Origin of the sequence: Bacillus sp. 41-22, assembly GCF_025809295.1 — a bacterium.
Lineage (GTDB): Bacteria > Bacillota > Bacilli > Bacillales > Bacillaceae_G > Bacillus_A > Bacillus_A mycoides.
The window spans coordinates 4,355,075-4,412,745 of sequence record NZ_CP084035.1 but is presented as its reverse complement, the minus strand read 5'-3'; the positions used below and the strand labels follow the sequence as shown (position 1 = coordinate 4,412,745).

The 57,671-nt window shown below is 36.0% G+C and carries 58 protein-coding genes and 5 other annotated features (1 of these 63 cut by a window edge); of the genes, 47 read left to right on the top strand and 11 right to left on the bottom strand.

The window, feature by feature from the left end; genetic code table 11:
* From phoR to LCF45_RS22500, 17 genes are all read left to right on the top strand, one after another.
* Nucleotides 1-74 carry the 3' portion of a sensory box histidine kinase PhoR gene (gene phoR / locus LCF45_RS22580; protein WP_002167588.1) on the top strand. It extends 1,690 nt beyond the left edge of the window, so the window shows 74 of its 1,764 coding nt (coding positions 1,691-1,764); the start codon falls outside the window, past its left edge; the stop codon is at nt 72-74.
* Nucleotides 75-358: 284 nt separating this feature from the next.
* Nucleotides 359-2,992 (top strand): DNA polymerase I, encoded by a 2,634-nt coding sequence (gene polA / locus LCF45_RS22575; RefSeq protein WP_116746650.1) that lies wholly within the window; start codon nt 359-361, stop codon nt 2,990-2,992.
* A 12-nt stretch (nt 2,993-3,004) separates the two neighbouring features.
* The gene (mutM, locus tag LCF45_RS22570; RefSeq protein ID WP_088291025.1) at nt 3,005-3,835 is read left to right on the top strand and encodes a DNA-formamidopyrimidine glycosylase; all 831 of its coding nucleotides are present in this window, start codon (nt 3,005-3,007) and stop codon (nt 3,833-3,835) included.
* Between the two features lie 72 nt (nt 3,836-3,907).
* Nucleotides 3,908-4,540: a sporulation membrane protein YtaF gene (gene ytaF, locus LCF45_RS22565; RefSeq protein ID WP_002129352.1), complete on the top strand. Its 633-nt coding sequence runs from the start codon at nt 3,908-3,910 to the stop codon at nt 4,538-4,540.
* A gap of 53 nt (nt 4,541-4,593) precedes the next feature.
* Entirely contained in the window at nt 4,594-5,196 is a 603-nt protein-coding gene (coaE, locus tag LCF45_RS22560) for a dephospho-CoA kinase (protein ID WP_002129351.1), read from the top strand.
* Between the two features lie 109 nt (nt 5,197-5,305).
* Nucleotides 5,306-6,334 carry a glyceraldehyde-3-phosphate dehydrogenase gene (locus LCF45_RS22555; RefSeq protein ID WP_002129350.1) on the top strand — a complete coding sequence of 343 codons (1,029 nt, stop codon included), beginning with the start codon at nt 5,306-5,308 and terminating at the stop codon, nt 6,332-6,334.
* Nucleotides 6,335-6,719: 385 nt separating this feature from the next.
* Nucleotides 6,720-7,103 (top strand): adenosylmethionine decarboxylase, encoded by a 384-nt coding sequence (gene speD / locus LCF45_RS22550; RefSeq protein WP_002003660.1) that lies wholly within the window; start codon nt 6,720-6,722, stop codon nt 7,101-7,103.
* Nucleotides 7,104-7,299: 196 nt separating this feature from the next.
* The gene (nrdR, locus tag LCF45_RS22545) at nt 7,300-7,761 is read left to right on the top strand and encodes a transcriptional regulator NrdR (RefSeq protein WP_001203686.1); all 462 of its coding nucleotides are present in this window, start codon (nt 7,300-7,302) and stop codon (nt 7,759-7,761) included.
* Between the two features lie 145 nt (nt 7,762-7,906).
* Nucleotides 7,907-9,313, top strand: a complete 1,407-nt coding sequence (locus LCF45_RS22540) for a replication initiation and membrane attachment family protein (RefSeq protein ID WP_002184851.1) — start codon at nt 7,907-7,909, stop codon at nt 9,311-9,313.
* Between the two features lie 33 nt (nt 9,314-9,346).
* Nucleotides 9,347-10,285 carry a primosomal protein DnaI gene (gene dnaI, locus LCF45_RS22535; RefSeq protein ID WP_002015473.1) on the top strand — a complete coding sequence of 313 codons (939 nt, stop codon included), beginning with the start codon at nt 9,347-9,349 and terminating at the stop codon, nt 10,283-10,285.
* Nucleotides 10,286-10,674: 389 nt separating this feature from the next.
* Nucleotides 10,675-11,556 carry a putative sporulation protein YtxC gene (gene ytxC / locus LCF45_RS22530; protein ID WP_002088921.1) on the top strand — a complete coding sequence of 294 codons (882 nt, stop codon included), beginning with the start codon at nt 10,675-10,677 and terminating at the stop codon, nt 11,554-11,556.
* A gap of 31 nt (nt 11,557-11,587) precedes the next feature.
* Nucleotides 11,588-11,815 (top strand) — a binding site (T-box leader).
* A gap of 48 nt (nt 11,816-11,863) precedes the next feature.
* A complete protein-coding gene (gene thrS, locus LCF45_RS22525) occupies nt 11,864-13,801 on the top strand; it encodes a threonine--tRNA ligase (protein ID WP_002034275.1) in 1,938 nt (645 codons plus the stop codon).
* 206 nt (nt 13,802-14,007) lie between these two features.
* Nucleotides 14,008-14,128 (top strand) — a sequence feature (ribosomal protein L20 leader region).
* 63 nt (nt 14,129-14,191) lie between these two features.
* Complete coding sequence (infC, locus tag LCF45_RS22520) at nt 14,192-14,695, top strand: translation initiation factor IF-3 (protein ID WP_002015470.1); 504 nt, start codon at nt 14,192-14,194, stop codon at nt 14,693-14,695.
* A gap of 21 nt (nt 14,696-14,716) precedes the next feature.
* Nucleotides 14,717-14,917: a 50S ribosomal protein L35 gene (gene rpmI, locus LCF45_RS22515; protein WP_001125945.1), complete on the top strand. Its 201-nt coding sequence runs from the start codon at nt 14,717-14,719 to the stop codon at nt 14,915-14,917.
* A gap of 38 nt (nt 14,918-14,955) precedes the next feature.
* Nucleotides 14,956-15,312 (top strand): 50S ribosomal protein L20, encoded by a 357-nt coding sequence (gene rplT / locus LCF45_RS22510; RefSeq protein ID WP_001138364.1) that lies wholly within the window; start codon nt 14,956-14,958, stop codon nt 15,310-15,312.
* 515 nt (nt 15,313-15,827) lie between these two features.
* Nucleotides 15,828-16,319: a dUTP diphosphatase gene (locus LCF45_RS22505; RefSeq protein ID WP_002015469.1), complete on the top strand. Its 492-nt coding sequence runs from the start codon at nt 15,828-15,830 to the stop codon at nt 16,317-16,319.
* A gap of 69 nt (nt 16,320-16,388) precedes the next feature.
* Nucleotides 16,389-17,474 carry a M42 family metallopeptidase gene (locus tag LCF45_RS22500; RefSeq protein ID WP_002129347.1) on the top strand — a complete coding sequence of 362 codons (1,086 nt, stop codon included), beginning with the start codon at nt 16,389-16,391 and terminating at the stop codon, nt 17,472-17,474.
* A gap of 41 nt (nt 17,475-17,515) precedes the next feature.
* Here the strand turns inward: LCF45_RS22500 and LCF45_RS22495 are convergent, their stop codons facing one another.
* A complete protein-coding gene (locus LCF45_RS22495; protein ID WP_002015467.1) occupies nt 17,516-18,133 on the bottom strand; it encodes a TetR/AcrR family transcriptional regulator in 618 nt (205 codons plus the stop codon).
* 296 nt (nt 18,134-18,429) lie between these two features.
* On the opposite strand from LCF45_RS22495, the gene LCF45_RS22490 reads away from it, so the two are divergent.
* Nucleotides 18,430-19,083: an HlyD family secretion protein gene (locus LCF45_RS22490; protein ID WP_002129345.1), complete on the top strand. Its 654-nt coding sequence runs from the start codon at nt 18,430-18,432 to the stop codon at nt 19,081-19,083.
* A 12-nt stretch (nt 19,084-19,095) separates the two neighbouring features.
* Entirely contained in the window at nt 19,096-20,889 is a 1,794-nt protein-coding gene (locus LCF45_RS22485) for a DHA2 family efflux MFS transporter permease subunit (RefSeq protein WP_002129344.1), read from the top strand.
* Between the two features lie 21 nt (nt 20,890-20,910).
* Here the strand turns inward: LCF45_RS22485 and LCF45_RS22480 are convergent, their stop codons facing one another.
* Both LCF45_RS22480 and LCF45_RS22475 read right to left on the bottom strand, forming a co-directional pair.
* A complete protein-coding gene (locus LCF45_RS22480) occupies nt 20,911-21,273 on the bottom strand; it encodes a hypothetical protein (protein WP_002129343.1) in 363 nt (120 codons plus the stop codon).
* A 13-nt stretch (nt 21,274-21,286) separates the two neighbouring features.
* A complete protein-coding gene (locus tag LCF45_RS22475; RefSeq protein WP_002034233.1) occupies nt 21,287-21,661 on the bottom strand; it encodes a hypothetical protein in 375 nt (124 codons plus the stop codon).
* A gap of 146 nt (nt 21,662-21,807) precedes the next feature.
* Between LCF45_RS22475 and LCF45_RS22470 the strand changes: the two genes are divergently transcribed.
* The gene (locus tag LCF45_RS22470) at nt 21,808-22,350 is read left to right on the top strand and encodes a sigma-70 family RNA polymerase sigma factor (protein ID WP_003191713.1); all 543 of its coding nucleotides are present in this window, start codon (nt 21,808-21,810) and stop codon (nt 22,348-22,350) included.
* Nucleotides 22,351-22,371: 21 nt separating this feature from the next.
* A complete protein-coding gene (locus tag LCF45_RS22465; RefSeq protein WP_016127522.1) occupies nt 22,372-23,400 on the top strand; it encodes a DUF4179 domain-containing protein in 1,029 nt (342 codons plus the stop codon).
* Between the two features lie 26 nt (nt 23,401-23,426).
* On the opposite strand, the gene LCF45_RS22460 is transcribed toward LCF45_RS22465, so the two are convergent.
* The 3 genes from LCF45_RS22460 to sspI form a co-directional block, all read right to left on the bottom strand.
* Nucleotides 23,427-24,140: a CPBP family intramembrane glutamic endopeptidase gene (locus LCF45_RS22460; protein WP_002129340.1), complete on the bottom strand. Its 714-nt coding sequence runs from the start codon at nt 24,138-24,140 to the stop codon at nt 23,427-23,429.
* Between the two features lie 139 nt (nt 24,141-24,279).
* Nucleotides 24,280-24,837, bottom strand: a complete 558-nt coding sequence (locus LCF45_RS22455; protein WP_002129339.1) for an HD domain-containing protein — start codon at nt 24,835-24,837, stop codon at nt 24,280-24,282.
* A 179-nt stretch (nt 24,838-25,016) separates the two neighbouring features.
* Nucleotides 25,017-25,226 carry a small acid-soluble spore protein SspI gene (gene sspI / locus LCF45_RS22450; protein ID WP_000009511.1) on the bottom strand — a complete coding sequence of 70 codons (210 nt, stop codon included), beginning with the start codon at nt 25,224-25,226 and terminating at the stop codon, nt 25,017-25,019.
* A gap of 82 nt (nt 25,227-25,308) precedes the next feature.
* Here sspI and LCF45_RS22445 point away from each other — a divergent pair, with 82 nt between their 5' ends.
* From LCF45_RS22445 to LCF45_RS22420, 6 genes are all read left to right on the top strand, one after another.
* On the top strand, nt 25,309-26,106 hold the full coding sequence (locus tag LCF45_RS22445; protein WP_002015458.1) for a TrmH family RNA methyltransferase: 798 nt from the start codon (nt 25,309-25,311) through the stop codon (nt 26,104-26,106).
* 92 nt (nt 26,107-26,198) lie between these two features.
* Nucleotides 26,199-26,427, top strand: a binding site (T-box leader).
* A 43-nt stretch (nt 26,428-26,470) separates the two neighbouring features.
* The gene (gene pheS / locus LCF45_RS22440) at nt 26,471-27,505 is read left to right on the top strand and encodes a phenylalanine--tRNA ligase subunit alpha (RefSeq protein WP_002015457.1); all 1,035 of its coding nucleotides are present in this window, start codon (nt 26,471-26,473) and stop codon (nt 27,503-27,505) included.
* 18 nt (nt 27,506-27,523) lie between these two features.
* Nucleotides 27,524-29,944, top strand: a complete 2,421-nt coding sequence (pheT, locus tag LCF45_RS22435) for a phenylalanine--tRNA ligase subunit beta (protein WP_002129337.1) — start codon at nt 27,524-27,526, stop codon at nt 29,942-29,944.
* Nucleotides 29,945-30,095: 151 nt separating this feature from the next.
* Nucleotides 30,096-30,347 (top strand) — a binding site (T-box leader).
* A 52-nt stretch (nt 30,348-30,399) separates the two neighbouring features.
* A complete protein-coding gene (asnS, locus tag LCF45_RS22430; protein WP_002167595.1) occupies nt 30,400-31,791 on the top strand; it encodes an asparagine--tRNA ligase in 1,392 nt (463 codons plus the stop codon).
* 129 nt (nt 31,792-31,920) lie between these two features.
* Complete coding sequence (locus LCF45_RS22425; protein ID WP_002129335.1) at nt 31,921-32,823, top strand: SDR family oxidoreductase; 903 nt, start codon at nt 31,921-31,923, stop codon at nt 32,821-32,823.
* Between the two features lie 82 nt (nt 32,824-32,905).
* Entirely contained in the window at nt 32,906-33,040 is a 135-nt protein-coding gene (locus tag LCF45_RS22420) for a YuzL family protein (protein ID WP_002112167.1), read from the top strand.
* Between the two features lie 217 nt (nt 33,041-33,257).
* Here LCF45_RS22420 and rnhC read toward each other — a convergent pair whose 3' ends face one another.
* Nucleotides 33,258-34,196 carry a ribonuclease HIII gene (rnhC, locus tag LCF45_RS22415; protein ID WP_033731395.1) on the bottom strand — a complete coding sequence of 313 codons (939 nt, stop codon included), beginning with the start codon at nt 34,194-34,196 and terminating at the stop codon, nt 33,258-33,260.
* Between the two features lie 123 nt (nt 34,197-34,319).
* Here rnhC and zapA point away from each other — a divergent pair, with 123 nt between their 5' ends.
* From zapA to srtB, 13 genes are all read left to right on the top strand, one after another.
* Nucleotides 34,320-34,589 (top strand): cell division protein ZapA, encoded by a 270-nt coding sequence (zapA, locus tag LCF45_RS22410; RefSeq protein ID WP_002112165.1) that lies wholly within the window; start codon nt 34,320-34,322, stop codon nt 34,587-34,589.
* Between the two features lie 2 nt (nt 34,590-34,591).
* Nucleotides 34,592-35,131, top strand: coding sequence for a CvpA family protein (locus LCF45_RS22405; RefSeq protein ID WP_002129333.1), 540 nt, complete (start codon nt 34,592-34,594; stop codon nt 35,129-35,131).
* Between the two features lie 55 nt (nt 35,132-35,186).
* Nucleotides 35,187-36,905, top strand: coding sequence for a DNA polymerase/3'-5' exonuclease PolX (polX, locus tag LCF45_RS22400; RefSeq protein WP_050001030.1), 1,719 nt, complete (start codon nt 35,187-35,189; stop codon nt 36,903-36,905).
* A 19-nt stretch (nt 36,906-36,924) separates the two neighbouring features.
* A complete protein-coding gene (locus LCF45_RS22395; protein WP_002184859.1) occupies nt 36,925-39,285 on the top strand; it encodes an endonuclease MutS2 in 2,361 nt (786 codons plus the stop codon).
* 196 nt (nt 39,286-39,481) lie between these two features.
* The gene (locus LCF45_RS22390; RefSeq protein ID WP_263894293.1) at nt 39,482-40,171 is read left to right on the top strand and encodes a 23S rRNA pseudouridine(2604) synthase RluF; all 690 of its coding nucleotides are present in this window, start codon (nt 39,482-39,484) and stop codon (nt 40,169-40,171) included.
* 107 nt (nt 40,172-40,278) lie between these two features.
* Nucleotides 40,279-40,529: a binding site (T-box leader), on the top strand.
* A gap of 113 nt (nt 40,530-40,642) precedes the next feature.
* A complete protein-coding gene (brnQ6, locus tag LCF45_RS22385) occupies nt 40,643-41,968 on the top strand; it encodes a branched-chain amino acid transport system II carrier protein BrnQ6 (protein WP_002088895.1) in 1,326 nt (441 codons plus the stop codon).
* 460 nt (nt 41,969-42,428) lie between these two features.
* A complete protein-coding gene (gene isdC / locus LCF45_RS22380; RefSeq protein WP_263894292.1) occupies nt 42,429-43,187 on the top strand; it encodes a heme uptake protein IsdC in 759 nt (252 codons plus the stop codon).
* A 23-nt stretch (nt 43,188-43,210) separates the two neighbouring features.
* On the top strand, nt 43,211-43,669 hold the full coding sequence (locus LCF45_RS22375; RefSeq protein ID WP_002067448.1) for an NEAT domain-containing protein: 459 nt from the start codon (nt 43,211-43,213) through the stop codon (nt 43,667-43,669).
* A gap of 32 nt (nt 43,670-43,701) precedes the next feature.
* Nucleotides 43,702-46,953, top strand: a complete 3,252-nt coding sequence (locus tag LCF45_RS22370; protein WP_263894291.1) for an NEAT domain-containing protein — start codon at nt 43,702-43,704, stop codon at nt 46,951-46,953.
* 75 nt (nt 46,954-47,028) lie between these two features.
* Nucleotides 47,029-47,904 carry a heme ABC transporter substrate-binding protein IsdE gene (gene isdE / locus LCF45_RS22365; protein ID WP_002034254.1) on the top strand — a complete coding sequence of 292 codons (876 nt, stop codon included), beginning with the start codon at nt 47,029-47,031 and terminating at the stop codon, nt 47,902-47,904.
* Between the two features lie 27 nt (nt 47,905-47,931).
* Entirely contained in the window at nt 47,932-48,915 is a 984-nt protein-coding gene (locus tag LCF45_RS22360) for a FecCD family ABC transporter permease (protein ID WP_002034255.1), read from the top strand.
* The gene (locus tag LCF45_RS22355) at nt 48,905-49,675 is read left to right on the top strand and encodes an ABC transporter ATP-binding protein (RefSeq protein ID WP_002129323.1); all 771 of its coding nucleotides are present in this window, start codon (nt 48,905-48,907) and stop codon (nt 49,673-49,675) included. The genes LCF45_RS22360 and LCF45_RS22355 overlap by 11 nt, the downstream gene beginning before the upstream one ends.
* Nucleotides 49,676-49,706: 31 nt before the next feature.
* Nucleotides 49,707-50,471 (top strand): class B sortase, encoded by a 765-nt coding sequence (gene srtB, locus LCF45_RS22350; protein ID WP_002129321.1) that lies wholly within the window; start codon nt 49,707-49,709, stop codon nt 50,469-50,471.
* Nucleotides 50,472-50,540: 69 nt separating this feature from the next.
* Here srtB and isdG read toward each other — a convergent pair whose 3' ends face one another.
* Entirely contained in the window at nt 50,541-50,864 is a 324-nt protein-coding gene (gene isdG / locus LCF45_RS22345) for a heme oxygenase (protein WP_002015426.1), read from the bottom strand.
* A 248-nt stretch (nt 50,865-51,112) separates the two neighbouring features.
* On the opposite strand from isdG, the gene LCF45_RS22340 reads away from it, so the two are divergent.
* Nucleotides 51,113-52,312, top strand: coding sequence for a class I SAM-dependent rRNA methyltransferase (locus LCF45_RS22340; RefSeq protein WP_002129320.1), 1,200 nt, complete (start codon nt 51,113-51,115; stop codon nt 52,310-52,312).
* Between the two features lie 43 nt (nt 52,313-52,355).
* On the opposite strand, the gene LCF45_RS22335 is transcribed toward LCF45_RS22340, so the two are convergent.
* A complete protein-coding gene (locus LCF45_RS22335) occupies nt 52,356-52,550 on the bottom strand; it encodes a YwbE family protein (protein WP_001014315.1) in 195 nt (64 codons plus the stop codon).
* On the bottom strand, nt 52,551-52,724 hold the full coding sequence (locus LCF45_RS22330) for a hypothetical protein (protein ID WP_002112138.1): 174 nt from the start codon (nt 52,722-52,724) through the stop codon (nt 52,551-52,553). It abuts the gene before it with no gap.
* A 171-nt stretch (nt 52,725-52,895) separates the two neighbouring features.
* Between LCF45_RS22330 and LCF45_RS22325 the strand changes: the two genes are divergently transcribed.
* From LCF45_RS22325 to LCF45_RS22300, 6 genes are all read left to right on the top strand, one after another.
* Nucleotides 52,896-53,588, top strand: coding sequence for a response regulator transcription factor (locus LCF45_RS22325; protein ID WP_002167605.1), 693 nt, complete (start codon nt 52,896-52,898; stop codon nt 53,586-53,588).
* Nucleotide 53,589: 1 nt separating this feature from the next.
* The gene (locus LCF45_RS22320) at nt 53,590-54,525 is read left to right on the top strand and encodes a HAMP domain-containing histidine kinase (RefSeq protein WP_016120865.1); all 936 of its coding nucleotides are present in this window, start codon (nt 53,590-53,592) and stop codon (nt 54,523-54,525) included.
* Between the two features lie 126 nt (nt 54,526-54,651).
* Nucleotides 54,652-55,575 carry an ABC transporter ATP-binding protein gene (locus tag LCF45_RS22315; protein ID WP_016120864.1) on the top strand — a complete coding sequence of 308 codons (924 nt, stop codon included), beginning with the start codon at nt 54,652-54,654 and terminating at the stop codon, nt 55,573-55,575.
* Nucleotides 55,568-55,729, top strand: coding sequence for a hypothetical protein (locus tag LCF45_RS22310; protein ID WP_170935211.1), 162 nt, complete (start codon nt 55,568-55,570; stop codon nt 55,727-55,729). Before LCF45_RS22315 ends, LCF45_RS22310 begins: the two co-directional genes overlap by 8 nt.
* 34 nt (nt 55,730-55,763) lie before the next feature.
* Nucleotides 55,764-56,468, top strand: coding sequence for an ABC transporter permease (locus LCF45_RS22305; RefSeq protein WP_078206393.1), 705 nt, complete (start codon nt 55,764-55,766; stop codon nt 56,466-56,468).
* Nucleotides 56,469-56,572: 104 nt separating this feature from the next.
* The gene (locus LCF45_RS22300) at nt 56,573-57,268 is read left to right on the top strand and encodes an ABC transporter permease (RefSeq protein ID WP_002167610.1); all 696 of its coding nucleotides are present in this window, start codon (nt 56,573-56,575) and stop codon (nt 57,266-57,268) included.
* 63 nt (nt 57,269-57,331) lie between these two features.
* On the opposite strand, the gene LCF45_RS22295 is transcribed toward LCF45_RS22300, so the two are convergent.
* On the bottom strand, nt 57,332-57,664 hold the full coding sequence (locus LCF45_RS22295) for a YfjL-like protein (RefSeq protein WP_001093305.1): 333 nt from the start codon (nt 57,662-57,664) through the stop codon (nt 57,332-57,334).
* Nucleotides 57,665-57,671 lie beyond the last annotated feature (7 nt).

The window sequence follows — 57,671 nt, the reverse complement described above, 5'->3', positions numbered from 1 at the left end:
TTACAGTGGATAGTGAGGTTGGGGAAGGAACAACATTTACAGTTGTTTTACCAAAATCAGCTACTGAAAAATAGGATGAAGGATATTTACAATATATTAACAATGGCTTAATTAAATATTAATAAAGCTCTGTTAATATAATATATGAAAACCCCTTCATCCAAGGAGTAATTTTGGACGAGAGTAGTTATGCTATTCTCGTCACTTCCCTTTATGCCAATGTAAGTCTGTTTATATATGATAGAAAAAAACCGTTATTTTTCTTCTCTCTATTAGTCATGTTAATATAGAGAGAGGACAGGAACGGTTTTTTTCTGTGGGAAAAATCGTTTCAAATATGTATGGGGAGGTTTGTAGTTTGGAAAAAAAAGTCGTATTAGTAGATGGTAATAATATCGCGTATCGTGCTTTCTTTGCACTACCGCTTTTAAATAACGACAAAGGTATACATACGAACGCAATTTATGGTTTTACAATGATGTTAATGAGGATACTAGAGGAAGAAAAACCGACGCATATGCTTGTGGCGTTTGATGCGGGGAAAACAACATTCCGTCATAAAACGTATAGTGATTACAAGGGAGGGCGTCAAAAGACTCCACCTGAGTTATCAGAGCAATTCCCGTTTATTCGTGAGGTGCTTGATGCATTCAATGTACCGCGTTATGAGCTGGAAAATTATGAAGCGGATGACATTATGGGAACGTTAGCGAAAGAAGCGAGTGAGCAAGGGTTTCATGTTAAAGTTATTTCAGGAGATAAAGATTTACTGCAACTTGTTTCAGATAATACACTCGTATGTATTCCTCGCAAAGGGATTACGGAAGTAGATGAATATACGAAAGAAGCTTTATTTGAGAAATATAGCTTATCACCAAAGCAAATTATCGATATGAAAGGTTTAATGGGAGACCAATCGGATAACATTCCAGGTGTACCAGGTGTTGGTGAGAAGACAGCCATTAAATTATTAACGCAATTTGAAACAGTAGAAGCAGTATATGAAAACTTAGATCAAGTGAGTGGAAAGAAATTAAAAGAAAAGTTAGAAGCGAATAAAGAACAAGCTCTTATGAGTAAAGAACTTGCGACTATTATTACAGACGCACCGATTACTGTGCATGTAGATGATATGGAATATAAAGGGTATGAACCAAGCGATTTGATTCCAATGTTCGAGAATTTAGGATTTACATCCCTTTTAAATAAGTTAGGTGTTACGCCGGAGGAAACGGCTCCAGCCGAATTAGATGATATTACATTTGATATTGTAGAAGAAGTTACAGAAGAAATGCTTCAGCAAGATAGTGCGCTTATTGTTGAAGTGCAAGAAGATAATTATCATAAAGCCGATATTCAAGGTTTTGGTATTCAAAATGAAAATGGTTGTTACTTCATTCCAGCCGATGTTGCTCTTAAATCGGATGCTTTTAAAGAGTGGCTTGCAAATGGAGAAATGAGAAAACATACATTTGATGCGAAGCGTGCTATCGTTGCTCTCAAGTGGAAAGGTGTAGATATTCAAGGGATTGACTTTGATTTATTAATTGCCGCTTATTTACTTGATCCAGCCGATACAGATAAAGATTTCCGTACTGTAGCGAAAATGAAAGAAACGCATGCCGTAAAATCTGACGAAGAAGTTTACGGGAAAGGTGCGAAGCGTGCTGTTCCGGAGCTAGAGGTAGTAGCGGAGCATGTAGCTCGTAAAGTGCATGTATTATATGATGTAAAGCAAACGTTCTTAGAAGAATTAAAAAAGAACGAGCAATATGAATTATTTACGGAATTAGAATTACCACTTGCACGTGTATTAGCTGATATGGAAGTGAAAGGTGTAAAAGTTGATACGGAGCGTCTTCGTAATATGGGAGAAGAACTTGCAGGTAGATTAAAGGAAATGGAACAGGAAATTTATAAGCTTGCGGGAACAGAATTTAATATTAATTCACCGAAGCAACTTGGGATTATTCTGTTTGAGAATTTAAACTTACCAGTTATTAAAAAGACGAAAACAGGTTATTCTACGTCGGCGGATGTATTAGATAAACTTATGGATCGTCATGAAATTATTCCAAATATTTTACATTACCGTCAATTAGGAAAGCTAAATTCAACTTACATTGAAGGTTTATTGAAAGTCGTACATGAAGATTCATCTAAAATCCATACTCGTTTTAATCAAGTGTTAACGCAAACAGGTCGATTAAGTTCAACAGATCCGAACTTACAAAATATCCCGATTCGCTTAGAAGAAGGAAGAAAGATTCGTCAGGCATTCGTTCCATCAGAAGAAGGATGGATCATGTACGCGGCTGATTATTCACAAATCGAACTTCGTGTGCTTGCTCACATTGCAAATGATCCAGGGTTAGTTGAAGCGTTCCAACATGACATGGATATTCATACGAAAACAGCTATGGATGTATTTGGTGTTGGGAAAGACGAAGTAACATCTAACATGAGACGACAAGCAAAAGCTGTTAACTTCGGAATTGTGTATGGTATTAGTGATTATGGTCTTTCGCAAAACTTAGGAATTACAAGAAAAGCAGCAGCGGAATTTATTGAAAAGTATTTAGAAAGTTTCCCTGGTGTACAAGAATACATGGATGAAATCGTAAAAGATGCGAAACAAAAAGGATATGTGGTTACATTATTAAATCGTCGCCGTTATATTCCGGAAATTACGAGTCGTAATTTCAATTTACGTAGCTTTGCTGAGCGTACAGCTATGAATACACCAATTCAAGGTAGTGCGGCTGATATTATTAAAAAAGCGATGATTATTATGGCAGATCGTCTAGAAGAAGAAGGATTACAAGCGCGTCTTCTTCTGCAAGTACACGATGAATTGATATTTGAAGCACCAAAAGAAGAAATTGAAAAATTAGAGAAGCTTGTACCTGAAGTAATGGAGCATGCAATTGAACTAGCCGTTCCATTGAAAGTTGATTATTCGTACGGTCCAACTTGGTACGATGCGAAATAAGGACGTGATGAAATGCCGGAATTACCAGAGGTTGAAAACGTTAGACGGACGCTTGAAAATCTTGTAACAGGAAAAACGATTGAAGATGTCGTTATTACTTATCCCAAAATAGTAAAACGACCGGATGATGCAGAAATTTTTAAAGAAATGCTAAGAGGCGAGACAATTGAAAATATAAAGCGAAGAGGTAAGTTTTTGCTTTTGTATGTAACGAACTATGTAATTGTTTCACATTTGCGCATGGAAGGTAAGTTTTTACTTCATCAAGAGGATGAGCCGATTGATAAACATACGCACGTCCGTTTCTTATTTACAGATGGAACTGAATTACATTATAAAGATGTGAGAAAGTTTGGTACGATGCATCTCTTTAAGAAAGGTGAAGAGTTGAATCAAATGCCTCTTGCTGACTTAGGCCCGGAGCCATTTGATGCTGAATTGACACCGCAGTATTTACAAGAAAGATTGCAAAAAACAAATCGTAAAATAAAAGTCGTATTATTAGATCAGCGTCTTTTAGTAGGGCTTGGAAATATATATGTAGATGAAGTGTTATTCCGTTCTCAAATTCACCCAGAACGAGAAGCTGCATCTTTAACAGAAGAAGAAATAGAAAGAATTTACGAGGCGATTGTTACAACGCTGGGCGAAGCTATTAAGCGAGGCGGAAGTACAATTAGAACGTATATTAATTCACAAGGACAAATTGGTTCGTTCCAGGAACTTCTAAATGTATATGGGAAAAAAGGAGAACCGTGTGTGACTTGCGGTACGCTATTAGAAAAAACAGTTGTTGGCGGAAGGGGAACACATTACTGCCCAATTTGCCAACCTAGAATATAGAAAAGGGATAACATCGGATAGGCATTTGTCATATACATAGAGCAGAGCTATGTATAAGGGAGGAGCTTACCGATGTACCTTTATTTATCTCTTATTTTATTAGCTTTTACATTAAGCTTAGATAGCTGTAGTGTAGGGCTAACATACGGGTTAAGGAGCGTAAGAATTCCACTAAGATCAATTATAATTATCGGGATCTGTTCAGCAGCTGTAATGCTCGTTTCCATGGGAATTGGACATATGATCGCGAAAATATTTTCACCTGTTATCGCAACGCGTATCGGCGGATTTGTTCTTATTGGAATAGGTATTTGGGTATTATATCAATTTTTTCGAAGTGATAAAAAAGAAGAACCGAAGCAAGAGGAAAAGGTTTGGAAGCTAGAAATTGCTTCGCTAGGGTTAGTGATTCAAATTTTGCGGAAGCCGACTGTTGCAGATTTTGATAAATCAGGAACTATCTCTGCAGGAGAAGCGCTACTTCTCGGTATCGCTCTTTCTATAGATTCGTTTGGTGCTGGAATTGGTGCATCTTTATTAGGTTATGCACCCGCGATGATGGCGGTATTAGTCGCGGTTATGAGTTCTTTATTTTTATTTATTGGAATGAAGCTCGGTACGATTTTATCAAATATGAAATGGTTACAAAAATTTACATTCCTGCCTGGGGTATTACTCATTATTATTGGAATTTGGAAAATGTAAGTATGGGCGTGGAACATTAGTTTCGCGCCTTTAATATTGTGAGGAGGATTATTATGACAGTAGTAATTGGATTAACAGGAGGCATTGCAAGCGGAAAAAGTACGGTATCAGAAATGTTTCGTGAAATGAGTATACCGGTTATTGATGCAGATATTATTGCGCGAGAAGTTGTAGAACGAGGAAAACCGGCATATAACAAAATTGTAGAGGTGTTCGGAACGGAAGTGTTACAAAAAGATGGAGAGCTTGATCGACCAAAGCTTGGGAGTGTCGTTTTTTATAATGAAGAAAAACGATTGCAGTTAAACGAAATTGTTCATCCTGCGGTGCGTGAAGAAATGAATGCACAAAAGGAGATGTACATAAAAGAAAGTATGCAAGCGGTTGTGTTAGATATCCCTCTTTTGTTTGAAAGTAAATTAACAAATCTCGTTGATCGTGTTTTAGTTGTAGCAGTCACACCGAATACGCAATTGGAACGTTTAATGAAACGAAATAACTTTTCAGAAGAAGAAGCAACGGCTCGTATTCAATCTCAAATGCCATTAGAAGAAAAAGTAAAGAAGGCAGATGAGGTAATTTATAATGATGGCACAATTACTGGAACGAAAACACAATTAGCTTCTATTTTGAAAGAATGGAACATTATTGATTAAAAAATTGTGAAATTAATGAAAATGCTTAGTGACATATCTCCTTTTTGTGTTATACTATTATTGGGATTGGAGATAAATAGTATAACGCATTCAAGGGGGATAACATATTATGACTCGTGTGGCAATTAATGGATTTGGACGTATCGGGAGAATGGTATTTCGTCAAGCAATAAAAGAAAGCGCATTCAAAATTGTAGCAATAAATGCAAGCTATCCATCAGAAACGTTAGCGCATTTAATTAAATATGATACAGTTCATGGAAAGTTTGACGGAACAGTGGAAGCATTTGAAGATCACTTACTAGTTGATGGGAAAATGATTCGCCTTTTAAACAACCGCGATCCAAAGGAGTTGCCTTGGAAAGATCTAGGTGTTGAAGTTGTAATTGAAGCAACTGGTAAATTTAACTCTAAAGAAAAAGCAATTCTTCATGTTGAAGCTGGAGCGAAAAAAGTTATTTTAACAGCACCTGGTAAAAATGAAGATGTAACAATCGTAGTTGGTGTGAACGAAGACCAATTAGATATCACAAAGCATACTGTTATTTCAAATGCATCTTGTACAACAAACTGTTTAGCGCCTGTTGTAAAGGTGTTAGATGAGCAGTTCGGAATTGAAAACGGTTTAATGACAACTGTTCACGCTTATACAAATGACCAAAAAAATATTGATAACCCACATAAAGATTTAAGAAGAGCGCGTGCTTGCGGACAGTCCATCATTCCAACAACGACGGGTGCTGCAAAAGCGCTAGCAAAAGTTCTTCCACACTTAAACGGAAAACTTCATGGTATGGCACTTCGTGTACCAACACCAAACGTGTCTCTTGTTGATTTAGTAGTAGACGTAAAACGTGATGTAACAGTTGAAGATATTAATGAAGCATTCAAAACTGTTGCAAACGGTGCATTAAAAGGAATTGTAGAATTCAGCGAAGAGCCTTTAGTGTCTATCGATTTTAATACAAATACACACTCAGCTATTATTGATGGTTTGTCTACAATGGTAATGGGTGATCGTAAAGTGAAAGTACTTGCTTGGTATGATAACGAGTGGGGCTACTCTCGTCGTGTTGTAGATCTTGTAACGTTAGTTGTTGATGAATTAGCGAAACAAAAAAATGTGCAACATATTTAAGTGAACGAGAGAGGGCAAGTGAAAATTTGCCCTCTTTTTTATTTTTTTCTGAAAAGGAAAAAAATTATATAAGTATATTTTTAAATAGTGGACATACCACGAAACGTTGGGATTACTGTATTCGTGAATCATTAATTTTTTTTAGGGAAAAGTAAAGAGGAAAATATGACAGAAAATCGAAAAAACTGTTGTTGCAAAATGAAAATAAACAAAGTATACTAACACTCGTAAACTTAAGAGCTGAGGTACGTAGTCACTACTTAAAGGGTTAGGACCTCTCTGGACTAACTTTCCCCCGTGGTAGTGGAGCAAGCCAAATTGCAAATTAGTTTTCAATTCGAACAGTTAGAATAAATTTACAAGGGGGAACTGTAGAATGGATACTATGGATACGATGGGTCGTCACGTGATTGCTGAACTTTGGGATTGCGATTTCGACAAGCTTAATGACATGCCGTATATTGAACAATTATTTGTGGATGCAGCACTAAGAGCTGGTGCTGAAGTACGTGAGGTTGCTTTTCATAAATTTGCACCACAAGGTGTAAGTGGAGTAGTAATTATCTCGGAATCACATTTAACAATTCATAGCTTTCCGGAGCACGGTTACGCAAGTATTGATGTTTATACTTGTGGGGATCGTATTGATCCAAATGTTGCTGCAGAATATATTGCAGAAGGTTTAAACGCGAAAACGCGTGAGAGCATCGAGCTTCCTCGAGGCACTGGTAGCTTCGAAATTAAGCAGAGAGAAACAAAAGCTCTTTAAAAAAGAACATAATTGATTTAAAATGTAAAGAGGTGTATAATGCACCTCTTTTTTAGTTTATATAAAATAGGATCACGATATGTAATAACTTAGAGTGGTCATTATAGAAGAATGAGTTATATAATATTGTATATATATTTTCACATGTAGGTGAGTAGCGAAAGAATAAAGATTATAGTGTAAAGGAGTGAATGAATTGCGTTGTCCATCCTGTTTTCATAATGGAACAAGAGTGTTAGATTCGCGTCCGGTAGACGAGGGGCGCTCTATTCGAAGAAGAAGAGAGTGTGAAAGTTGTTTAAGTCGCTTTACGACATTTGAAAGAGTAGAAGAATCACCTCTTATCGTTGTTAAAAAAGAAGGAACACGAGAAGAGTTTAATAAAGAGAAAATTTTACGCGGTTTAATTAAAGCGTGTGAAAAAAGACCTGTATCTTTAAGGCAGTTAGAGGAAGTAACACAAAGTGTGGAGCGTGAACTTCGTAACTTAGGTATATCAGAAGTGAAAAGTGATATGATTGGTGAAATTGTTATGGAAGAACTTCGTGATATTGATGATGTTGCGTACGTACGTTTTGCTTCTGTGTATCGTCAATTTAAAGATTTAAATGTATTTATTGAAGAATTAAAAGATATACTGCAAAAAGAGAGAGAGTAGAAGGAATCTCTTTATATACTGTAAGTAAACGAGATAAGAGAGCTAGAAGCGGAAGCTAATAGCTCTTTTTCGCTAATAAATTATATAATAAAGATAGAACGAGTGAAATGTAGGCTAGATTGGATGAGAGAAAGGAAAAGCAAGAATGGAAAAACAGTCATGGATGGAGCTATTGCCGATTGATCGTTATAAAGTAAGTGCGAAAGGGTTGTTACATAATTACGACCGGAAAGTATTAACGATGTTGTATCAGCCGTTAATAGGTAGTAGAGCTTTTAGCTTATACATGACACTATGGGGAGAGTTAGAGCAAGATCGTGTGTTTGGAAAAGAGAATACACATCACTCCCTTATGGTGACTATGCAAATGCAACTTCCTGAAATATATGGGGAACGAGTAAAGTTAGAAGCGATTGGTCTTTTAAATGTATATATTAAGAAAGAAAAAGATATTCGGATGTTTATATATGAATTGCAACCACCTTTATCTCCGAAGCAGTTTTTTGATGATATTGTTTTAAGTATCTTTTTATATAATCGCTTGAGTCGGACAAAATACAACCAAGTAAAGCAATATTTCTTAGAAGAAGAATTCGATTTTGCTTCTTATGAAAATGTTACGCGCTCCTTCAACGATATATTTGATTCGTTTAACCCAGGTCAGTTTGAATATGCGCAAGAAGAACTGCGTATCCCGAAAACGACAATTATGCCAAGTAACGAGAATGGGGATGCTCCGAAAGTTTGGAACGATTTCTTTGATTTCTCGTTATTTGTAGACGGACTATCAGCCCTTGTTCCTAAAAAGGCGATTACAGATCAAGTGAGAGAATGTGTTATTACACTCGCTTATGTGTACGGTGTGGATGTGTTATCGATGCAAAATATCGTTCTTGGCGCAGTGACAGAAGTGCAAACAATTGATATCGAAAGGCTTCGGAAGGGAGCACGCGATTGGTATCAATTCGAAAATGGTCAAGCGTTACCTGTATTAAGTGAAAGAGTGCAACCTCATGCTGCTCGTACAATGAAAGAGAAAGAGCCATCTACGCAAGAAGAGATGCTAATGAAACAGTTAGAGGAAATCTCGCCAAAACAACTATTGAAAGAGATTTCAGGCGGTGCAGAGGCGACGAAAGCGGACTTGCAAATCGTTGAGGATGTAATGACAAATCAAAAGTTAACGCCAGGGGTTGTGAATGTACTTATTTATTACGTTATGCTACGCTCAGATATGAAGCTTGCTAAAACGTATGTCGAGAAGATTGCTGGACATTGGGCGCGAAAAAAGGTCGGTACAGTAGGCGAGGCGATGGCGCTAGCGAAAGAAGAGAATCGTCAATATCAAGAGTGGGCTGAGACGAAGAAAAAAGGTCGTACAGCGAAGAAAACAGTGCGAAAAGAAATGGTACCAGATTGGCTTAAAGAAGAGTCGAAAGAAGAAGAGAAAGAACCTGTAAAAAATGACGTAAGTGCGAAAAAAGATGCAAGTACGTTAGAAGATGAACGGAAACGATTAGAAGAAGTATTGAAAAAATATAAGCGTGATTAATAAAAGAAAATGAACGCTCTTTGAGGTGAGAAAATGGAGCATATTCAAAATTCATTTACGAAATTAATGGAAAATAAAAACTTTAAAAATAGATATGAAGTCTTAAAGGCAGAAGTGATGGCGCACCCTCGTGTGAAAGAATTTATAGACGAACATAAAGGTGAAGTAACGACTTCTATGATTGAACGAAGTCTTGTGAAGTTATATGAATATATTGGACAAAGTGTAGGGTGTGCGGATTGTCCAGATTTAGGGTCATGTAAAAATATGCTACAAGGATATGAGCCGAAGCTCGTCATTCAAGGTAAGATGATTGATATTCAATACGATCGTTGTATTAGAAAAGTAGCATATGATGAGAGAAAAAAATATGAAAAACTCGTTCAAAGTGTATATATGCCGGTTGACATTTTGCAGGCAACTATGGAAAATTTAGACCCTTCAGATTTAGATGCACGTATTGATGCAATAGGTGCAACGAATGAATTTTTAAACACATACGAACCAGGTAAAAAAGCACAAGGTTTATATTTGTACGGTAAATTTGGTGTAGGGAAAACGTATCTTTTAGGGGCAATTGCAAATGAGCTTGCGCGAAAGAAAATTAGTTCGATGCTCGTATACTTCCCTGAATTTTTACGTGAAATCAAAAGTTCGATTCAAGATAATTCGATTAGCGGAAAGATTGATGCTGTCAAACGTGTACAAGTATTAATGTTAGATGATATCGGGGCAGAAGCGATGTCAAGTTTTGTACGTGATGATGTACTCGGTGCAATCTTGCAATTCCGTATGTTGGAAAACTTACCGACGTTCTTTACATCTAACTTTGATTTCAAACAGTTGGAACATCATTTAACGTATACACAGCGCGGTGAAGCAGAAGAGATGAAAGCGGCCCGTATTATGGAACGAATTAAATATTTAGCGAAGCCAATCCCAATTGGCGGGAAAAATCGTCGTAATAAGTAAAGAGCGAGCTGAGAAGCTTGCTCTTTTTTATCCCGCTATTGGCGGGCAGTAAGACTCCCACCTCAAAATTCGGCTGTAAAGCAAAGAAGTTAGGTGGGAGCCCTGCTGCCCGTAAAAGCCCGATTGGTGCGGGCTAATAATCAGTGGAGGATGGACAAAACCTCCACTGATTAAAGTTTCACTTTATTTTAATCATTTTTTCAGAGTAGCTTGTATCATTTTTTTCTCCCTCCCTTAATATATATAAAATTAGCAAGCCATATCGAGTGGATGTTCTAACGATGGGAGATAGGTTTCTACTAAGAGTGAACTTCCATAGATCGGACTCTTATAGGATTTGTAACGTATAGATGCAATCCTTTAGAGCGGGGATAAAAGGGGGGACAAAAGTGATTGAAATTTGCTTCGAAGAAAAAAATGATGCTGTGTACGTATACAGACAACTAACGAAAAGAACAGAATCCTTATATAAGGAAACAAGTGTATATTTAAATGAACAAAAGGTTGTTATTCATATACCATTATGTGAATCAAATTATATTGAAAAGATTTTATTGCCAGTATTACTATATTTCATTATGAATGTGAAACAAAATGAATGGATTCATACCATTTTAAAGGAAAAGTTTTTTTATGAAGAACAAGAAGAGTGTCATCAAATATTGCATATGGCACATGAGATTTTAAAGGAAAGAAGAAAAGGAGTAGCTAGTGATTTAACACGTCAAAAATTTGAATCTTATATTGCGTCGTCTTTGAATGATTGGCTTTGTGATCCGCTCTCATTCTCGTTTTCATCATACGTTCGTTTTCGTCTTCGTACATATAGGGAAATGGTAACTAAGCTTGCTGAAGTTGCAATTGATGAGTATAAGATGGAGCAGGAATACCAAATATTCATTGAGACACTTCGCCAACAAGTAAGTAGCCGGAAATCACGTTTGTCCTGTGTACATCTTATTTTTGATGAAAGTTTTATTTTCTATGATGATAAAGGTAGGCGTTTAAAACAGGAGAAATTGGTTCAATATATAGATGAAGAATTATTAAAGAAACAGGATGTATATATCGATACGAAAGTAATTGCACCACTTCTTTCTATTTCGCCGAAAAAGATTTATTTATATACGAAAGAACAAGATCATAATATGATTATTACTTTGCGAAATGTATTTCAGGAACGAGTGCAACTACATGGATTACATGAATTTGAGCGCAATGTGAAAAATTTAAAAAATAAAGGTAACGCCCTTGATTTTCTAAGTTTTTGAGCATATAATTACCTACATAAATGAAATATATTGAAATGTCATGATGAGGACATGGGTAGTTTTCTACGATTTTCAGAGAGGGAAGCCTTAGGGTGTGAGCTTCCTAGTACGGGATAATTACTTACCACCTCTAAACTTTAGCAGTGAACGTTTTTCTAGTAATTGCTAACGGACAACACCGTTATGTTGAACTTGAGCAATTAACAATAAGGTTAATTGGAACAAGGGTGGAACCACGAATTCAACACTCGTCCCTTTTTATGGGATGAGTGTTTTTTATTTTGAAAAAAAAGAGGAGTGACCAGTGATGGCAGATGTAGTTAAAATTACTTTCCCTGATGGAGCTGTGAAGGAGTTTCCAAAAGGAGTAACAACTGAAGAAATCGCAGCTTCTATTAGCCCAGGCTTAAAGAAAAAAGCTGTGGCTGGAAAATTAAACGATGAGATGATCGATCTTGTTACACCAATCGAAGAAGATGGTGCAGTTTCTATTATTACATTAGATTCTGAAGATGGCTTATATATTTTACGCCACTCAACAGCTCACCTTTTAGCACAAGCGTTAAAACGTTTATATAAAGATGTTAAGCTTGAGCTTGGCATTGGTCCAGTAATCGAAAATGGCTTCTACTACGATATTGATATGGAAGAAGCAATTACAGTTGAAGACTTCAAAAAAATCGAAAAAGAAATGCAAAAAATCGTGAACGAAAACTTAGAAATCGTTCGTCATGAAGTGCCACGTGCAGAAGCACTTCGTCGCTTTGAAGAAATCGGCGATGAGTTAAAATTAGATTTAATTAACGATCTTCCAGAAGATGCAGTTATTTCAATCTATGAGCAAGGCGAATTCTTCGACCTTTGCCGTGGTGTTCACCTTCCATCTACAGGGAAGATTAAAGTGTTTAAATTATTAAGTGTTGCTGGTGCTTACTGGCGCGGCGATAGCAATAATAAAATGTTACAACGTATTTACGGTACTGGATTCGTTAAGAAAGCAGAATTAGATGAGCACTTACGTATGCTTGAAGAAGCGAAAGAGCGCGATCACCGTAAATTAGGTAAAGAGTTAAAACTATTTACTAATAGCCAAAAAGTAGGACAAGGTTTACCACTTTGGTTACCAAAAGGTGCAACAATTCGCCGTATTATCGAGCGTTACATCGTTGATAAAGAAGCAAGCTTAGGCTATGATCACGTATACACTCCAGTATTAGGAAGTAGAGAGCTTTATGAAACTTCTGGTCACTGGAACCATTACCGTGATGGCATGTTCCCATCAATGGAAATGGATAATGAAGAGTTAGTTCTTCGTCCAATGAACTGCCCTCACCATATGATGGTTTATAAAAATGATATTCACAGCTACCGTGAATTACCAATCCGTATTGCGGAACTTGGAACAATGCACCGCTATGAAATGTCTGGAGCATTATCTGGATTACAACGTGTACGCGGAATGACTTTAAATGATGCGCACATTTTCGTTCGTCCAGATCAAATTAAAGAAGAATTAAAACGTGTTGTAAACTTAACGTTAGAAGTGTACAAAGATTTCGGTTTAGAAAACTATTCATTCCGTCTATCTTATCGTGACCCAGCAGATACTAAAAAGTATTATGCTGATGATGAGATGTGGGAAAAAGCACAAGGTATGTTAAAAGAAGCTATGGATGAAATGGGTCTTGATTACTATGAAGCTGAAGGTGAAGCGGCATTCTATGGTCCGAAACTTGACGTTCAAGTTCGTACTGCTCTTGGAAAAGACGAAACACTTTCAACTGTACAATTAGACTTCTTACTTCCAGAACGCTTTGAATTAACTTACGTTGGTGAAGACGGTAAACAACATCGTCCAGTTGTAATTCACCGTGGTGTTGTATCAACTATGGAACGTTTCGTAGCCTTCTTAATTGAAGAATACAAAGGTGCATTCCCAACTTGGTTAGCTCCAGTTCAGGCGCAAGTAATTCCAGTTTCTCCGCAAGTACATTTAGACTATGCGAAGAAAGTACAAGATGAATTACGACGTGCTGGTATCCGTGTTGAATTAGACACTCGTGAAGAGAAAATTGGTTACAAAATCCGTGAAGCACAAATGCAAAAGATTCCGTACATGCTTGTAGTAGGTGACAATGAAGTTACTGAAAATGGCGTTAACGTACGTAAATATGGTGAACAAAAATCAGAAACAATCGCATTAGATGCGTTTGTTGACATGATTAAGGTAGAAGGAAAACGATAAGAAAGAGCCGCGGTATACCGCGGCTTTTTTATGTATTATAAAAAAGAAAATCTAGAAAAAATAACCAAACAATACTTATCATAAAAAAGTATTGCAAGTATGCTGGTTGTTTGTTACAATATTTCTTGTTGTTAGTAAAACACATCGCGTCTTCTTGACAGACGTCATGTCCTATGATAAACTCATCAAGGATAATAGAATATGGTTTTGACAAGTAGAAGCACCCGCTTCTCACCTGATGGACGCATTCGCAGTTAGCAGGTAAATGTATTTCTTACTAAAGATATTACAAGTGTGGGTGCCGTGTGCCCGCACTTTTTTTGTTCGGGTTCTACAATTGCAAAACGTATTCTAAGAAAACCTTGGAGGTGGCTTACTATTAGCAAGGATATGATGATTAACGAGCAAATTCGTGCACGTGAAGTACGCTTAGTTGGCGCAAACGGCGATCAACTTGGAATCAAGTCTCGTAATGACGCTTTAGACTTAGCTGCAGGTCTTAATCTTGATTTAGTATTGGTTGCTCCAAATGCGAAACCACCAGTATGCCGCATTATGGACTACGGTAAATTCCGCTTTGAGCAACAGAAGAAAGAAAAAGAACAGCGCAAAAATCAAAAAGTAATTAGCATGAAAGAAGTTCGTTTAAGTCCAACAATTGATGAACATGACTTTAACACAAAACTTCGTAATGCTGTCAAGTTTTTAGAGAAAGGCGACAAGGTTAAAGCGTCAATTCGCTTTAAAGGACGTGCCATTACTCATAAAGAAATCGGTCAACGTGTTTTAGATCGCTTCTCAGAAGCTTGTGCTGAAGTTAGTACAATTGAATCTAAGCCTAAAATGGAAGGACGTAGTATGTTCTTAGTTTTAGCACCGAAAAACGATAAGTAATAGATAGAGGAGGAAATACCTATGCCTAAACAAAAAACTCATCGCGGCGCTGCAAAGCGTTTCAAAAAGACTGGATCTGGTAAACTGAAGCGTTCTCACGCTTACACAAGCCATTTATTCGCTAACAAATCTACAAAAGCTAAACGTAAACTACGTAAAGCTGGTGTAGTTAGCGCTGGTGACTTCAAACGCATTCGTCAAATGCTTGACAACTTAAAATAAGTTCGGCTGATATATAGAACAAACTAGGAGGTAATATTATGCCAAGAGTAAAAGGTGGTACAGTTACTCGTCAACGTCGTAAAAAAGTTATAAAATTAGCAAAAGGTTACTACGGTTCTAAGAGTACATTATTTAAGGTTGCTAACCAACAGGTTATGAAATCTCTAATGTATGCATTCCGTGACCGTCGTCAAAAGAAACGTGACTTCCGTAAATTATGGATTACACGTATCAACGCAGCAGCTCGTATGAATGGTCTTTCTTACAGCCGCTTAATGCACGGTTTAAAAAATGCTGGCATCGAAGTTAACCGCAAGATGCTTGCTGACTTAGCTGTTCATGACGAAAAAGCTTTCGCTGAATTAGCAACAGTTGCAAAAAACAACATTAACTAATTGTTTAAAACCTTAGAAGATTTTCTTCTAAGGTTTTTTTGTTTGCATTTATTGTAAAATCCTCCACTTATTATCGTTATTTCTTGCTCAAGTATATTAAGATGTGCTTGTAAGAATTTTTGTAACGATAACGAGGAGACTTTTACATGAAAGTAGGAAAGATTAACGGATGTGTCGTTATCGATATGACAAAATCAATATAAAAGCTATAGCGATATAAAAGAATATATATATAAAGTCAGGAGAATCCTCCTGACTTTTTTTATTTGAACTCATTCGTGAGAAGTGCATCTTTCCTAGCAGAAACGACACTGCTATAATGGAAAGATGATATGGAACTTTCATCAAGTGAACAATATATGAGTGATGATTGAAACGTATTTGCAAATTAAGGACAAGCTATCTTTATAAAGATGTAGGTAGCTGACTTGTTAATAAGAAACGAAAAATAATAATGAACTTTGAGATGAAACAACATTGTTGCGGAAAATGCGATGTTGGAGGAGGACAATAGAATGGACTTACTACAACTATTTAAATTACAAAAAGAATTAGATGACCGTATTGTGAAAGAACATGACTTACAACCCAAAAAATTGTTAAAAGAAAAAATGTTAGCTCTTCTTGTAGAAATTGGAGAACTTGCAAATGAAACACGTTGTTTTAAATATTGGAGCAATAAACCAGCTTCAGAACGTGAAGTAATATTAGAAGAATACGTAGATGGTTTACATTTTATTTTATCAATCGGAATCGATTTAGGAATTGATAAAAACTTCTTATTCTATAAATGTGCGCAAACGAATAAAACACAAGTGGAAATTTTCTTAGACACATATGCGAAAGTAATTCGTTTTACAGATCAACCTTCTATTACGAACTATATTGAACTATTTACAAGCTATCTTCGCCTTGGACAAGCGCTTGAATTTGAACAAGATGAAATTGAAAAAGCATATTTAGATAAAAATGAAGTAAATCATCAGCGTCAAACACAAGGATACTAATTTAATTTTTGAATATTTCAATTTCCTTTTGTATAATAAAGTGACTGAAGAAAAAGGAGGGTGTTGGCAATGATAAAATTAGACGATACATTGACAATGCTAAAAGAATTAACAGACGCACGCGGTATTGCGGGTAACGAGCGCGAACCACGTGAAGTAATGAAGAAATATATTGAGCCGTTTGCAGATGAACTTTCTACTGACAATTTAGGAAGTTTAGTTGCGAAAAAAGTTGGGGAAGAAAACGGCCCGAAAATTATGGTTGCAGGTCATTTAGATGAAGTCGGCTTTATGATTACGCAAATTGATGACAAAGGCTTCCTTCGTTTCCAAACGGTGGGTGGCTGGTGGTCGCAAGTTATGCTTGCACAGCGCGTAACGATTGTAACGCGTAAAGGAGATGTAACAGGTGTAATTGGTTCAAAACCACCGCACATTTTACCTCCAGAAGCTCGTAAAAAGCCAGTTGAAATTAAAGACATGTTCATCGATATTGGTGCTTCTAGCCAAGAAGAAGCGATGGAGTGGGGCATACGACCAGGAGATCAAGTTGTACCGTACTTCGAATTCCAAGTGATGAAGAATGAAAAGATGTTACTTGCAAAAGCATGGGATAACCGAATTGGTTGTGCAATTGCAATTGACGTATTAAAACAATTAAAAGATGAAAAGCATCCAAACGTTGTATACGGCGTTGGTACTGTACAAGAAGAAGTTGGTCTTCGTGGTGCGAAAACATCTGCAAACTATATTAAGCCCGATATCGCATTCGCAGTAGATGTAGGTATTGCTGGGGATACACCAGGTGTAACGGCAAAAGAAGCGCAAAGTAAAATGGGCGATGGACCGCAGATCATTTTATATGATGCTTCTGTTATTGGTCATACAGGTTTACGTGATTTCGTAGTTGATGTTGCTGATGAATTACAAATTCCATACCAATATGATTCTGTAGCGGGCGGGGGAACGGATGCAGGAGCAATTCACATTTCTGTAAACGGTATTCCGTCTATGGCAATTACGATTGCGACACGCTACATTCATTCTCATGCAGCGATGTTACATCGTGATGATTATGAAAACGCAGTGAAGTTAATTGTAGAAGTTATTAAACGTCTTGATAAAGAGGCTGTACATAACATTACATTTAATTAATAGAAAAAAGCGAAGGATAACCTCCTTCGCTTTTTTCATTTTTAAAACGGTCTTTCTAATCCTGCTGCAGTATGAGCTCCTAAAATAATTAAGCGAGTTAATTGCATTGCCATGAAATGTGGGGTATAAATCATGCCTCTTTTTAACCATGACATAATCATTCCGATATGAGCGCCTGTAACATAACTAATAAGAATATCACGAGGGACCATAAGGTCTTCATCATCTGGCTGGGAAATAGATAGGCTTAATGTTAAATGTGTTTGAATTGTTTTCATCATTTTATAAGAATAGTTTCCAGCTGCCTTATCGCCGAGCATAACGTTATAGAAATTAGTATTGTCTGCGATATGCTCAAACAAAGCTAAAAAAGTTGGATGCGGTGAATCAAAAGTGAGCTGAAAATCTTCTTTATTTCGATTTTGTGGTTTAATTACTGCAGCTAGTTTTTCTAACATTTCTTCTATGCTTTTTTCTAATAAATCATATTTATCATGGTAATGGCTATAAAATGTAGCACGATTTACAGGAGCGCGTTCCGCGATATGTTGCACAGTTACATTTTCGAAGCCCTTTTCGCCTACTAAAGCGACAAAAGCATCCTGTATGAGTTGTCTCGTTCGTTTTACACGTGGATCATTTGTATTTTTAATAGACATTTTTACTTCACCTCGTTTAATTTTTTAACCTTAAACAACACATGTATAGTGTAATGTTGTTTAAACAACATATAGGTTTAAATTGTTGGTTGTAGATTCGGGATAATTATTTATAATTATAAACGATAGTCCTTTAGAAATCAGCACCGCTAGGATGCAGACAAAACATAGTTTGCGTCGTAAAAGGTGTGCTTTTTTTGTTTAAAGGTTAATATAATTAACAATTAAACAATATAAACACTAAGGATATAAATAGTTTAGAAAAAAATTATATGCGATATAAGGAGAGGAATGCAATGAATCAGTTTCGAAGAATGGTAATTATCAACATTATCACATTAATTGTATTAGTTGGCGGCGGTATTGGCGGTTATTACTATTACAATCAAACAGAAAACTATTTAAAAACAGAAAATGCAAAGATTGACGGGAAAGTAATCCCAATTGCATCACCAGCAGCAGGTAAATTAACAGACTGGAAAGCTGAAGTAGGAAAAAACTACAATGAGAACGATAAATTAGGTGCGGTTACTGTAGCAGGAGCAAATGGTGAGCAAACAGTAGATGTAACAATTCCACAAAATGCAACAGTTGTACAATCAAACGCAACAACTAATGCGTTCGTTGGGGCAGGTAGCCCAATTGCTTATGCATTTGATATGAACAATTTATGGGTAACAGCAAATATTGAAGAAACAAATATTGATGATGTTCAAAAAGGCCAAACAGTAGATGTGTATGTAGATGCATACCCAGATACAACGTTAACAGGAAAAGTAGAACAAGTTGGATTAACAACGGCGAATACATTCTCGATGTTACCATCAAGTAACTCAACAGCGAACTATACGAAAGTAAAGCAAGTTGTACCAGTTAAAATTTCTTTAGATCATAGTAAATCAGTAAATATTGTTCCTGGAATGAATGTGTCAGTTCGTATTCATAAGTAAGGGGGAGATGAGATGTCCTCAATTGCAATTGTAGGATATGCACTATTTTGTATAATCGTCTTCTTCCTTATAAATCGTCTTTTACGAAAGAAAAAAACGAATGTGGGAGAAGAACAAGTCCCAGCCGTAAGTAAGATAGAAGTAAGTCAAGCAGAAACAGTAGAGAAAGAACTTGAACAAAAACAAGAAACAGAAGCTTCTAACGTAGTGGAATTAGAAACAGGGAAGCAAGAGCAAGTAAAACAGGAAAAAGAAATGCTGAAGAGACAATTGCCGGTAGAGAATGTGAATGTAAAGGCAGTTGTAGCTGTACTAATTCTCGGTATGTTCGTTTCTATTTTAAACCAAACGATCATTAATGTTGCATTGCCTCCATTAATGAACGAATTTAACGTATCAACTTCAACAGCACAATGGTTAATTACAGGCTTCATGCTTGTAAACGGAATTTTAGTACCAATCAGTGCATTTTTAGTTTCACGATTTACGTATCGTAAATTATTCATAGCAGCAATGTTATTCTTCACTGTAGGATCTATCATTTGTGCTACATCAGGAAACTTTACAATGATGATGACGGGCCGCGTTATTCAAGCGGTTGGTGCGGGTATTTTAATGCCAGTTGGTATGAATATCTTCATGACATTATTCCCGCCTAATAAACGCGGAGCAGCTATGGGGTTACTTGGGGTAGCGATGATTTTAGCACCAGCTATCGGACCAACTGTAACAGGTTGGGTAATTGAAAACTATAGCTGGAACTTAATGTTCTATGGGATGTTTGTTATCGGTTTAATTATTACGTTCTTATCTTTTAAATTCTTTACACTAGCTCAGCCAGTGTCTAAAACAAAGTTAGATGTATTCGGTGTTATTAGTTCAAGTATTGGACTAGGTAGCTTACTGTACGGATTTAGTGAAGCTGGAAATAATGGCTGGACTAGTGCAGAAGTTGTTATAACACTTATCATCGGTGTCATTGGTTTAGCTGTATTTATTTGGAGAGAGTTAACAACAGACAATAAAATGCTTGATTTACAAGTGTTTAAATATCCGACGTTCACTTTCACATTAGTAATTAACGCGATTGTAACGATGGCCTTATTCGGAGGTATGTTATTACTTCCAGTATACTTGCAAAACATTCGCGGTTTTACACCGATGGAATCTGGTTTATTATTACTTCCAGGATCATTAATTATGGGGATCATGGGACCAGTTGCAGGTAAACTATTTGATAAGTATGGTATTCGTCCGTTAGCAATTGTCGGATTAGCCATTACAACATTTGCGACATATAAATTTACAACGTTATCGATGGATACACCGTATAGCGTTATTATGACGGATTATATTATACGCTCAATTGGTATGTCATTCATTATGATGCCAATTATGACAGCTGGTATGAATGCACTGCCGATGAAATTAATTTCTCACGGTACAGCAACGCAAAATACGTCAAGACAAGTAGCTGGTTCAATTGGAACAGCGATATTAATCACGCTTATGACGCAACAAACTACTGCTCACGTAGCGGATTACGGCAATATGTTAACAACGTCAAACCCGATTTTAGTTGATAAAGTACACGGTATGGGCCAAAGCTTAGCGGCATTAGCCGGATCAGCTCAAGCAGGAGATGCGATGAGTACACAACTATTATTCGGACAAATTTCAAAGCTATCTGCAATTAACGGTATTAACGATGCCTTCTTAATTGCAACAATATTAGCCGGTATTGCTTGGGTGTTATCGTTCTTCTTACCATCAGGCAATAAACCAAATAGAAAAGCAGGGAATTAATTTCCCTGCTTTTTTGTCTTTTTAAAGAGTGAGATATAAAAAATGATAACCAGCTACGGAGCACAGCCCTGTTATAAACAAAATTGTTCCCATAGCACGAATGCTGGATATTTGTCTTCCACTTATAATAGCTAATAGTCCAGCTAAAGAGAAGAAACACCAATATAAAGTTCCTGAAATTGGAACCATCCCCTCTAAATCTATTCCAAAACCTATACAAATGATAGGAACAACGATAAGCGATATGCTAATTAAACCAGCTATAACGATAAATGATTTTCGATATTTCATTCCGGCAGCAATTAAAAAAATGCCAACGATGCCTTCACATAATAACAAAATAGGGGCTAAGATAAGCCAAATAAATAAGTTGGTAGATTCCATATGTAATAACCCCTTAACGAATAAAAGATGAATCAGGCATGGACATGAGTTGATAGCAAATAGCTGCAAACAGTCCTATTGAGAAAATAATGAATCCCATGTTGCGTATACTCTTAATTTTTGAACGTACCCCATTCAATCCTGCTAATAAACCAGCTAGAGAGAAAAGTATCCAATATAGGACAGGTGGAATGTGGAGAACGGTCTCTCCATTGATCCCTTTGTTCAAAAAAATAAAAGGCATTATAACGAATGAAAAGCAAATAATCCCCATTAAGATAACAAGTAATTTCCGATATTTAATTCCTGTTACCATTAAAAAAATACCACCAGCAATCCCGCATAGTAAGAGAAGTGGCGTAAAAAGTATCCAAATAATACTGAACATATGTAAACTCCTTTAAGTTAATTAAGTTATATTTTACTACATGAGGTTTATTTTGGATATTATTAATAAATATGTATAAATTGATAGAAATGAGAAGCAACGATACGAATTAATAGATGTAGAGAACGTTAGAGAGGAGGGGACATATGAAAATTAAAGAAGAGAACGTTGCAATGCAACTACGGAAAAGGAACGAAAAAGCATTATATTTTATTATCGACCGGTACAGCGGACTTATAAAAAGTATTATTCAGAAGCATTTAGCCTCTTTTCAAGATGTACAAGAGGAATGCATGGATGATGTGTTATTGGCAATTTGGAATCATATTGAAAAGTATGATGAGGAGAAAAATACTTTAAAAAATTGGATTGCAGCTATTACAAAATATAAATCTATCGATTATGCGAGGAAATATGCGAAGACAGTAAACGAAAAAGGATTAGATCAAATAGGTGAAATAGCGGTACATACCGATACTACTAAAAATGAAATTAGTAATGATATGGAACATATATTAGATCATTTAAAGAAGAACGATAAAGAAATCTTTATGAAGCATTACGTTGAAGAAGACAGTGTAGAAGAGATTGCAGAGAAAATGGGGATGAAAACTTCTTTTATATACAATCGTCTGTCGAGAGGCCGGAAGAAGCTAAGGGCATTATTTTTACATAATCGAATGAAGTAAATAAGAAAAGGGGTGAAGGAAATGAAAGATCCGTATGAAATGTTAAATGATCTAAAAATTGATGAAAATGAATATAAAGAAGTTAACTTAACTCATATAGAGAAAAAGAAAATACAAAAGCGAATTAGCAAAAAGATAAGAAAGAACAAAGGTCATACGAAACGTAATATAGCTATTGTAACATCGGCTGCGGCATTATTTATTATGATGATGACTGTAGATATGAGAAGGATGATTGCGGATATACCGTTAATCGGAAGTAAAATGGAAGACTACGTAAACAGTAGAGGGGAACCTTTAAAAGAATATAAAACGACAATAGGACAAACAGTTTATGATAACGGTGTAGAAGTAAGGTTAGATGAAGTGATGATAGATGAAGGGCAGATTATTGTTAATAGTACGTTTAAGTCTAACAGTGTTAATCTGGGAGATATTTTTTTACCGTACCCAGATGTTTATATAAATGGAAAAGAGTTAAATGGTAGTGGTGGTGGAGGTAAACAAAGAGTAAATGATTATACATACACATTTTTTACTACTACAAATTTGAAAGATTCACAAATGAAGCCAATGGAATTGGATGGGGAACTAGATATACAAATTATATATAGAAGACTTATGCCGTTAAAAGATAAAACCTCAATAAAAGGAGAATGGGGCTTTTCCTTCAAAGCATCTGGAGACAAATTAAAAGCTGAAACGAAAACAATCCCAATCCATAAACATTTTAAATTAGAAAATGGTCAAAAAATAGAAGTGGAAGATTTAAAAGTTTCTCCTATATCTACGAAGTTGAATTATAAAATGTTGAATGGAACGAAATTAGAGGTGAAATTTATCGCGAAAGATCAAGATGGAAACGAGTTAATACCCGACTCAGGTCTTACATTATCGAAAAATAGTTATTGGCGATTTGAAAAACTAGAAGATAGTGTAACGAAAATTATTCTGACGCCTGTTCTAACTTCTGGTGAAGAGGGAGAAAAGAAAACGAATTACCGAAAAGTGTTAACGGAAGAAGAGTTTGAAGTTGTGATAAAAGAGTGAAAGAGGTATCGCGATGATACCTCTTTTTAACTCAAGAATGCCAACATATTATTCATAATATGAAATAACATAGCTGGAATAATGGATTTTGTTTTTTTACATAAAATAGCCATTAATAATCCCATGAAGAAAGTAATTACCATTACTCCAAGTGAGTATGTATGAGCGATACCGAAGAAGAAGCTTGTTATGATGGCTGCAATCCAAAATGGAAAGCGTTCTGAGAAGAAGCGAAGTATAAAACCACGGAAAATAAGCTCTTCAAAAATTGGTGTGAGTATAGCGAAGCCGAGAAGTAATAATATTTGATACTGCTTAAAAACGTCTAAGTTTAGTGCGGAAGATTGCTGCTTCGTTGCGTCTTGGAACACATAATTTAACAAGATGTAATTGAGTATAATGTTTATAGCGAAGAAAAGAAGTAAGTATACGTATGTACGCCATTCTTTAAGTACTTTAAAGTTAAAAGATTTTAGTAGTAATTTTTTTGCGGGTTCGAATTTGAAAATGAAGAATAACAACACGGCTAGTTGTAATATGATACTTGCAGTATTTGCAATAGATTCATACAGGGCAATTTGTTTTTTATCTGTAAGGCCGGCTGTATAAATTGTTAAGGGCATTGCGAGGAACACAGTAATAAGTCCGGTTCCGAAAAAAGCGAATAAAACGGAGCTAATAAATTGTCCCCATGACATAGAGTATTTCTGTTCATTAGAAAGTTGTGTAGCGGGTTGCATTTGTAAAACCACCTCTTTATATTTGTATATTTAATTATAAAGTATTTTGCTTTTGAGTGTAACATTTAAATATTACATACAAAGGTGTATTTTTCGCAAAATAATAAAAGAGGTATCACCCTATAGTGATGCCTCTTTCTCATTGATAACTATGTTCTGCCTTGTCATTCAATTTCTTTTGCTCTATTTGTAATTCACGCTCTACCAATCGGTCTAATTGCTGAATTGCTTTCAATGCTTTTTCATAAGAAATCGTTCTATAATGATGCGCTCCGCCCGGTTCTTCATCTGCTTCGTCTGCCCATTTAATAATGTTTTGAAGAGATGTTCTTTCAATTTCTTGCTGTACTAAGAAAGAATCTGTATGAAGAAGAATCGCAATAGAAATTTCTTTTGCTAGTTTAGGATGTTCTCCTAATCTAATAAGCAATTTATGAGATCTTTCTGCCCCTTTAATCGCATGTATATCATTCTTTTTATACAAGTCATAGTCCCATTCGCCGCCCGTGTACCACGTATGATGTCCGATATCATGAAGGAAGCCAGCCTTTGTCGCAGCATCGACTGAGGCGTGATGCTTTTTGGCTAAGTGAAACGCATGATAAGCGACAGCAATCGCGTGGACCATTCCAGAACGGTTTACATATTTTTGCGTAATGTGATGTTTAAAAATTTGTTCAAGCGTAATACGGTGCATAAAACATTCACTCCTTTTATCCAATGATGTATATGAAGAAAAATCGATCGGTTTAAATGTATTTTGAACATTGTACTCCATCGGGGTAGCGTTAGTAAAGTAGAAATGTTTAGGAGAAGAAAAATTTTATAGACATAAAAGGTCACCTTAGTTTTTTTTCTAAGGTGACCTTTTATTGCTTATTTTTTTAATCCTTGCTCCAGTGTTCCTAACATTTCGTGTTTTTCATTTTCATCAGCATTTTTCCAAATGACTTCGAATAAAACGCCAAGACCTGGAAGCATTTTTTCTTCACCGCTTTGAATTGCATCGACAATCGTTTCTTGTAATTGGTCTTGTGAATTTCCAGATACATTCGCTAATACCGCGCCGCGTAAATTAAAACTCATTATCTTCACCTCTTCTTCAGAATTGAAACTGACGTTAGTTTTTGTTCTTTTTTATGTAAATATGTATGAAAAATAGGCTATAATGATAAGACAAGAAGAGAGGGAAATACATATTATGAAAAACATTGATTCAGTACAAAACCCGCGTGTGAAGCAGTGGAAAAAGCTGCAGACGAAAAAAGAGCGCGATAACAAAGCTTTATTTTTTGTAGAAGGATTCCATTTAGTAGAGGAAGCGTTAAAGGCAGGAGTTGTAACAGAACTTATCGTTTCAGATCAGACAGATCTTCCGAAAGATTGGACAGTTAATGATGTTGAAATGTATATTGTGCCTGAAGCAATTGTAAAAGTACTCCGCGAAACAGAAACAACGCAAGGTGTATTTGCTGTTTGTGAGAAACATGAGAAAGAAGTAGCTCTTACTGATGGGAAATTTCTTTTATTAGACGGCCTTCAAGACCCAGGTAATTTGGGAACGATTATTCGTACAGCGGATGCAGCTGGTATTCATGCCGTTGTGCTTGGAGAAGGGTGCGTTGATGTTTATAATAGTAAAGTACTACGATCTACACAAGGTTCTATTTTCCACTTACCGGTTGTAAAAGGGAACTTAGAAGAATGGGTAGACAAGTTAAAAGAAAATAACGTCCCTGTATATGGAACAGCTCTTGAAAATGGAGTTCCATTTGGTGAAGTAACCCCGGCTGGAAGTTTTGCATTAATTGTAGGGAATGAAGGAAGCGGCGTACGCCAAGAAATTCTGGCGAAAAGTGATCAAAACTTGTATATTCCGATTTACGGCGGGGCAGAATCATTAAATGTTGCGGTTGCAGCAGGGATTTTAACGTATTATTTACAAAGCCCAGTTGCGAATCGATAAAAAACTTCTTATAATAAGTTGAAGTACATGTTCATAAAAAAGTGGTGAAATGAGTATCGAACTTTTTTGAACATATAATAAAAGTATATTAATGAAAAACGTTGATAGAGAAGAGTAGCTTACAAAATCGCCATATAGGGAGAGAGTGCCGTAGACTGAAAGCATTCTTATGGTAGATGGAAGTGAATTCACCTCTGGAGTTGGCGCCAGGACCATTTATATGTAAAGGCGTTCCGGTCAGAATTGATCGTTATAACTAATGAGTGGGCAGACTTGTTCTGTCAATTTAGGGTGGTACCGCGAATTTACCTCGTCCCTTTTTGGGAGCGGGGTTTTTTTATTTTTAAAATTAGGAGGGTTCCAAATGGAAGCACGTTTAAAAGAGCTAAAGCAAAAAGCGTTAGAGCTTATTGAAGAAGCGAAAGAGCTAAAGGGCTTAAACGACGTACGCGTAGCGTATTTAGGGAAAAAAGGTCCAATTACAGAAGTATTACGCGGCATGGGAAAATTATCAGCAGAAGAGCGTCCACGTATGGGAGCATTAGTAAATGAAGTACGTGAAGCGATTCAAACGCGTCTAGAAGACAAAATTGGCAACTTAGAAAAAGCAGTAATTGAGGCGAAATTAGCTACTGAAACAATTGATGTTACACTGCCAGGTCGTCCTGTTGAAACAGGTTGTCACCATCCGTTAACAGCAGTTGTTGAACAAATTGAAGATGTATTCATCGGTATGGGTTATGAAGTAGCTGAAGGGACGGAAGTAGAAAAAGACTACTACAACTTCGAAGCATTAAACTTACCGAAAGATCACCCAGCGCGTGATATGCAAGATACATTCTACATTACAGAAGAAACGTTACTACGTACACATACATCTTCTGTGCAAGCACGTACGATGGAAAAGAATAAAGAAAAAGGACCGATTAAAATTATTTGTCCTGGTAAAGTGTATCGCCGCGATGACGATGATGCGACGCATTCACACCAATTCATGCAAATTGAAGGTCTTGTAATTGATAAAAACATTCGCATGAGTGACTTAAAAGGTACACTGCAAGTATTCGTGAAAAAGATGTTCGGTGAAGATCGTGAAATCCGTCTTCGTCCAAGTTTCTTCCCATTCACAGAGCCGTCTGTAGAGATGGATATTTCTTGTATGATGTGTCACGGTAAAGGTTGTGGCACTTGTAAAGGGACTGGCTGGATCGAAATTTTAGGAGCAGGTATGGTTCACCCGAACGTACTTGAAATGGCTGGTTATGATTCAAAAGAATATCAAGGTTTCGCATTCGGTATGGGCGCAGAGCGTATCGCAATGTTGAAATACGGCGTAGATGACATTCGTCATTTCTATACAAATGATGTACGTTTCTTACAACAATTCAAACGAGCGTAAGGGAAGGAGAGGATAAATATGTTCGTATCATATCGTTGGTTACAAGAGTATGTAGATATTAAAGATGTAACAGCACAAGAACTAGCAGACAAAATCACGAAAAGTGGTATTGAAGTAGAAGGTGTTGAAGTATTAAATAAAGGTGTAAAAGGTGTTGTAGTTGGTCACGTATTAGAATGTGAAAAACACCCAGAAGCTGATAAATTAAGCAAATGCTTAATCGATATCGGTGAAGAAGAGCCGGTTCAAATTATTTGTGGTGCTGCTAACATTGCAAAAGGTTTAAAAGTACCAGTTGCAAAAGTTGGCGCTGTACTTCCTGGTAACTTCAAAATTAAAAAAGCAAAACTACGCGGGGAAGCTTCTCACGGTATGGTTTGTGCTCTTCAAGAGCTTGGTATTGATGGGAAATTCGTTGCGAAAGAATATGCAGACGGTATCTTCATCTTCCCAAGTGATGCTGAAGTTGGTGCAGATGCACTTGAAATTTTAAATTTAAATGATGAAGTACTTGAGCTTGGTTTAACACCAAACCGTGCAGATTGCTTAAACATGTTAGGTGTTGCATATGAAGTAGCTGCTATTTACGGCCGTGAAGTAAAACTTCCAGCTATCGACTTACAAGAAACAGCAGAAAAAACTTCTGATTACATTTCTGTAAGTGTAGAAGCGAAAGAAGAAAACCCATTATATATTGCAAAAATGGTTAAAAACGTAAAGATTGGTCCATCACCAATGTGGATGCAAACTCGTCTTATGGCAGCTGGCATTCGTCCAATTAGTAATGTAGTTGATATTACAAACTACATTTTAATGGAATACGGTCAACCGTTACATGCATTCGATTACGATAAATTAGGTTCAAAAGAAATCGTTGTTCGTCTTGCAAAAGAAGGCGAAAAGATTCAAACATTAGATGCTCAAGAACGTACGTTACAAAGCCACCATCTTGTAATTACAAATGGCACAAAAGCGTTAGCTGTTGCTGGTGTAATGGGCGGAGCGGATTCTGAAGTTGATAGCGAGACAGTAAACGTTCTAATTGAGTCTGCATACTTTGCAGGTCAAACAGTGCGCCGTACATCAAAAGACTTAGGTCTTCGTAGCGAATCAAGTGCACGTTTTGAAAAGGGAATCGACCCAACACGTACATTTGAAGCAATTCAACATGCAGCTGCTTTAATGGCAAAATACGCTGGTGGAGAAGCACTTGAAGGTGTAGTAGAAGCTGATAACTTACAAGTACAAGAACGTACAGTATCTGTTACAGCTGAAAAAGTAAACCGTGTATTAGGTACAGATATTTCTGCGAGTGAAATGGGTACAATGTTCACAAACCTGAAATTCCCATTCACAGAAGTAGAAGGAACATTCCATGTAAATGTACCAGCACGTCGTCCTGACATTACAATTTCAGAAGACTTAGTAGAAGAAGTAGGTCGTCTGTATGGTTATGATCACATTCCAGTTACATTACCATCTGGAACAATGACACGTGGTAAATTAACATCAGCACAAACGAAACGTCGTAAAGTACGCCGCTTCCTAGAAGGTGCTGGTTTATATGAAGCAATCACATATTCATTAACAAGCGCTGACAAAGCGAAACAATATATGGTTGAGCCGAACGAAAAAGCTCCTGTAAATCTTGCGCTTCCAATGAGCGAAGAGCGTAGCCAACTTCGTTTAAGCTTAGTGCCACAATTGTTAGAAGCAGTTTCATACAATGTTGCACGTAAAAACGACAGCGTTGCATTATATGAAGTAGGTTCTATCTTCTTACCAACAGAAGCAGGAGAACTTCCGAAAGAAGAACAACATCTTGCAGGTGTTATGACAGGTCTTGCTCTTCACCATGCATGGCAAGGTGAGAAGAAAGTTGTAGACTTCTTCGTTGTTAAAGGTGTATTAGAAGGATTATTCGACGTACTTGGCGTGGCAAATCAAATCACTTATGCACCAGCAAAACGTGAAGGTATGCACCCAGGCCGTACAGCTGACATCGTATTAGATGGTGAAGCAATCGGATTCATCGGTCAATTGCACCCGGAAACAGAAAAACAATTAGATGTGAAAAATACATTCGTATTCGAATTATCTCTTGCAAAAGTATTCGGTGCAGACGCTGAGGAAACTTACTACTTAGCAATTCCACGTTTCCCATCTATGACACGTGATATGGCTGTTGTAGTAACAACAGAAACAAAAGCTGGTGAAATGAAGCAAGTCATTGCTGAAGCTGGCGGAGAACTTCTGAAAGACGTAGCACTATTCGACTTATACGAAGGTGAAAAAATGGAAGAAGGCAAGAAATCACTTGCATTCTCTATGAACTACTTCGATGCAGAACGTACATTAACAGACGAAGAAGTAACAGAAGCGCATAACCGTGTATTAACAGCGGTAGAAGAGAAATTTGGTGCGGAGTTACGTAAGTAAAAAAAATTGCCGGATTAATTCCGGCAATTTTTTTATGGCACGATTGTCGGAAAATGTCGGTAAGTCGATATATTATAAAAATCGCTGATATATTTTCTGGCATCTTGCATCTTTCTCTCGAATGTAGTACATTAATTTTAGTTTAACAAAACGAAAGACGATGATAAGGAAAAGTAGTATATACTATAATCCAAAGCGAGTCAGGGACGGTGAGAGCCTGATGAGGCGGTATATGTGAAGAACACCTTGGAGTTGCTAACCGAAATTGAAGCTTGTATTCAAGAGTAGACTTAGACGGGAATCCGGCCTGTTACAAACCGGGAAGTATGTATTACATACGAGTTAAAGTTGGTCTTTATGACAAATTGGGTGGTACCGCGAAGTTTAACCTTTCGTCCCTTTATGGATGAAAGGTTTTTTTGTATTTAAATATATGAGTAAAGGAGAATTTTACTATGGAAAACACATTAGTAAAAAGTCTGTATAGAGATACAGATAAATACGCAGATCAAACAGTACAAGTATCGGGTTGGATTCGTAACTTACGTGATTCAAAAGCATTTGGTTTCATCGAATTAAACGACGGTAGCTTCTTCAAAGGTGTTCAAATCGTTTTCGATACAGAATTAGAGAACTTCAAAGAAATTGCAAAGCTTCCACTAAGCTCTTCAGTTAAAGTAGAAGGTAAAGTAATTGCAACACCTGGAGCGAAGCAACCATTTGAAATTAAAGCAGAAAAAATTGATATCGAGGGCTTATCAGATTCTGATTACCCACTTCAAAAGAAGCGTCATACGTTTGAATACTTACGTACAATCGCTCACTTACGTCCAAGAACAAATGCATTCTCAGCAACATTCCGCGTGCGTTCTATCGCAGCATTTGCAATTCACCAATTCTTCCAAGAGCGTGGATTCGTACATGTTCACACACCAATTATTACTGGTAGTGATACAGAAGGTGCAGGCGAAATGTTCCGCGTAACAACGCAAGATTTAAACAACGTAGCAAAAGGTGAAGACGGACAAGTTGACGAATCAAAAGACTTCTTCGCTAAAGAAACAAACTTAACAGTAAGTGGACAGCTGAACGCTGAAGCTTATGCATTAGCATTCCGTGATGTGTACACATTCGGACCTACATTCCGTGCGGAAAACTCAAACACAACTCGTCACGCAGCGGAGTTCTGGATGGTTGAGCCTGAGATTGCATTCGCTGAGTTAGGCGATGTAATGGATCTTACAGAAGATATGCTGAAATATGCAATGAAATACGTACTAGAGCATGCACCAGAAGAAATGGACTTCTTCAACAGCTTCGTTGATAAAACAGTTCTAGAGCGCATGAACAACGTAATCAACTCTGACTTCGGTCGCATCACTTATACAGAAGCAATTAAAGTACTTCAAGAATCAGGTGCTGAATTCAAATACCCAGTAGAATGGGGTATTGACTTACAAACAGAGCACGAAAGATACTTATCAGAAGAAATCTTCAAACGCCCTGTATTCGTAACTGACTATCCGAAAGACATTAAAGCATTCTACATGCGTATGAACGAAGATGGTAAAACAGTAGCAGCTACTGATCTTCTAGTTCCTGGCATCGGCGAATTAATCGGCGGAAGTCAACGTGAAGAAAGAATGGACGTTTTAGTAGACAGAATTAAAGAATTAGGTATGAACGAAGAGGACTACTGGTGGTACTTAGAACTTAGAAAATACGGCGGTACAAAACACGCTGGATTCGGTCTAGGTTTCGAGCGCTTCCTAATGTACATCACTGGCATGGCTAACATCCGTGACGTAATTCCATTCCCAAGAACTCCAGGTTCTTCTGAGTTTTAAGATGAAAAAAGCGAGAGCAACTGCTCTCGCTTTTTTTGTTTGGAAAAATGTTGTTCATAGGTTCGTTCATATCTCACATATAGTAAAACGAATGAAATATTTATGGGCAAGGGAAGGGGTTTTTGTACAATGGGGGAGATTCCAAGTCATACAAAGTGGACACTGCATGACAAGTATGTGGTGATTACTGGTGCAACAAGTGGTATTGGATTAGCGGCAGCTAAGACATTTGCAGAGCGCGGTGCCAAACTAGGAATCATTGCACGTAACGAGGAAAAAGCGAATGCTGCTATTGCTCAAATTAAGGATGTAACGAATGGGGATGTGATGATAGATCTATTTTTAGCTGATATGGCTTCCCAACAATCTATACGCCGGGTAGCTACTGATATTTTGGAAAGGTGTCCGAGAATAGATATATTAGTGAATAATGCTGGTGCTTTATTTCAAACAAGGCAGCTTACAGAGGACGATTTGGAGATGACTTGGGCGGTTAACCATTTAGGTCCATTCCTAATCACTAATTTGCTGTTGGAGCGTTTAAAAGAAAGTGCTCCTGCTCGTGTTATCACCACCGCATCTCACGGTCACAAAATGGCTAAAAAGGGAATTGATTTCGGTGATTTAGATGCAGAACAACTTTATCGTGGTGTTAAGAAATTTATGGGTGGTCCTACAATGCGTTATGCTCAATCAAAACTAGCAAATATTTTATTTACCGCTGAATTGGCAAAGAGGTTGGAGGGGACGGGTGTTAGTGCATACAGCTTCGATCCAGGGCTAGTGGCTACGAATTTCAACCAGGACAATGGTCTAGTTGCTCGCTTAACTATGGCAGCAATGAAACCTTTCTCTCGTACACCCGAGAAAGGTGCTGAAACTCTAATATGGCTAGCAGAATCAACTGAATTTACTGATCATAGTGGTTATTACTATGCCGATAAGCAAATAGGAAAAATGTCTGAAGCTGCCTTGGATAAGGATGCCGCAAAACGTCTATGGGACATTAGTGAAAAACAGACAGGAGGATAAAAGAGTAGCCAGTATATGTTCAGATGGTTATGCTGAATAGTTTTTTACTCTTAAGTGAAAAGTAATCTTGGGGGTGATTGTAATGAGTAAGAAAGTGAAAACAGACCATTCTAGATCAAGCTTAGGTTCTCCGGAAGTGGAAGGACAAGGAACGACTACGCATGAAACGGGTTCTTATAAAGTACCTTCATCAAATAAGAAGCAGAAACGAAGTTAAACATAAAAAGGGAGTCATGGAGACTCTCTTTTTTAGGTGAATAGTAAATGAATATACATCAGTCTAAATTTAAATATATAGATATACAGAATGAGTGCGGCGAAAATAGGAACGTGTGAGATCCTATTTATCCATTTTTCATTCATAAAAGGCGAAAAGAATTCAATTCTTTTCGCCTTGTTTAGTTCATCCATATCCTGTCGATACTAAAAAGTAGTTATTTTTTCAGTAACCGAAACGCCTTCTCTGTATTAGCAAAATGCACTTTCACAAATTCAGGTAGTCTTTCTTTACCGACTTTTTGAATTAATTTAGCAGCGGCAATATCAACTTGTTTACCAGCACCTTTCGGAAGTTGCATACCAGCTTTTTTGCTTAGTTCGTCAAATTGTTTTACGAATGAGTAACGAGCTAAAATGGAAGCGGCGGCTACTGCTAAATGGACACTTTCACCTTTTGTAGCGAAGTAAACATTTTCACGCTGTACCTGTTTTTGTTTCGCTAAATATTTATAGTATGTATCAGGCTGTGTAAATTGGTCGATTAAGATACCCTCAGGTGTTGTAGGTGCAATTTTAGCCAATAAGTTTGTGATGGCTTTGTTATGCAGTAAAGCTTTTAGTTTACCTTGGTTGTTTCCTTTATCAAATAGCTCGTTATATTTTTCATTATGAAGAACGAGGGAGCTGTAAGGAACAACGTGAAGGAGTTGTTTTGCAATCTCAGCAATTTGAGCATCATTTAAGTTTTTGGAGTCTTTTACACCGAGTTCTTTTAAAAGTGGAATTTGCTTCGCATCCACATATACAGCAACAACTGTCATCGGTCCGAAGTAATCACCAGTACCTACTTCATCGGACCCTAAAATCGACATTGTACCAATAGAAGAAGGTGGTGCATATTGATGCGAATTGACCGATTTTTTTACAGCGGATTTTGGTGTTTGAGAGACAGTTTGCCAACGAGAAGCCTCTGCTTCAGCACGTCCACCCTGAAACATCACTTTTCCTGATTTATAAGCTGTAATTGTGCAAGATTGAACTTTTGCCATAAAGATACCGCCTTGCGGAATTTTGGGGCTAAGTGCTTGTTTGTATTGTTGTTTCATGTCTTCAATTACCGTAGAACTTGTTTGTATTACGATAGAATTTGACAAAATGGTCGCTCCTTTTTTATGTTGTTATTTTTATCATATCGGATTGTTCTTTCTGTTTCCATATTATGATGGTTCATGGTATGATAAACTTTAGGATTCTGTACGTGATTGGAGGCCGGTGAGTTGTCACAACAAAAGGGAAATAAAAGTCGAATTAATGTAGAAATATATGGCCAACAGTATTCAGTTGTTGGCGATGAAAGTACAAGTCATATCCGCATGGTAGCAGCGATTGTGGATGATAAAATGCGCGAACTCAATGCCAAGAATCCTTCGCTTGATACGAGTAGACTAGCGGTATTGACGGCGGTAAACGTCATACACGATTACATAAAATTAAAAGAAGAACATGAGAAATTGAAAGAAAGTATGACACAAAAAGGAATTGAATAAACATGATTGATATTATTATCATTTTATTGCTTGTTATGGGATTCTTCCTCGGTTTACGCAGAGGATTTATTTTGCAACTTGTAAAGTTAACAAGCTTTATTATCGCATACCTCGTTGCATACTGGTATTGTAAAGATTTAGCGCCAGCACTTGCGAAAATTATTCCGTATCCATTTGATAAGAATGTTTCTGTTCCAGAATGGATAGATGCGAATAATATTGAGGGTGTCTTCTATCAAGCAATTGCGTTTATCGTATTATTTATTATTACAAAAATCGCACTTTCACTACTTGGTAATTTACTGAATATGTTTGCAGAAATCCCAGTTTTAAAGCAAGTCAATGCGGTTGCTGGGGCACTTCTTGGCTTTTTAGAAGTGTATATCATTCTGTTTGTCTTAATTATTGTTGGAACAATTCTTCCAATTGAACAAATACAAACACCATTACAAAAATCATCAATTAGCAAAATAATTGTAGACGATACACCGATTCTTTCTGAAAAGGTGAAGGAACTATGGCAGACAGGTAGCAGAGTGTAACTTCTCTTTTTTCGGAAAGAGAAGTTTTTTTCTATGAAAGAAAGGCGGGGCAATGATGAAAGTGAATAAAAAACAAGTTATCAAATTACTAGAGACAATCGGCCTATTTATGGAACTAAAGGGCGCGAATCCATTTAAAATATCTGCATTCCGTAAAGCGGCGGCAGCACTAGAAAGTGATGACCGTAGTCTTTCTGAAATTGAAGATTTCACAAAGATTCCAGGTATCGGAAAAGGAACGGCAGCAGTTATTCAAGAATATATAGAATCGGGAACATCTGAAGTACTACAAGAACTTGAAAAAGAAGTACCAAGCAGTTTATTACCACTATTAAAACTACCAGGCCTTGGTGGTAAGAAGGTGGCCAAGTTATACAAAGAACTTGGTGTTGTTGATATGGAAACGTTAAAAGCTGTTTGTGAAGAAAATAAAGTACAAGCTTTAGCTGGATTCGGTAAGAAAACAGAAGAGAAAATATTAGAAGCAATTGATCAAGTAGGCTCTCGTCCAGAGCGTTTACCAATTGCGATGGTATTGCCTATTGCCGGGGAAATAGAGGAGAAATTGTCGAATGTTGCTGAAATAATTCGTTTCTCACGCGCTGGTAGTTTACGCCGTGTTCGTGAGACAGTGAAGGACTTAGATTTCATCATTGCAACGACAGAGCCAGCAGTAGTGCGTGAACATTTACTACAATTTGATAATATGATTGAAGTGATTGCAAGTGGAGATACGAAAGTATCTGTTCGTCTTCAATATGAATATGATATTTCAATTGACTTCCGCTTAGTAAAACCAGAAGAATTTATTACAACTCTTCACCATTTCACCGGATCAAAAGACCATAACGTAAAAATGCGCCAAATTGCGAAAGATAGAGGCGAGAAAATTAGTGAATACGGTGTGGAAATCTTAGACACAGGTGAAGTGAAAACATTCGAAACAGAAGAAGCATTCTTCGCCCACTTTGGCCTTCCATTCATCCCACCAGAAGTGCGTGAAGATGGAAAAGAAATTGAATTAATTAGAGAGTATCCGAACTTAATTCAGTTCTCTGATATACAGGGTGATTTACATATGCATACAACGTGGAGTGACGGTGCTTTTTCAATTGAAGAAATGGTACAAGCGTGCCGCGCTCATGGATATAAATTTATGGCAATTACTGATCACTCGCAATACTTGAAAGTAGCGAACGGTTTAACGAAAGAGCGTCTTCGTGAACAAGCGAAAGAAATTGAACGTATGAATGAAAAGTATCCAGACATTACAATTTTGCGCGGGATTGAAATGGACATTTTACCAGATGCGACACTTGATTTTGACGATGAAGTATTAGCAGAACTAGATTATGTCATTGGAGCTATTCACTCAAGCTTCTCACAAGACCGTGAAACGATTATGAAGCGTCTTCGCACTGCACTTGAGAATAAGCATGTCACAATGATTGCCCATCCGACAGGACGTCTTCTTGGGCGCCGTGAGGGTTACGATGTAGATACAGATTTATTAATCCAGCTCGCAAAAGAAACAAATACAGTTTTAGAATTAAATGCAAATCCAAACCGTCTAGATTTAAGCGCGAAATTATTAAAACAAGCACAAGATGCTGGTGTAAAAGTAGCGATTAATACGGATGCCCATACACTTGAAATGTTAGAAGATATGGAAACAGGTGTAGCAGCAGCGCGTAAAGGTTGGATTCAAAAAGATAACGTGATTAACACATGGGATATTGAACGTTTATTAGACTATATTAAACGTAATAAGTAATACAGGGGGGACCTGCAACATGTTAGAACGAACGTTGCGTGTATTAGAATACAATAAAGTAAAAGAACAATTACTTGAACATACAGCATCTTCACTTGGTCGTGATAAAGTGAAGAATTTAGTGCCAAGCACAGATTTTGAAGAAATTGTGGAATTGCAAGAAACAACGGATGAGGCAGCGAAAGTCATCCGTTTAAAAGGACATGTACCACTTGGAGGGATTTCTGATATTCGTTCAAATATTAAGCGTGCGAAAATTGGAAGTATGTTAAGTCCTTATGAATTAATTGAAATCGCAAGTACGATGTACGGTAGTCGCCAAATGAAACGTTTCATTGACGATATGATTGACAACGGTGTTGAGCTTCCAATTTTAGAAACACATGTCGCGCAAATTGTGTCTTTATATGATTTAGAAAAGAAGATTACAAATTGTATTGGTGACGGCGGTGAAGTAGTCGATAGCGCAAGTGACAAATTGCGTGGTATTCGTAATCAAATTCGTACTGCGGAAAGCCGTATTCGTGAGAAATTAGAAAACATGACGCGTTCTTCAAACGCGCAAAAAATGTTATCAGATGCAATTGTAACGATTCGTAACGAACGCTACGTAATCCCGGTAAAACAAGAATACCGCGGCGTATATGGTGGTATTGTTCACGATCAATCTGCTTCTGGACAAACATTATTTATCGAACCGCAAGTAATCGTGGAATTAAATAACGCACTTCAAGAAGCACGTGTGAAAGAAAAACAAGAAGTAGAACGCATTTTAATGATGTTAACGGAAGAAGTAGCAGTGGAAGCTGATATTGTTTTATCAAACGTAGAAGTAGTTGCAAATCTTGATTTTATTTTTGCGAAAGCTCTTTATGCGAAGCGAATTAAAGCGACGAAGCCAATCGTAAATAATGAACGCTACATGGATTTAAAACAAGCACGCCATCCGCTTATTGATCCGGAAATTATCGTGCCAAATAACATTATGCTTGGTAAAGACTTTACAACAATCGTTATTACAGGACCGAATACAGGTGGTAAAACAGTTACACTTAAAACAGTCGGTATTTGTGTCTTAATGGCGCAATCTGGTCTTCATATTCCAGTAATGGATGAATCAGAGATATGTGTATTTAAAAACATCTTTGCTGATATCGGTGATGAGCAATCGATTGAACAAAATTTAAGTACATTCTCTTCTCATATGGTAAACATTGTAGATATTTTAGAAAAAGCTGATTTTGAAAGTTTAGTCCTCTTTGATGAATTAGGTGCTGGGACAGATCCGCAAGAAGGGGCTGCACTAGCGATTTCTATTTTAGATGAAGTATGTAACCGTGGTGCTCGCGTTGTTGCAACGACGCATTACCCAGAATTAAAAGCATATGGATACAATCGTGAGCAAGTTATTAATGCGAGCGTTGAGTTCGATGTGAATACATTAAGCCCAACGTACAAATTATTAATCGGTGTACCAGGACGTAGTAACGCCTTTGAAATTTCGAAGCGTCTTGGTTTGTCTGATCGAGTTATTGATCGCGCTCGTAACCATATTAGTACAGATACGAACAAAATCGAAAATATGATTGCAAAGCTAGAAGAAAGCCAAAAAAATGCAGAGCGTGAACGAAAAGAAGCGGAAGAGCATCGTAAGCAATCTGAAAAACTTCATCGTGAATTACAACGTCAAATTATTGAATTTAACGATGAGCGCGATGAAAAATTATTAAAAGCGCAAAAAGAAGGGGAAGAAAAAGTCGAAGCTGCAAAGCAAGAAGCAGAAGGCATTATTCAAGAACTTCGTCAATTGCGTAAAGCACAGCTTATAAACGTGAAAGACCATGAGCTTATTGAAGCGAAGAGCCGTCTAGAAGGTGCGGCGCCAGAGCTTGTGAAGAAACAAAAAGTAAACGTGAAAAACACAGCGCCAAAACAACAATTACGCGCAGGTGATGAAGTAAAAGTGTTAACGTTCGGTCAAAAAGGTCAATTGCTTGAAAAAGTAAGTGATACAGAGTGGAGCGTACAAATTGGTATTCTGAAGATGAAAGTGAAAGAATCCAATATGGAATACATTAATACACCGAAGCAAACTGAGAAAAAAGCAGTCGCAAGTGTGAAGGGTAGAGATTATCACGTGTCGTTAGAGCTAGACCTTCGCGGCGAACGTTATGAAGATGCAATGATGCGCGTTGAAAAATATTTAGACGATGCACAGCTTGCAAGCTATCCTCGTGTATCAATTATTCACGGCAAAGGAACAGGAGCGCTTCGCCAAGGTGTACAAGATTACTTGAAGAAACATCGCGGCGTGAAAACCTACCGCTACGGTGATATGGGCGAGGGAGGCCTAGGCGTAACAGTTGTCGAATTAAAATAGCAAACAACCAAACAAAAGGGGAAACCATTATATGTTTATGGACAAACTTGCAAAAGTATTGTTAGCTTGTTGCGGAATATTTTTGGTAATTGGGGTTATTTATTTAGTTGTTTTTGCGAAGTAAAGGAGCGTCAATCTTGGCATAATGATATCGCCATGGATTGACGCTTTTAATCTATAAGAAAAGGAACAAAACATGAAAATCAACCAATACATAAGCGAAGCAAAATCCTGCTCAAGACGTGAAACAGACCGTCTCATTAAAGCAGGACGTGCCTGTATTAACGGTGAAGTATGTACGCACGGTGCACTCGTTAATGAAGGTGATATTGTAACGATTGATGGGCAAGTTATTGTAAAAGAAGAGAAAGAAAAGGTGTATATTGCCTTCCATAAACCAGTCGGAATTACTTGTACAGCAGCTGAACATATTGAAGATAATATTATTGATTATATCGATTATCCAGAACGAATCTTTCCTGTTGGACGATTAGATAAAGCATCGGAAGGACTCATCTTATTAACGAATGACGGTGCGATTGCGAATCAAATTTTGCACGGTGATTATGAGCATGAGAAAGAATATGTTGTCACTGTTGATAAGCCGTTTACAGATTGGTTTATTGATGAGATGTCCAGCGGTGTAAAGATTAAAGATGGAATGACGAAGCCATGTAAAGTGACGAGAGTTAATCAGTCTACATTCCGCATCGTTTTAACGCAAGGAATGAACAGGCAAATTCGTAGAATGAGTCGTGCTTTCGGATTTACTGTAACAAAGCTAAAGCGAGTGCGCATTATGAATATAGAGCTAAATGAGCTTGAAGCTGGAAAATGGCGAGACATTACACCTAAGGAATTAGAAATATTAATAGGGCAGTTATAGGGAGGAAAGTTTTCTCCCTATATTTTTTTGTCAGAAAAAATAAAACTATTGATTTTTTAAAAAATAGCCCATATAATAAAAAACAACAAGTTTCGACAACATATTTTATAAAAGTAATGATGAGGACATGAGTTGTTTTTGACGATTTTCAGAGAGGGAAGCCTTAGGCTGTGAGCTTCCTAATACGGAAAGACAAACTTACCACCTCTAAACTTCAAGAGTGAACTGCAGATGCATTGTAATTCTTGGCGGATAAAACCGTTATCAATTTACACGAGCTATAAAATGAGCTTATTTCGTTATAAATTCATTTTATTAGAATAAGGGTGGAACCACGATTTCAACACTCGTCCCTTTGTTAGGGACGGGTGTTTTTTGCGTTCTTTTACGGGGAAGTATGCTTGAAAGAGGATATGTGACGGATTTTAATTCAGAATATTTTGTCAATAAAATAATTAGGAGGTAGTAGAAATGAAATCATCTTTAAAGTTTTCTGAGATGTTTGCAATAAGCTTAATGTTATTTGCACTGTTTTTCGGTGCCGGTAATATGATTTTCCCACCAGCGTTAGGGCAAGGTGCTGGAACAGATGTATGGATCGCGTTATTTGGCTTTATCGTAACAGGTGTAGGACTGCCTTTATTAGGAGTTATTGTTATAGCTCTAAAGGGAGATATTAATGAATTAGCAAGACGTGTACATCCTGTATTCGCGCTAATTTTCATTACTGCAATTTATTTATGTTTAGGCGTATTTGTTAGTGTGCCACGTACAGGGACTGTTGCTTATGAAATGAGTGTTGCACCGTTTTTACCAAGTGAGATAGCTGGTCAATCCTATCCACTTGTTATCTTTACATTTATTTTCTTTGCAGTAACTTTCTATTTAGCATTAAACCCATCGAAATTAGTGGGGCGCATTGGTAAAGTGTTAACTCCAATTTTATTAGCTGTTATTGCAATTATTGTAGCGAAAGCAATTATGACTCCAATGGGAGAGTTTGGTGCCCCTACAGAAGCGTATAGTGCCCCGCTCTTTAAAGGTTTTATTGATGGATATTTAACTTTAGATGGACTTGCAGCACTTGTTTTCGGAAATGTTGTGATCAATGCTTTAAAAGCAAAAGGCATTACAAATAAGAACAGTATTGCGAAAGTAACAATCTTTGCAGGATTTATTGCAGCACTTGGCTTACTTCTTGTTTATTTAGCACTTGCTTACCTTGGAGCTTCAAGTGTTTCACTTGGAATGGGAGCAAACGGCGGAATTATTTTAACAAACGTCGTGAATCATTTATTTGGTAGCTACGGAACATTATTACTAGGTATCGCAATTACAGCAGCATGCTTAACAACTTCTGTCGGTATTGTAGCAGCTTGTGGAGAATATTTTTCTTCGTTATTACCAAAGCTTTCTTATCAAAAAGTCATTTTCATTTTCTCTGTATTAGCATTTATGGTAGCAAATCTTGGTTTAACTCAGTTAAACGCATTAGCATTACCAATCTTAATTGCAATTTACCCAATTGGTATCGTACTGATCGTATTATCACTTGTTGAAAACTATATTCGTCTTCCATTAGCTATGTATGTAGGCGGTATTGTAGGCGCATTTGCAATTAGCTTCTTTGATGGATTGCACAATGCAAATCTTCAAGTAGCGGCCCTTGCTCCTATTTTAGATGAAATTCCATTATATAGTGTAGGGATTGGTTGGTTAGTTCCGGGTATCATTGGAATTGCAATTGGATATGTAGTTTCTTTATTTCAAAAGCAAGAAATTGCTGTAGAAAAATAAGGGAAAGAGGCTTTCTTTAAAAGAAAGCCTCTTTTTTTGTAGAAAAATTATATATAGAAGAATTCAGATATTAAAAATTTTATACGTAATATAGTTGACAAAAAAATTACCAGTAGGCTAAGATTGACTTAGTTATGGAAATATTGGAAGGGAAGAGGTTTTCTATGACTATATCATTTTTGTAAGAAGAGGTGATAGAACGATAGAATTAGGCGGTTTATTTTTTTTGAAATTCGTTGAGAATGATAATCAATAAAATGATGAAAGAGTTTTATGTTTATTCTTATAGGAAAAATTGGTGGGATTATTTTTTCATCTATCAATGAGAATGATAATCAATATATTTCTAACTACATAGTGTTACTCGTTATAAAATAGAGATAGAAAGATTATTTTTTTTCTTATATATTGAGAATAATTATCATTTTCAAAAAAGAAAAACAAGGAGGCAGTAAGGTAAATGAGAAAGTTTTCGGTATTACCCGCTTTTATTATGACATTCGTATGTATGCTAGCTTTTCTCGTAGTGCCATTCGGACAAGCTTCGGCAAATGTAGTTGACGGTACTTACGATATTAACTATGTCATACAAAAAGCAGAAAATGATTCAGCTTCAATGGCAAATGATTATTTTGAAAAACCAGCTAAGTTAATTGTAAAAAATGGTGAGATGAGAGTACAAATTCCTATGAATCATAGTGCTTGGATTACAGAATTTAAAGCACCAGAGAACGGGAACTTTGTTGATGCAAAAGTTGTTAGTAAAGATGAATCTGCAGATAAAAGAACTGTAGAGTTTAAAATAGACGACTTATCTAAACCAGCAGCTGTAAAAATTCATGTTGTTGTACCGAACGTAAATTATGACCATAACTACACAATTCGCTTTGCGTTTGATGCAAATGTAAAAGCAGTAGGTGGAGAGAATAAGGAAACTGCTGCAACAAAAAATGAAGATCAAACTCAAAAAAATACACAAGTAAAAGAAGAAGTGAAGAAAGAAGAGAGCAAAGAAACAAACAAAGAAACAAACAAAGAAACAAACAAAGAAACAAGCAAAGAAACAAACAAAGATGTAAATAAAGGAACAAATGAAAGTGGGAAAGCTGAAAAAACAGATAACCCAAAAACAAGTGATGAAGCACGTATCGGATTATTTGCAGCATTACTTCTTATTTCAGGTGTTTTCTTAGTTCGTAAAGTGAAGTTAGGTAAATAAATCTTTGGAAGGGCGATGAATATATGTTTAAACAATTTAAAATGATTATTGCCGTATTTGCTGTCTTATTTACGTTTATAGCAACACTAGGGTTACAAGATGCAAAAGCTGCTACACAACTAGCTGATGGAAAATATAATATTGCTTTTACTGTATGGAAAGGCGATAAAGATGAATCATCTAGAATGAATAGTTATTTTGAAAGTCCAGCAACATTAACAGTTAAAAATGGAAAACAATACGTTTCATTGAAAGTGAAAGATAGTGTTTCTATTAAAAGTTTCCAAGTAGAAAAAGATGGTCAATTTTTAGAAACAACAGTCTTAAGTGAAAACAAAAAAGAGAATACTAGAGTAGTAGAATTTGAAGTAGCTGACTTGTCAGAAAAACTAAAAGGAAAGGTGAAAATTAACATCCCAATTATTAATTATAACGCTTCATATGATATTCGTTTTGTATTTGATGGGAACAGCATTAAATAATTGGAATTTTTTAAAAAAGGAGAGTCATTCTATTGAACAGGTATTTTAAAATTGTTGTTGCAATGTTTCTAACGATTTTCACATTCGTATCAACGCTACAACCACTTGCAGTTCAAGCTGCTAGTCAACTAGCTGACGGTGAATATTCAATCGGTTTCAAAGTTCTTAAAGACACATCAGATGAAGAATCCATGATGAATCAATACTCTGTAAGTCCAGGAACTTTAAAAGTGAAGAATGGGAAAAAGAAAGTATCCTTTACATTAGAACATAGTTCATGGATTACAAAGTTTGAAACGGAAAAAAGTGGTCAGTTTGTTGCGACAAATGTAATTAGTGAAGATCAAGAAAAAGATACAAGAGTCGTAGAATTTGATGTGGACGATGTAGAGAAGGTATTAAATGCGAAAGTAAAAGTAGACATTGATTTTTTAAATTATCATCATGACTATGATGTGCGTATTGCATTTGATCAAAATAGTATTACACCGATTCATGTAGAACAACCAAATGAAAAAGAGGACCCAGCTAATAAGCCAGATCCAAATGAAAATCCGGATCCGAGTCAGAAGCCCGACCAAAAGCCTGACCCAGATCAACAACCAAATTCTAACACAATTAAAGATGGAGAGTACAGCATTCCATTTAAAGTGTTAAAAGATCAAACAGATGAAGAATCTAAGATGAATACTTACATGGTAAATCCAGGGGTATTAAAAGTAGAAAACGGTAAGAAAAAAGCAATTGTAACGTTAAAAAATAGCTCATTAATTAAAAATTTCCAAACGGAAAAAGATGGCGCATTTGCTGATGCAAAAGTAGTGAGTGAAGATCAAGAAAAAGATACAAGAGTCGTAGAATTTGAAGTAGACGATTTATCTAAAAAACTAAATACAAAAGTATTTATTGAAGTGGCATCACAAGGTTACAAGCAAACACATAATGTACAACTTTTATTTGAACAAGATAAACTTGAACAAATTAAAAATGAAGAGAAACAACCGGAAGTAGAAAAACCAGATACTGAAACAATTAAAGATGGTGAGTACAGCGTTCCGTTTAAAGTGTTAAAAGATCAAACAGATGAAGAATCTAAGATGAATACTTACATGGTAAATCCAGGGGTATTAAAAGTAGAAAATGGTAAGAAAAAAGCAATTGTAACACTAAAAAGTAGCTCATTAATTAAAAATTTCCAAACGGAAAAAGATGGTGCGTTTGTTGATGCAAAAGTAGTGAGTGAAGATAAAGAAAAAGATACAAGAGTAGTAGAGTTTGAAGTAAACGACTTATCTAAAAAACTAAATACAAAAGTATTTATCGAAATGGCATCAAGAAACTATAAGCAAACACATGATGTGCAACTTTTATTTGAACAAGATAAGCTTGAAGAAATTAAAAATGAAGAGAAACCAGAAGTAGAAAAACCAGAAGTAGAAAAACCAGAAGTAGAGAAACCAGAAGTAGAGAAACCGGAAGTAGAAAATCCAGATGCTGAAACAATTAAAGATGGTGAATACAGTATCAATTTCAAAGCTTTAAAAGATCAAACAGAAGAAATTTCAATGATGAACACGTATACAAAGAGTCCAGGCGTGTTAAAAGTGAAAGATGGTAAAAAATATGTATCATTCACATTAACGAATAGCGCTTGGATTACAAAGTTTGAATTTGATAAAAATGGTGCGTTTGTTGATGCGAGTGTATTGAGTGAAGATACGAAAGCTGATACGCGTGTAGTGGAAGTGGAAGTAGCAGATTTATCGAAAAAATTGAACGCAAAAGTAAAAGTCGACATCGATTCAATGAATTATCATCATTTCTATGATATTCAATTTGCATTTGATAAAGATAGCATTAAACCGTTAGATAACCAAGGCGGAAACGACAACCAAGGCGGAAATGATAACCAAGGTGGAAACGACAACCAAGGCGGAAACAACAACCAAGGCGGAAATGGTAACCAAGGTGGAAACGACAACCAAGGCGGAAACGACAACCAAGGCGGAAATGATAACCAAGGCGGAAACGACAACCAAGGCGAAAACGACAACCAAGGTGGAAACAACAACCAAGGTGGAAACAACAACCAAGGCGGAAACGACAACCAAGGCAATAATACAACAATTGATCCAAACGCTCTTAAAGACGGTGAATACAGCATTGGCTTTAAAGTATTAAAAGATCAAACAGAAGAAATATCAATGATGAATACATACACAAAAAGCCCAGGTGTATTGAAAGTAAAAGATGGTAAGAAATATGTATCGTTTACATTAACAAATAGTACATGGATTACAAAGTTTGATTTTGAGAAGAATGGCTCGTTCGTTAATGCAAAAGTATTAAGTGAAAATAAAGAGCAAAATACAAGAGTAGTAGAAGTAGAAGTAAATGATTTGTCTGAAAAATTAAATGCAAAAGTAAAAGTAGATATTGATTCAATGAATTATCACCATTTCTACGATGTTCAATTTGTATTTGATCAAGATAGTATCAAAGCTTTAGGGAACCAAGGTGGAAACGATAACCAAGGTGGAAACGATAACCAAGGCGGAAATGATAACCAAGGTGGAAACGACAACCAAGGTGGAAACGACAACCAAGGCGGAAATAATACACCGAAAGTAATAGTTGATCCGAAAAATTTAGTAGATGGTCAATATGATATTACATTTAAAGTGTTAAAAGACAAAACAGAAGAACTTTCAAAGATGCATGACTATACTGTAAATCCAGCAAAATTAATCGTTAAAGATGGTAAAAAGTACATTGAGATGACGCTGAAAAATAGTGCGTGGATTACGAAATTCCAAACAGAAAACAATAGTCTTTTTGCTGATGCAAAAGTAGTAAGTGAAGATAAAAATGCAAATACGCGAGTAGTACAATTTGAAGTAGAAGATTTATTTAAAAAATTAAATGCAAAAGTGAAAGTAGACATTGATGAGATGAACTACCACCACTTCTACGATGTCCAAATTCAATTTGATACAAATAATATTGGTGCGTTAGGGACTATTAAAGAGGATCCAAAAAAAGATCCGAAAAATGATCCGAACAATCCAGTGATTACACCGAAAGTAGATAATGTAAAAAAAGTAGATAATCCTGATTTTAACCGAAATGCAGATGATATGAAGAAAAAAGAAGATCAAAAAAATGATTCGAAAAAAGAGAAAAACTCAAAAACGGCAGATACAGCACAACTAGGTTTATACATGGTGCTATTGCTTGGGTCACTTGCTTTACTAGTTCGTAAATATAGAGCAGGTAGATTGTAATTTTTGGAGTCTTGATGCATGTTTGCATGCATCAAGACTTGTTTCATATTGTTTGGAAAGGAGTGGTGATTAAGAGTGAAGAAAATTGTAAGTGTACTAATGGCTATCATTTTATTAGTGAGTATAGCTGGATGCCAGGCGCCCAAAAAAGAAACAGCGAAGCAAGTAAAGAGTGAGGGTAAAGAGAGGATTGTCGCAACGACAGTTGCTGTTACTGAAATTATGGATGCGTTAGAAGTAGATTTAATTGGTGTACCAACAAGTACTAAAGATTTACCAAAGAGATATAAAGGTTTACCTGAAGTTGGGAATCCGATGAGTCCTGATATGGAAAAGGTAAAATCATTAAAGCCGTCAGAAGTATTATCCGTGACAACACTTGAATATGAATTAAAGCCAGTTTTTGATGGTGTAGGTATGAAAGCAAACTTTTTAGATCTAACAAGTTTAAAAAATATGCAAAATTCCATTAGTAATTTAGGTAAGCAATATGGACGTGAAAAGCAGGCTGAAGCAGCTGTAACTAAGTTAGATAACAAGGTTGCAGAGATTCAAAAAGCAGTAAAGGGAAAGAAAGAACCGACAGTGCTTATTTTATTAGGTGTACCGGGGAGTTATTTAGTAGCAACAGAGCATTCTTATATTGGAGATTTAGTGAAACAATTAGGTGGTAAAAACATTGTACAAGGTGAACAAGTAGAGTATTTAGCTTCTAATACAGAGTATTTAAAAAAAGCTGATCCAGACATTATTTTACGAGCGGCACATGGTATGCCTGATGAAGTTGTAAAAATGTTTGATAAAGAATTTAAAACAAATGATATTTGGAAACACTTCGCTGCAGTTAAAAATAATCGTGTTTACGATTTAGAAGAGCGTTTATTTGGAACGACAGGAAATTTAGCAGCGACTGAAGCGCTAGATGAATTGAAAAAAATGATGTATCCGTGATGCATTTTAATATAAAGGAAGATTAGCATGAATAAAAAATTTTGGAGTTTCTTTATTGTTACTGTATTACTCATCATTATGACTTTGTTGTCAGCGACGAAAGGTAGTTTAGAAGTAGGTATTATTGACCTTGTACAAGGAATATTTACAGGGGCAAATGAAGATGTTGAAGTGATTAAAGATTTACGTTTCCCACGTATTATTATTGCACTATTTACTGGAGCAGCTCTTGCTGTTTCGGGCGTGCTCTTCCAAGCTGTCATGAAAAATCCACTTGCTGATGCTGGGGTAATCGGGATATCTTCAGGAGCAAGTTTTATGACACTTGTTATTATTACGCTATTCCCGCAATTCTTTTTCTGGACGCCGGTATTCGCCTTTCTAGGTGGTGCGTTTGCGTGTTATCTCGTTTATTCGTTTTCATGGAAATCAGGATTAAGTCCGCTTCGCATTATTTTAATTGGTATTGCCATTAATGCGATGTTCACTGGATTAAATGAATCGTTCATTACGATTTGTGGATACTTCATTAAGAGTATTAAGCAAACGACGACTTCTAATATAACGATGAAGACGTGGGGCGATGTAGAAATAATGGTTACTTATGGAACAATTGGTCTTATTCTTGCACTGTTTGTCGGAGCTTGGTGTAACTTATTATCTCTACAGGATAAGACTGCAAAAAACTTAGGCTTGCACGTGACGAGAGTTCGTCTTATTATTTCTGCCATTGCAGTACTCTTAGCGGCAGTATCAACAGCAATTGCAGGTGTTATCGCTTTCGTAGGATTACTCGTTCCGCACATTTCAAGACAACTAGTTGGTTCAGACCATAAAGCATTAATTCCATTTTCTGCTCTTGCAGGGGCGTTATTAATTTTGACGGCGGATACGATTGGAAGGTTAATTGTGCCACCTAACGAAATTCCAGCAGCGACGATTATGGCAGTTATTGGTGGACCATTCTTAATATTCTTGCTTAGAAAGAGTGATAAAGTTCATGGAAATTAAAAATGTAACCTTTTCGTACGATAATGTAACGGATCGATTAAAGTCGGTTAGTAGTAAAATAGAGATTGGTAAAATTACAACAATTATTGGACCAAACGGTTGCGGGAAATCAACATTACTTGGTGTGATGTCAAGAAATCACGATCCTCGTAGTGGAGAGGTAATACTTGATGGGAAGGCAATTAGCCAATATAAACCGAAAGAGTTTGCTAGAAAGTTAGCCGTTGTCCATCAACAAAATGAAGCACCGGCAGATATGACGGTAGAGAAATTAACAAGCTTTGGCCGTATGCCTCATAAAAATATATTTTCTTCGCAAACTGATGAAGATAGAGAAGCAATAGAAAGGGCTTTAGCATGTACGAATTTGCTAAGTAAACGTGATAAGGAAATTCATGCTTTATCTGGTGGAGAAAGACAGCGTGTTTGGATTGCCATGACGTTAGCTCAGAAGACGCCAATGCTCTTTTTAGATGAACCGACAACATATTTAGATATTTATTATCAACTTGAAATATTAGAGTTAGTAAAAGAATTAAATGAAGCACAAGGATTGACAATCGTTATGGTATTACACGATATTAATCAGGCGATTCGCTATAGTGATCATATCATTGTTATGAAAGACGGCGAAATTGTTACAAAAGGCAAGCCGAATGATGTTGTGACAGAAAGTATGATAAAGACGATATACGGTGTAGATGTCGTTGTAAAGCAAGATGAAGATACAGGATTGTATATGGTCCCAATGGGTATTTAAACATGCGAACAATCCGTTTTGAGGTGATAATTTGAGTAGCAAAAAAGAAAGGAAGAAGAATTCTTTTTTTCAACGAATACTTACAGTTGTTTTTTTAGGTACCTTTTTCTATTCAGTATATGAATTAGGTGATATTTTCATGGATTACTATGAAAATCGTAAAGTAATGGCCGAAGCACAAAACATTTATGAAAAAAGTCCGATGGAAGAGCAATCACAAGACGGGGAAGTACGTAAACAGTTCAAAGTTCTGCAGCAAATTAACCAAGAAATAGTTGGATGGATTACGATGGATGATACACAAATTAATTATCCAATCGTTCAAGCAAAAGACAATGATTACTATTTATTTCGAAATTATAAAGGTGAAGATATGAGAGCAGGAAGCATTTTTATGGACTATCGTAATGATGTGAAATCTCAAAATCGAAATACTATTTTATATGGTCACCGTATGAAAGATGGTTCTATGTTTGGAAGTTTAAAGAAAATGTTGGATGAAGATTTCTTCATGTCGCATCGTAAATTATATTACGATACATTATTTGAAGGATATGATCTTGAAGTGTTTTCGGTGTATACAACAACAACTGATTTTTATTACATTGAAACGGATTTTAGTAGTGATACGGAATACACATCATTTTTGGAGAAAATTCAAGAAAAATCGCTGTACAAAACGGATACAAAAGTGACAGAAAGTGATCAAATCGTAACACTCTCGACGTGTGACTATGCACTTGATCCAGAAGCGGGAAGATTAGTAGTACATGCGAAACTAGTAAAAAGACATTAAATAAAAAAAGTATAGAATATGAGAAGTGGTAACACTCTTCATATTCTATACTTTAAAAAAGAAATATGCTTACTGTGCTGCAGCCATTGGCATACGTACAACTTTTACATCATAGTAAGCAATTTTATTATCAAGAATATAGTCTGGCATCCCGCCTTGATGTGAGTGAGCATCTTTAAATGCTGAGCTCTTTGTCCAACCTTGGAAATCTTCTTTTGCATTCCAGCGAGTGCTAATTGTTACTTCATCATAATCAACTGTATTTTGCGTTAAAAGAACTTCTAATCCTAAAAATCCTGACATTGTTTCGACTTTACCCACTTTATTAAAACGCTCAATTAATTTATGGCCATTTCCCTTTGTAATTTTAGTTGTATTTGTAACAATAATCATGTTTATTCCTCCTATAAATGTAGCCTTTATTTTCAAGAACTCATATACATTAAATGATAATGAAAATCATTATCATTGTCAATAGTAATAATGAAATATATAATTTTTTTTCGGTTATGTGAGAGGATGAGCTAGTTGTACTAGCAAAGCAATAATATGGTATAGTGAAACGAGGCTTTTTTTCAGCCTCGTTTTTTACATTGCTTCCTACTAATTAGAAAGCATTCAAATGGAAAGGAAGACATTACATGCGATCTGAAGTAACTATAAAAATAAAGCCGAAGTTTATAAAAGAAATTAAAAGTGGATATCCACTTATTTTAAAAGATGCAATTCAAAATTTAAATGATGTACGTGAAGAAGGAACAATCATCAATGTAGTAGATGAGAAGAACCAATTCATTGGAAAAGGCTATTATGGAAAACAAAATAAAGGGTATGGTTGGATTTTAACGAGAAAAGAGAAGGAGGAAGTGAATCAATCTTTCTTTGAAAGTAAAATCAAATCTGCTTTACATAAACGAAAACATTTTTATAAATCAAATGATACAACAGCATTCCGTGCCCTGAATGGTGAGGGCGATGGCCTTGGTGGTTTAATCATCGATTATTATGACGGCTATTACGTAATAAGTTGGTATAGTGAAGGGGTTTATACTTTCCGCGATGAGATTATAGCAGCACTTCAAAAAGTAGCAAATTTCAAAGGGATTTATGAGAAAAAGCGTTTTGATACGAAAGGGAAATACATTGAAGGTGATGATTTCGTCGCAGGAGAGCGCGGTGAGTTCCCACTTATCGTAAAAGAAAACGGTGTAAACTTTGCTGTATATTTAAATGACGGGGCGATGGTTGGTGTATTTTTAGATCAGCGTAACGTTCGAAAACAAATTCGTGATAAATATGCAAAAGGAAGAACAGTTTTAAATATGTTCTCTTATACTGGGGCTTTCTCTGTATTTGCAGCGCTTGGCGGTGCAAGTAAAACAACAAGTGTGGACCTTGCAAATCGTAGTTTAAGTAAAACGATTGAGCAGTTTAGTGTAAATGAAATTGATTATGAAGCACAAGATATTATTGTAGAAGATGTATTTCTGTATTTCAAATATGCAGCTAAGAAAAAGATGAAATTTGATATGGTTGTACTTGATCCCCCAAGCTTTGCACGCTCGAAAAAATATACGTTCAGTGCGGCGAAAGATTATAAAAACTTATTAAAAGAAACAATTGCCATTACAGAAAATAACGGTATTATCGTTGCTTCTACAAATTGTAGCGCATTCGATATGAAAAAGTTTAATGGCTTTATCGATACAGCATTTAAAGAAATGAACGGTAAATATAAAATATTAGAAGAACATTCTTTACCAGAAGATTTCCGTACAATTGATCAATTTAAAGAGGGAGACTATTTAAAAGTAGTTTTCATCGAAAAAATTAAAGGTTAATGAAAATAAGAAAAGGAGCTCAAGTTTAAATGAGCTCCTTTTCTTATTGAATGATATTTTGGACTCTGCCAACTTGCCCGTCCTGCAATCGTACTTTAATGCCGTGCGGATGAGAGGGTGAGTTAGTTAAAATATCTTTTACAATTCCTCTTGTTAGCTTGCCTGTACGTTGATCTTGTTTTAATACAATATCAACTTCAAGACCTGATGAAATGTTAGATCGTTTTTGCCCGTTCATTTATACACCTGTACGTCTACGTTGGTTGTTTGTTTTCTTCGTTTGTTGGTTTTGTAATTTTTTCGTTTCTTGACTTTGATTTCCATTATTTGAGCCGTTTCCATTTCCTTGCTTTTTCTTCGCAAGTTGTTCGCGCATTAAATCAGCTAAGCTTACTTTTTTGTTTTCTGACATGATAAGTCTCCTTTATATAAAGTTAATTATGAACAATCGTAGTGAATTTCATCATATCATTGTTCAGGAAGGAAGGGAAGTTGGTTTGAAAATTCATATAATTGTACCAACTAATTTGCAGTTACGATACAATTGAATTGTTAATGTTTGTTAAAAAAAGGGGATAGAAATATGTCACATCATATTTTATTAGTTGAAGATGACATCTCAATTCAAGAGATGGTTGAAACATATTTAGTAAAAGAAGGTTTTCAAGTTACAATCGCATCTGATGGAGAAGAAGGCGTGAACACATATTTAAAAGGTTCATTTGATTTGATAATTCTCGATATTATGATGCCGAAGTTAGATGGGTTAGAGGTCGTTAGAATCATTCGAGAAAAAAGTGCAGTTCCGATTTTAATGATGTCAGCGAAAGATACAGATGTTGATAAAGCGGTTGGATTAGGCCTTGGAGCAGATGATTACATTTGTAAGCCATTTTCTATGATTGAATTGGCAGCACGTGTAAAAGCAGGTATTCGGAGGTCTACGAAATATTCGGTTACAGAAACAACAGAAAAGATGATCCAGATTGGTGATTTAACAATCGATCCAATTAATTTCACTGTAGAAAAAAACGGAAAGTCTCTCAAACTTACTTTAAAAGAATTTGAGATTTTAAAACTGTTCGTAAAGAATCAAAATCGTGTATTTACGAAAGCGCAAATATATACGTTAGTTTGGAATGACGAGTATTACGGTGACGATAACGTTATAAATGTTCATATGAGAAGATTACGTGAGAAAATTGAAAGTGATCCATCTAATCCAGAATACATTAAAACGTTATGGGGCATCGGCTATAAGTTGGAAGGGATGTAATATGGTCAATCTGTTAATTGGTATTATTTTTATATTGTTATGTGTCATTTATATACAGTATAAAATGAGAAAAACTAGCAGCAAAAATTTACGGTACACATATGAAAAATTAGAAGGTATTGTAAATGAAAAAACAGGTGAGAAGTTACTCGTTATGACAGATGATCTAGAATTGCAAAAGTTATTAGTGGCAATTAATCATTTATTAGATGCAAAACAGAAAACGAATGCAGATCATGCGAAAGTGGAAATTTCGATGAGAAAAATGCTTTCAAATATTTCACATGATTTGAAAACACCACTAACAGTTATTCTGGGATATACCGAAATGTTAAATAAGGATAAAACGATAAGTGAGGAAGAGCAGCAAATATTACTCGAAAAGGTGCATGTAAAAACACTAGAAGTGATGGAACTGATTCATAAGTTTTTTGATTTAGCAAAATTAGAATCCGGTGACAAAGCAATCGAGATGACAAAAGTAAATATGAATGAAGTTTGCCGCGAGAAGATTTTATCTTTTTATGATTTAGTGACGACGAAAGGGTTTCAAGTTCATATTGATATAGCAGAAAGAAATATATATGCACTTGGAAATGTAGAAGTATTAGGCAGAGTATTGAATAATTTAATATCAAATGCGATTACATATGGGGACGATGGAAAGACACTTGGTATGACTTTAAGAGATGATGAAACGAGTGTGTATATAGACGTATGGGATACAGGAAAAGGAATTGATGAATCTCATATTGATAAAGTGTTTGAGCGTATGTACACACTTGAAGATTCAAGAAATAGATTGTACCAAGGAAGCGGTTTAGGGTTAACGATTACGAAAAGGCTTGTGGAAGCGATGGACGGAGAAATACATCTTTCTAGTAAGCCGTATGAAAAAACAATTTTTACAGTTGTATTAACAAAGATGCTGTTTTAGCTTGTAGAGAAGTAGATTCTACAAGCTTTTTTTTCAGCGTAAGGAATTTGTAAGGAACGGGTAAGAAAAAAGAGATTTCCGTTGTCTATTATAGAAATATAAAGTAGTGCGAAAGGAGACAGTGACATGACATATATATTAAAAACGAATCAGTTAACGAAAGTGTTTAAAGGGAAAGAAGTTATTTCTAGTGTTAACATGCATGTGAAAAAAGGAGAGATATACGGTTTCTTAGGACCGAATGGTGCAGGTAAAACAACGATTATGAAGATGATCACAAATTTAATAAAACCGACGAGCGGTGATATTGAAATTTTCGGTGAGAAGTTAACAGACACATCTTATGAAGTATTAAAAAGAATGGGGACAATTATCGAATATCCAATCTTTTATGATAAATTAACGGCGAAGGAAAACTTAGAATTACATTGTGAATATATGGGGTATTACGATAAAAACGCAATTGATCATGCTTTAAATTTAGTAAAACTGCACGGTATAGATGATAAAAAAGTAAAAGATTTTTCATTAGGGATGAAGCAACGACTTGGTATTGCAAGGGCGATCATGACAAAGCCAGAACTACTCATTTTAGATGAACCGATTAATGGTTTAGATCCAATTGGTATTAAAGAGTTACGAGATTTATTTAAAATGCTTTGCAAAGAATATGGCATTACGTTATTAGTCTCTAGTCATATTTTAGGTGAGATGGAACAAATGGCAGATACAATTGGTGTGATTCAAAATGGAAAACTAATAAAAGAAGTTTCGATGAAGAGTATTAACGGAAAACAAACAGAGTACATTGAAATCACTGTTCCTGATGTGAAGCGTGCAGCTTATATTTTAGAAGATAAACTCGCTATAAAAAATTACAAAATAATGAGTGGAAACATGATTCGTGTGTATGAATTGAAGGCGACGCAGCAAGCCATTTCAAAAGCACTTATTATGAACGATGTAGAAATTGAAAGTATTAATAAGAAACATAGTTCCTTAGAAGAATATTTCTTAAATGTAATGGATGGAGAGGGCATTCATGCTTAATGGATTGTTAGTGAATCTAGTAAGTGGATTGATCGTAATGTTCATAAGTGGGATTTTCTATTATAGGAAACCAGAGCGGAAATGGTTGTTAATTTTACTAGTGATAGGAATGTTAAGCGTAATTACTGCTGGAATTAGAATGTTAGTAGCGTAAGGACAGCTATATAAGGAATGGAGGCGTGGTTTATATGCTTAAATTAATGAAGCTTGAATGGAAGAAGCATCAATTATCTAGTTACTTTAAAAGTGTGGCAATTTGTATTATAGCAATTTTCACCGTAGTAAACCTCATGGCGTTGGGAGCGAAAGACGAGGTAGATGGGCTATTCTCTGACTTCACGCAACAAATGGTTTTAATAAACACTGTTATTAGGATAACATTCATTATTTTTAGTTCGGTCATTTTATCACGTTTAATAATTGATGAGTATAAGAACAAAACAATACAACTATTGTTTATGTACCCACTGCAAAGAAAAATGCTAATGAGGGCGAAATTAACAATTGTTTTTTTGTTTTGTTTTGTGAGCACGATTATCGCTACTTTCAGTATTAGTTTACTCGTATATTTTGTGAGTCCAATGATGGGGCTGATTGAAACGCCAGCTACGATAGGTGAAATAATAGCTATCGTTCCAGCTACTTTTATAAATGCATTTATGATATCTGGTATAAGTTTAATTCCTTTATTTTTTGGGATGAGAAAGAAATCGACACCGACAACAATTACTTCTGCAGTAATAATTGGGATGCTAATTAGTAGTAACTTTGGTTCTGGAAACGGTCAAGTAAGTATGTTTAATTTTATCGCTATCCCAATAGTGCTCTGTTTATTAGGGATTTTTATTAGTTATCTTTCATATCGTAAAATCGACAAGATTGATGTGGCGTGAAGCAAGCTTAAAACAACAACGAACTGGGGTATGAATAGTGAAAAAAATAATAGTAATTGCAATTTTAAGTTAATTTCAGTGGCTTACATGAAAGGAGGACTATCATGCTACGTCTTATGAAGCTAGAATTGAGGAAGTTTAAGCTTGGATGGTATGTGAAGAGAGCGGTTATTGCAAATATCGTTATACTGGCACTACTAATCTTCGTTAGTATCGTTGCTCAAATAGAAGGGGATCCAAAAATAAGGGATCCGCAGATAATTTTGTCGATGGCTAGTGCGTTAGTAAGAGCAACATTTATTATTTTTGGTGGCGTACTAATAGCCAAGTTAATAATTGATGAATATAAAAGTAAAACAATACTACTCATGTTTTCTTATCCAATTAACAGAAAGAAAATGATGGTTAGTAAGTTGGCTATTACAGCGACATTAACATTTATAACAGTTATTTTATCGAACATTTTAGTAGTAGGAATTTTCTTTGGGATAGATAGTTATTTTTCAATTCTTCCTAATTCATTCACAGTAGATCAATTGATTCAAGAAGGGATAAATCTTATTCCTTTAGCCATTGCCACGGCAGGAATAAGCTTAATTCCTCTATATTTCGGGATGCGTAAACGTTCTGTGCCAGCTACAATCGTTTCTTCTATTATCGTTGTATTAATCGCAATGAATAACCCGTCCATATTTCCTATAGCGACGTTTCTTCCTCTTCAATTCACATTTGCAGCGATTGGAGTTGCGATTGCATATTACGGAATTAAAAATATAGAGAAGGAAGATATAACAGTATGACAAGAATACGTAAAAAAGAGTTGGCGTTATACCAACTCTTTTTTGTATATGTATGCTTCGTTACTACTCTGTAAATTTATAGTGTTTGCTTAAATACTCTTGCACTCCTGGAGAAATGTTAAAGTTATTAGGACCTTTATATTCGATAGTAAACTCTCCATCTTCAATTGTTTCAAAGGCGATTGCATAGCTATTCATTTTAGCATCGTAAGAAGTATTTTTGACTTCTGCATCTAGATCAAAGTATTTTGTAATATATTCTTTTGATTCCGTAACTGCTGTTTGTTTTCCCCAAGGGGTACCATAACTTGTGAAATAAAGAGATACACCGATAACTCCAATGATAGAAGTTAGTAAGAGAGTTCTTATTGTTATTTTTTTGTTTTTTGTATTCAATTTAGTT

Bases quoted from the DNA above. Each gene is read 5' to 3' on its own strand.
- LCF45_RS22330 (WP_002112138.1), bottom strand. From the start codon at position 52,724: ATGTCAGAAAACAAAAAAGTAAGCTTAGCTGATTTAATGCGCGAACAA.
- polX (WP_050001030.1), top strand. From the start codon at position 35,187: ATGAAAGTGAATAAAAAACAAGTTATCAAATTACTAGAGACAATCGGC.
- LCF45_RS22405 (WP_002129333.1), top strand. From the start codon at position 34,592: ATGATTGATATTATTATCATTTTATTGCTTGTTATGGGATTCTTCCTC.
- LCF45_RS22325 (WP_002167605.1), top strand. From the start codon at position 52,896: ATGTCACATCATATTTTATTAGTTGAAGATGACATCTCAATTCAAGAG.
- infC (WP_002015470.1), top strand. From the start codon at position 14,192: ATGATGATTAACGAGCAAATTCGTGCACGTGAAGTACGCTTAGTTGGC.
- LCF45_RS22460 (WP_002129340.1), bottom strand. From the start codon at position 24,140: ATGCAACCCGCTACACAACTTTCTAATGAACAGAAATACTCTATGTCA.
- dnaI (WP_002015473.1), top strand. From the start codon at position 9,347: ATGGAGCATATTCAAAATTCATTTACGAAATTAATGGAAAATAAAAAC.
- LCF45_RS22305 (WP_078206393.1), top strand. From the start codon at position 55,764: ATGCTTAAATTAATGAAGCTTGAATGGAAGAAGCATCAATTATCTAGT.
- LCF45_RS22540 (WP_002184851.1), top strand. From the start codon at position 7,907: ATGGAAAAACAGTCATGGATGGAGCTATTGCCGATTGATCGTTATAAA.
- isdC (WP_263894292.1), top strand. From the start codon at position 42,429: ATGAGAAAGTTTTCGGTATTACCCGCTTTTATTATGACATTCGTATGT.
- pheT (WP_002129337.1), top strand. From the start codon at position 27,524: ATGTTCGTATCATATCGTTGGTTACAAGAGTATGTAGATATTAAAGAT.
- sspI (WP_000009511.1), bottom strand. From the start codon at position 25,226: ATGAGTTTTAATTTACGCGGCGCGGTATTAGCGAATGTATCTGGAAAT.
- LCF45_RS22390 (WP_263894293.1), top strand. From the start codon at position 39,482: ATGAAAATCAACCAATACATAAGCGAAGCAAAATCCTGCTCAAGACGT.
- LCF45_RS22465 (WP_016127522.1), top strand. From the start codon at position 22,372: ATGAAAGATCCGTATGAAATGTTAAATGATCTAAAAATTGATGAAAAT.
- LCF45_RS22335 (WP_001014315.1), bottom strand. From the start codon at position 52,550: ATGAACGGGCAAAAACGATCTAACATTTCATCAGGTCTTGAAGTTGAT.
- LCF45_RS22480 (WP_002129343.1), bottom strand. From the start codon at position 21,273: ATGGAATCTACCAACTTATTTATTTGGCTTATCTTAGCCCCTATTTTG.
- brnQ6 (WP_002088895.1), top strand. From the start codon at position 40,643: ATGAAATCATCTTTAAAGTTTTCTGAGATGTTTGCAATAAGCTTAATG.
- LCF45_RS22360 (WP_002034255.1), top strand. From the start codon at position 47,932: ATGAATAAAAAATTTTGGAGTTTCTTTATTGTTACTGTATTACTCATC.
- LCF45_RS22300 (WP_002167610.1), top strand. From the start codon at position 56,573: ATGCTACGTCTTATGAAGCTAGAATTGAGGAAGTTTAAGCTTGGATGG.
- LCF45_RS22495 (WP_002015467.1), bottom strand. From the start codon at position 18,133: ATGTCTATTAAAAATACAAATGATCCACGTGTAAAACGAACGAGACAA.
- rplT (WP_001138364.1), top strand. From the start codon at position 14,956: ATGCCAAGAGTAAAAGGTGGTACAGTTACTCGTCAACGTCGTAAAAAA.
- mutM (WP_088291025.1), top strand. From the start codon at position 3,005: ATGCCGGAATTACCAGAGGTTGAAAACGTTAGACGGACGCTTGAAAAT.
- LCF45_RS22315 (WP_016120864.1), top strand. From the start codon at position 54,652: ATGACATATATATTAAAAACGAATCAGTTAACGAAAGTGTTTAAAGGG.
- LCF45_RS22310 (WP_170935211.1), top strand. From the start codon at position 55,568: ATGCTTAATGGATTGTTAGTGAATCTAGTAAGTGGATTGATCGTAATG.
- coaE (WP_002129351.1), top strand. From the start codon at position 4,594: ATGACAGTAGTAATTGGATTAACAGGAGGCATTGCAAGCGGAAAAAGT.
- LCF45_RS22395 (WP_002184859.1), top strand. From the start codon at position 36,925: ATGTTAGAACGAACGTTGCGTGTATTAGAATACAATAAAGTAAAAGAA.
- isdG (WP_002015426.1), bottom strand. From the start codon at position 50,864: ATGATTATTGTTACAAATACAACTAAAATTACAAAGGGAAATGGCCAT.
- LCF45_RS22485 (WP_002129344.1), top strand. From the start codon at position 19,096: ATGTCCTCAATTGCAATTGTAGGATATGCACTATTTTGTATAATCGTC.
- LCF45_RS22340 (WP_002129320.1), top strand. From the start codon at position 51,113: ATGCGATCTGAAGTAACTATAAAAATAAAGCCGAAGTTTATAAAAGAA.
- LCF45_RS22505 (WP_002015469.1), top strand. From the start codon at position 15,828: ATGGACTTACTACAACTATTTAAATTACAAAAAGAATTAGATGACCGT.
- LCF45_RS22425 (WP_002129335.1), top strand. From the start codon at position 31,921: ATGGGGGAGATTCCAAGTCATACAAAGTGGACACTGCATGACAAGTAT.
- LCF45_RS22475 (WP_002034233.1), bottom strand. From the start codon at position 21,661: ATGTTCAGTATTATTTGGATACTTTTTACGCCACTTCTCTTACTATGC.
- LCF45_RS22500 (WP_002129347.1), top strand. From the start codon at position 16,389: ATGATAAAATTAGACGATACATTGACAATGCTAAAAGAATTAACAGAC.
- LCF45_RS22320 (WP_016120865.1), top strand. From the start codon at position 53,590: ATGGTCAATCTGTTAATTGGTATTATTTTTATATTGTTATGTGTCATT.
- LCF45_RS22420 (WP_002112167.1), top strand. From the start codon at position 32,906: ATGAGTAAGAAAGTGAAAACAGACCATTCTAGATCAAGCTTAGGTTCT.
- LCF45_RS22445 (WP_002015458.1), top strand. From the start codon at position 25,309: ATGATAAGACAAGAAGAGAGGGAAATACATATTATGAAAAACATTGAT.
- speD (WP_002003660.1), top strand. From the start codon at position 6,720: ATGGATACGATGGGTCGTCACGTGATTGCTGAACTTTGGGATTGCGAT.
- LCF45_RS22490 (WP_002129345.1), top strand. From the start codon at position 18,430: ATGAATCAGTTTCGAAGAATGGTAATTATCAACATTATCACATTAATT.
- pheS (WP_002015457.1), top strand. From the start codon at position 26,471: ATGGAAGCACGTTTAAAAGAGCTAAAGCAAAAAGCGTTAGAGCTTATT.
- asnS (WP_002167595.1), top strand. From the start codon at position 30,400: ATGGAAAACACATTAGTAAAAAGTCTGTATAGAGATACAGATAAATAC.
- LCF45_RS22455 (WP_002129339.1), bottom strand. From the start codon at position 24,837: ATGCACCGTATTACGCTTGAACAAATTTTTAAACATCACATTACGCAA.
- LCF45_RS22355 (WP_002129323.1), top strand. From the start codon at position 48,905: ATGGAAATTAAAAATGTAACCTTTTCGTACGATAATGTAACGGATCGA.
- rpmI (WP_001125945.1), top strand. From the start codon at position 14,717: ATGCCTAAACAAAAAACTCATCGCGGCGCTGCAAAGCGTTTCAAAAAG.
- LCF45_RS22555 (WP_002129350.1), top strand. From the start codon at position 5,306: ATGACTCGTGTGGCAATTAATGGATTTGGACGTATCGGGAGAATGGTA.
- LCF45_RS22470 (WP_003191713.1), top strand. From the start codon at position 21,808: ATGAAAATTAAAGAAGAGAACGTTGCAATGCAACTACGGAAAAGGAAC.
- LCF45_RS22375 (WP_002067448.1), top strand. From the start codon at position 43,211: ATGTTTAAACAATTTAAAATGATTATTGCCGTATTTGCTGTCTTATTT.
- thrS (WP_002034275.1), top strand. From the start codon at position 11,864: ATGGCAGATGTAGTTAAAATTACTTTCCCTGATGGAGCTGTGAAGGAG.
- ytaF (WP_002129352.1), top strand. From the start codon at position 3,908: ATGTACCTTTATTTATCTCTTATTTTATTAGCTTTTACATTAAGCTTA.